At 72.4% G+C, this 57,671-nt stretch carries 48 protein-coding genes, 3 tRNA genes and 1 pseudogene (1 of these 52 running past the window's edge); 21 read left to right on the forward strand and 31 right to left on the reverse strand.

The genetic code is table 11. The features are described 5' to 3' along the window. Positions 1-136: 136 nt before the first annotated feature. Together LEL83_RS11235 and LEL83_RS11240 are read left to right on the forward strand one after the other, a co-directional pair. On the forward strand, positions 137-367 hold the full coding sequence (locus LEL83_RS11235) for a hypothetical protein (RefSeq protein WP_225558876.1): 231 nt from the start codon (positions 137-139) through the stop codon (positions 365-367). Between the two features lie 103 nt (positions 368-470). Then, a complete protein-coding gene (locus LEL83_RS11240) occupies positions 471-767 on the forward strand; it encodes a hypothetical protein (protein ID WP_225558877.1) in 297 nt (98 codons plus the stop codon). Between the two features lie 5 nt (positions 768-772). Here the strand turns inward: LEL83_RS11240 and LEL83_RS16260 are convergent, their stop codons facing one another. The 7 genes from LEL83_RS16260 to LEL83_RS11275 all read right to left on the reverse strand — a co-directional run bounded on the left by LEL83_RS16260 (position 773) and on the right by LEL83_RS11275 (position 14,804). Beyond that, on the reverse strand, positions 773-1,603 hold the full coding sequence (locus LEL83_RS16260; protein ID WP_225558878.1) for a 4'-phosphopantetheinyl transferase family protein: 831 nt from the start codon (positions 1,601-1,603) through the stop codon (positions 773-775). Then, complete coding sequence (locus tag LEL83_RS11250) at positions 1,600-2,397, reverse strand: ABC transporter permease (RefSeq protein WP_225558879.1); 798 nt, start codon at positions 2,395-2,397, stop codon at positions 1,600-1,602. The genes LEL83_RS16260 and LEL83_RS11250 overlap by 4 nt, the downstream gene beginning before the upstream one ends. Beyond that, positions 2,394-3,404, reverse strand: coding sequence for an ATP-binding cassette domain-containing protein (locus LEL83_RS11255; protein ID WP_225558880.1), 1,011 nt, complete (start codon positions 3,402-3,404; stop codon positions 2,394-2,396). The genes LEL83_RS11250 and LEL83_RS11255 overlap by 4 nt, the downstream gene beginning before the upstream one ends. Then, on the reverse strand, positions 3,401-3,610 hold the full coding sequence (locus tag LEL83_RS11260) for an MbtH family protein (RefSeq protein ID WP_198658381.1): 210 nt from the start codon (positions 3,608-3,610) through the stop codon (positions 3,401-3,403). Before LEL83_RS11260 ends, LEL83_RS11255 begins: the two co-directional genes overlap by 4 nt. Further along, positions 3,607-14,163, reverse strand: a complete 10,557-nt coding sequence (locus tag LEL83_RS11265; protein ID WP_225558881.1) for a non-ribosomal peptide synthetase — start codon at positions 14,161-14,163, stop codon at positions 3,607-3,609. Before LEL83_RS11265 ends, LEL83_RS11260 begins: the two co-directional genes overlap by 4 nt. Positions 14,164-14,240: 77 nt before the next feature. Then, positions 14,241-14,453 carry a hypothetical protein gene (locus LEL83_RS11270; RefSeq protein WP_198658379.1) on the reverse strand — a complete coding sequence of 71 codons (213 nt, stop codon included), beginning with the start codon at positions 14,451-14,453 and terminating at the stop codon, positions 14,241-14,243. Positions 14,454-14,731: 278 nt separating this feature from the next. Then, a tRNA-Val gene (locus LEL83_RS11275) sits at positions 14,732-14,804 on the reverse strand. 86 nt (positions 14,805-14,890) lie between these two features. Between LEL83_RS11275 and LEL83_RS11280 the strand changes: the two genes are divergently transcribed. From LEL83_RS11280 to LEL83_RS11300, 5 genes are all read left to right on the forward strand, one after another. After that, on the forward strand, positions 14,891-15,535 hold the full coding sequence (locus LEL83_RS11280; protein WP_225558882.1) for a SatD family protein: 645 nt from the start codon (positions 14,891-14,893) through the stop codon (positions 15,533-15,535). After that, positions 15,535-16,389 carry a hypothetical protein gene (locus LEL83_RS11285; protein WP_225558883.1) on the forward strand — a complete coding sequence of 285 codons (855 nt, stop codon included), beginning with the start codon at positions 15,535-15,537 and terminating at the stop codon, positions 16,387-16,389. Before LEL83_RS11280 ends, LEL83_RS11285 begins: the two co-directional genes overlap by 1 nt. Before the next feature lie 148 nt (positions 16,390-16,537). Next, positions 16,538-17,065 carry a hypothetical protein gene (locus LEL83_RS11290; RefSeq protein ID WP_225558884.1) on the forward strand — a complete coding sequence of 176 codons (528 nt, stop codon included), beginning with the start codon at positions 16,538-16,540 and terminating at the stop codon, positions 17,063-17,065. 35 nt (positions 17,066-17,100) lie between these two features. Further along, a complete protein-coding gene (locus tag LEL83_RS11295) occupies positions 17,101-18,081 on the forward strand; it encodes an aldo/keto reductase (protein WP_225558885.1) in 981 nt (326 codons plus the stop codon). After that, positions 18,078-18,629 (forward strand): hypothetical protein, encoded by a 552-nt coding sequence (locus LEL83_RS11300; protein WP_225558886.1) that lies wholly within the window; start codon positions 18,078-18,080, stop codon positions 18,627-18,629. The genes LEL83_RS11295 and LEL83_RS11300 overlap by 4 nt, the downstream gene beginning before the upstream one ends. Positions 18,630-18,646: 17 nt before the next feature. Here the strand turns inward: LEL83_RS11300 and LEL83_RS11305 are convergent, their stop codons facing one another. Together LEL83_RS11305 and LEL83_RS11310 are read right to left on the reverse strand one after the other, a co-directional pair. Next, on the reverse strand, positions 18,647-20,221 hold the full coding sequence (locus LEL83_RS11305; protein ID WP_225558887.1) for a phenylacetate--CoA ligase family protein: 1,575 nt from the start codon (positions 20,219-20,221) through the stop codon (positions 18,647-18,649). After that, complete coding sequence (locus tag LEL83_RS11310; RefSeq protein ID WP_225558888.1) at positions 20,218-21,255, reverse strand: nitroreductase family protein; 1,038 nt, start codon at positions 21,253-21,255, stop codon at positions 20,218-20,220. The genes LEL83_RS11305 and LEL83_RS11310 overlap by 4 nt, the downstream gene beginning before the upstream one ends. Before the next feature lie 103 nt (positions 21,256-21,358). On the opposite strand from LEL83_RS11310, the gene LEL83_RS11315 reads away from it, so the two are divergent. The 5 genes from LEL83_RS11315 to LEL83_RS11335 all read left to right on the forward strand — a co-directional run bounded on the left by LEL83_RS11315 (position 21,359) and on the right by LEL83_RS11335 (position 25,809). Then, positions 21,359-21,736: a holo-ACP synthase gene (locus LEL83_RS11315; protein ID WP_225558889.1), complete on the forward strand. Its 378-nt coding sequence runs from the start codon at positions 21,359-21,361 to the stop codon at positions 21,734-21,736. Between the two features lie 80 nt (positions 21,737-21,816). Then, the gene (locus LEL83_RS11320; RefSeq protein WP_225558890.1) at positions 21,817-22,104 is read left to right on the forward strand and encodes an acyl carrier protein; all 288 of its coding nucleotides are present in this window, start codon (positions 21,817-21,819) and stop codon (positions 22,102-22,104) included. After that, complete coding sequence (locus LEL83_RS11325) at positions 22,101-23,276, forward strand: acyl-CoA dehydrogenase family protein (RefSeq protein WP_225558891.1); 1,176 nt, start codon at positions 22,101-22,103, stop codon at positions 23,274-23,276. Before LEL83_RS11320 ends, LEL83_RS11325 begins: the two co-directional genes overlap by 4 nt. Continuing rightward, complete coding sequence (locus tag LEL83_RS11330; protein WP_225558892.1) at positions 23,273-24,226, forward strand: amino acid--[acyl-carrier-protein] ligase; 954 nt, start codon at positions 23,273-23,275, stop codon at positions 24,224-24,226. Before LEL83_RS11325 ends, LEL83_RS11330 begins: the two co-directional genes overlap by 4 nt. Next, a complete protein-coding gene (locus LEL83_RS11335; protein ID WP_225558893.1) occupies positions 24,223-25,809 on the forward strand; it encodes an alpha/beta fold hydrolase in 1,587 nt (528 codons plus the stop codon). The genes LEL83_RS11330 and LEL83_RS11335 overlap by 4 nt, the downstream gene beginning before the upstream one ends. Before the next feature lie 71 nt (positions 25,810-25,880). Here the strand turns inward: LEL83_RS11335 and LEL83_RS11340 are convergent, their stop codons facing one another. Together LEL83_RS11340 and LEL83_RS11345 are read right to left on the reverse strand one after the other, a co-directional pair. Then, the gene (locus LEL83_RS11340; RefSeq protein ID WP_225558894.1) at positions 25,881-26,810 is read right to left on the reverse strand and encodes an alpha/beta fold hydrolase; all 930 of its coding nucleotides are present in this window, start codon (positions 26,808-26,810) and stop codon (positions 25,881-25,883) included. Positions 26,811-26,861: 51 nt separating this feature from the next. Beyond that, the gene (locus LEL83_RS11345; protein WP_198658366.1) at positions 26,862-27,350 is read right to left on the reverse strand and encodes a peroxiredoxin; all 489 of its coding nucleotides are present in this window, start codon (positions 27,348-27,350) and stop codon (positions 26,862-26,864) included. A 241-nt stretch (positions 27,351-27,591) separates the two neighbouring features. On the opposite strand from LEL83_RS11345, the gene aceE reads away from it, so the two are divergent. From aceE to LEL83_RS11375, 6 genes are all read left to right on the forward strand, one after another. Next, positions 27,592-30,336, forward strand: a complete 2,745-nt coding sequence (aceE, locus tag LEL83_RS11350) for a pyruvate dehydrogenase (acetyl-transferring), homodimeric type (RefSeq protein ID WP_225558895.1) — start codon at positions 27,592-27,594, stop codon at positions 30,334-30,336. A gap of 7 nt (positions 30,337-30,343) precedes the next feature. Next, positions 30,344-31,585, forward strand: a complete 1,242-nt coding sequence (locus LEL83_RS11355) for a PucR family transcriptional regulator (protein WP_198658364.1) — start codon at positions 30,344-30,346, stop codon at positions 31,583-31,585. Positions 31,586-31,700: 115 nt separating this feature from the next. After that, positions 31,701-32,642 carry an ACP S-malonyltransferase gene (locus LEL83_RS11360; protein ID WP_198658363.1) on the forward strand — a complete coding sequence of 314 codons (942 nt, stop codon included), beginning with the start codon at positions 31,701-31,703 and terminating at the stop codon, positions 32,640-32,642. 62 nt (positions 32,643-32,704) lie between these two features. Further along, positions 32,705-33,694 carry a beta-ketoacyl-ACP synthase III gene (locus tag LEL83_RS11365; protein WP_198658656.1) on the forward strand — a complete coding sequence of 330 codons (990 nt, stop codon included), beginning with the start codon at positions 32,705-32,707 and terminating at the stop codon, positions 33,692-33,694. A gap of 147 nt (positions 33,695-33,841) precedes the next feature. Further along, positions 33,842-34,090 (forward strand): acyl carrier protein, encoded by a 249-nt coding sequence (locus tag LEL83_RS11370; protein WP_017886710.1) that lies wholly within the window; start codon positions 33,842-33,844, stop codon positions 34,088-34,090. A gap of 86 nt (positions 34,091-34,176) precedes the next feature. Further along, a complete protein-coding gene (locus LEL83_RS11375) occupies positions 34,177-35,421 on the forward strand; it encodes a beta-ketoacyl-[acyl-carrier-protein] synthase family protein (protein WP_198658362.1) in 1,245 nt (414 codons plus the stop codon). Positions 35,422-35,569: 148 nt separating this feature from the next. Here LEL83_RS11375 and LEL83_RS11380 read toward each other — a convergent pair whose 3' ends face one another. The 6 genes from LEL83_RS11380 to LEL83_RS11405 all read right to left on the reverse strand — a co-directional run bounded on the left by LEL83_RS11380 (position 35,570) and on the right by LEL83_RS11405 (position 40,596). Then, a complete protein-coding gene (locus LEL83_RS11380; RefSeq protein WP_225558896.1) occupies positions 35,570-36,070 on the reverse strand; it encodes a DUF3145 domain-containing protein in 501 nt (166 codons plus the stop codon). A 200-nt stretch (positions 36,071-36,270) separates the two neighbouring features. After that, entirely contained in the window at positions 36,271-37,095 is an 825-nt protein-coding gene (locus tag LEL83_RS16265) for a DUF1684 domain-containing protein (protein ID WP_225558897.1), read from the reverse strand. Further along, positions 37,092-38,216 carry an AI-2E family transporter gene (locus LEL83_RS11390; protein ID WP_198658654.1) on the reverse strand — a complete coding sequence of 375 codons (1,125 nt, stop codon included), beginning with the start codon at positions 38,214-38,216 and terminating at the stop codon, positions 37,092-37,094. Before LEL83_RS11390 ends, LEL83_RS16265 begins: the two co-directional genes overlap by 4 nt. Before the next feature lie 7 nt (positions 38,217-38,223). Next, positions 38,224-38,298 (reverse strand) — tRNA-Ile (locus LEL83_RS11395). Between the two features lie 13 nt (positions 38,299-38,311). Continuing rightward, entirely contained in the window at positions 38,312-39,523 is a 1,212-nt protein-coding gene (locus LEL83_RS11400) for a glycosyltransferase (protein WP_225558898.1), read from the reverse strand. A gap of 158 nt (positions 39,524-39,681) precedes the next feature. Further along, positions 39,682-40,596 (reverse strand): multidrug DMT transporter permease, encoded by a 915-nt coding sequence (locus LEL83_RS11405; protein ID WP_198658359.1) that lies wholly within the window; start codon positions 40,594-40,596, stop codon positions 39,682-39,684. A 39-nt stretch (positions 40,597-40,635) separates the two neighbouring features. On the opposite strand from LEL83_RS11405, the gene def reads away from it, so the two are divergent. Then, positions 40,636-41,211 (forward strand): peptide deformylase, encoded by a 576-nt coding sequence (def, locus tag LEL83_RS11410; protein ID WP_225558899.1) that lies wholly within the window; start codon positions 40,636-40,638, stop codon positions 41,209-41,211. A 31-nt stretch (positions 41,212-41,242) separates the two neighbouring features. On the opposite strand, the gene LEL83_RS11415 is transcribed toward def, so the two are convergent. Further along, entirely contained in the window at positions 41,243-41,731 is a 489-nt protein-coding gene (locus LEL83_RS11415; protein WP_198658357.1) for a hypothetical protein, read from the reverse strand. Positions 41,732-41,849: 118 nt separating this feature from the next. On the opposite strand from LEL83_RS11415, the gene LEL83_RS11420 reads away from it, so the two are divergent. Then, a complete protein-coding gene (locus LEL83_RS11420) occupies positions 41,850-43,295 on the forward strand; it encodes an ArnT family glycosyltransferase (protein ID WP_225558900.1) in 1,446 nt (481 codons plus the stop codon). Positions 43,296-43,476: 181 nt separating this feature from the next. Here the strand turns inward: LEL83_RS11420 and LEL83_RS11425 are convergent. The 11 genes and pseudogenes from LEL83_RS11425 to dusB form a co-directional block, all read right to left on the reverse strand. Next, positions 43,477-43,549: transfer RNA gene (locus LEL83_RS11425), tRNA-Asn, on the reverse strand. A gap of 113 nt (positions 43,550-43,662) precedes the next feature. Next, complete coding sequence (locus LEL83_RS11430; RefSeq protein WP_225558901.1) at positions 43,663-44,661, reverse strand: D-isomer specific 2-hydroxyacid dehydrogenase family protein; 999 nt, start codon at positions 44,659-44,661, stop codon at positions 43,663-43,665. Continuing rightward, a complete protein-coding gene (locus LEL83_RS11435; protein WP_225558902.1) occupies positions 44,658-45,587 on the reverse strand; it encodes an ATP-binding cassette domain-containing protein in 930 nt (309 codons plus the stop codon). The genes LEL83_RS11430 and LEL83_RS11435 overlap by 4 nt, the downstream gene beginning before the upstream one ends. A gap of 150 nt (positions 45,588-45,737) precedes the next feature. Next, positions 45,738-47,432, reverse strand: coding sequence for an ABC transporter ATP-binding protein (locus LEL83_RS11440; protein ID WP_225558903.1), 1,695 nt, complete (start codon positions 47,430-47,432; stop codon positions 45,738-45,740). Then, positions 47,429-48,424: an ABC transporter permease gene (locus tag LEL83_RS11445; RefSeq protein WP_198658352.1), complete on the reverse strand. Its 996-nt coding sequence runs from the start codon at positions 48,422-48,424 to the stop codon at positions 47,429-47,431. The genes LEL83_RS11440 and LEL83_RS11445 overlap by 4 nt, the downstream gene beginning before the upstream one ends. Before the next feature lie 2 nt (positions 48,425-48,426). Further along, positions 48,427-49,092 carry an ABC transporter permease gene (locus tag LEL83_RS16365; protein ID WP_372454455.1) on the reverse strand — a complete coding sequence of 222 codons (666 nt, stop codon included), beginning with the start codon at positions 49,090-49,092 and terminating at the stop codon, positions 48,427-48,429. 183 nt (positions 49,093-49,275) lie between these two features. Then, positions 49,276-49,512 (reverse strand): annotated as a pseudogene (locus LEL83_RS16370) (ABC transporter permease); the annotation flags it as partial. 81 nt (positions 49,513-49,593) lie between these two features. Beyond that, positions 49,594-51,210 carry an ABC transporter substrate-binding protein gene (locus tag LEL83_RS11455; protein WP_225558904.1) on the reverse strand — a complete coding sequence of 539 codons (1,617 nt, stop codon included), beginning with the start codon at positions 51,208-51,210 and terminating at the stop codon, positions 49,594-49,596. 544 nt (positions 51,211-51,754) lie between these two features. After that, entirely contained in the window at positions 51,755-53,674 is a 1,920-nt protein-coding gene (gene dnaG, locus LEL83_RS11460; RefSeq protein WP_225558905.1) for a DNA primase, read from the reverse strand. 124 nt (positions 53,675-53,798) lie between these two features. Then, the gene (locus LEL83_RS11465) at positions 53,799-55,100 is read right to left on the reverse strand and encodes a deoxyguanosinetriphosphate triphosphohydrolase (protein ID WP_225558906.1); all 1,302 of its coding nucleotides are present in this window, start codon (positions 55,098-55,100) and stop codon (positions 53,799-53,801) included. Next, positions 55,097-56,263 (reverse strand): tRNA dihydrouridine synthase DusB, encoded by a 1,167-nt coding sequence (gene dusB / locus LEL83_RS11470; RefSeq protein WP_225558907.1) that lies wholly within the window; start codon positions 56,261-56,263, stop codon positions 55,097-55,099. The genes LEL83_RS11465 and dusB overlap by 4 nt, the downstream gene beginning before the upstream one ends. Before the next feature lie 47 nt (positions 56,264-56,310). On the opposite strand from dusB, the gene LEL83_RS11475 reads away from it, so the two are divergent. Next, positions 56,311-56,796 (forward strand): aminoacyl-tRNA deacylase, encoded by a 486-nt coding sequence (locus tag LEL83_RS11475; protein WP_225558908.1) that lies wholly within the window; start codon positions 56,311-56,313, stop codon positions 56,794-56,796. 107 nt (positions 56,797-56,903) lie between these two features. Here the strand turns inward: LEL83_RS11475 and LEL83_RS11480 are convergent, their stop codons facing one another. Both LEL83_RS11480 and LEL83_RS11485 read right to left on the reverse strand, forming a co-directional pair. Further along, positions 56,904-57,122, reverse strand: a complete 219-nt coding sequence (locus LEL83_RS11480) for a hypothetical protein (protein WP_182066755.1) — start codon at positions 57,120-57,122, stop codon at positions 56,904-56,906. Beyond that, positions 57,119-57,671, reverse strand: partial view of a DsbA family oxidoreductase gene (locus tag LEL83_RS11485; RefSeq protein ID WP_198658345.1) — the 3' portion only. It continues 182 nt past the right edge of the window; the window shows 553 of its 735 coding nt (coding positions 183-735); the start codon falls outside the window, past its right edge; the stop codon is at positions 57,119-57,121. Before LEL83_RS11485 ends, LEL83_RS11480 begins: the two co-directional genes overlap by 4 nt.

Genomic DNA, 57,671 nt, shown 5'->3' on the forward strand with positions numbered 1-57,671 from the left:
TCGATCGGGTCGATCCGGCGGGCGGCGAGGGCGAATCTGCGGGGCGCGACGACGCTCGGCCTGGTCCCGGGCGTCCGGGTGGGCGGCCGTGACAGGCGAGCGGCGGCGGCCGGCGAGCAGCGTGAAGCCGCTCGCGGTGGGCGCGTTCATCCTCGCGTTCCTCCTGCCGCCGGCAGGTGCAGGTCTCGGGGTCATCGCGCTCGTCCTCGCGGGCACGCAGGACCGGGAGCACGACCACGGATCTCCGTTCGCGATCGCTGCGGTCCTCGTCGGCTCGGTCGTCAGCGTGGGCGTGCTCGCGGCGCTGGTGGTCGGGTTCGGGGTCGTCGCCGCTCCCGCTGCTGCTGCTGCTGCTGGCGCTGGGTAGCCAGGTCGGCGGATGGCGCGCCGAACGGCATCGGAGATCGTGCCCTCCTGACGTCGAGGGCCCTACGATCGTGTCGACGTGACGTCGATCGAGGGGGACCACCATGACCGGACTCGCTGACTGGGAGACCGAGGGCGCTCGAGCGCGCCCGGCGACAGCGAGCGACCAGGTGCCCGTGCCGGCGTCACTCCGCGCCGTCACCTGGACCGGCGTGCTGCTGCTCGTCGCCGCGGTGTTCGTCTTCGTGTCCGCGGCGACGCTCGGGCTGCGTCAGGACGAGTCCGGGACGGACCTGCTGGTCCGCACCGCGGTCCTCGTGGTGATCGGTGTCGGGGCTGCCGTGGTCGGTGCGGTGGCGCTGCTGCTGCGGGTGGTGGCCGGGGTCGTCGTCCGGCGCTGAGGAGCTCAGACCTGAGCGGGTGCGCTGACCGACTGCTCGGCACCGTCGTCCGAGCCCTGCGCGCGCAGGAGCGCACCTGAGACCGTGTCGGCCCCGTGCCCGCTCATCCTCCAGGTCCGGATCGCAGACGGCTCGGCCGCCGCGACGGAAGCCGCCGCTCGCGCACCGGCGTCCACGCCGGTGGTCCAGGCCCACGCCAACCCGGGGTCGTCCGACTGCGCCACCGGGCGCCATCCGTCGCGACCACCTGCCGTGGTGACGCGGGCGGACGCGGTGGTGGCGACCCGGAACCCAGCCGGTTCGCTGCGCAGGCCGACCCCGACCGACTTGAGCAGTGCCTCCTTGGCGGTCCAGGTCTGGACCCTACGGACGAGGCCGGCACGGCCGGAGGGCACCGTCTGCCGTTCCGCCGGGTGCAGGGCGTAGTCGTCGAACCCGGGCCACAGGCGCTCCGGGTACTCCTCGACGTCCACGCCGACCCGGGCCGCGTCGCCGGCGACGGCGGCGAGGACCAGGCCGCCGGAGGACGAGGTGGAGGCGGAGAGCTCCGCGAGGCGCGGGCGGCCGTGCGGCGCTCCGCAGCGGTCGCAGGTGCGATCGACGCGGAGCGACGGCGCGTCGGACACCGGGCGCCCCTGCACGGCGCAGGTCAGGAGCCGGAGCGCGAGTCGGCCGGCGAGCGTCCGACGACGGTCGGCCTCCGCGCGCTTGCTGGCTGCAGCGGCGCGGTCGGCCGCGTCGACGAGCGCCGAGGCGCCGGCGCCGTCGCTCCGTCCGAGCAGGTGGTCGCCCGTGTCGAGCACGTCGTCCACGGAGGCCAGCAGGAGGTGGATCACCGCTTGCTGATCCGCCGGTACTGCACGACGGCGATGGGCGCGAAGACGGCGATGATCGCGACGCAGCACAGCGTGGCGTAGAGCAGCGCGTTGTCGGCGGGCCACCCGTGGCCGACGGCGAAGCCGGACGGCGGTTCGTTCCCGAAGCCGCGACGCACCGCGGTCGCCACCGCGGTGACCGGGTTCCACTCGGCGACCACGCGCAGCGGCCCCGGGAGCATGTCGGCGGAGACGAACGCGCCGGAGACGAAGCAGACGGGGAAGAGCCACAGGAGGCCCAGGCTCTGCGCGACCTCGACGCTCCGGGCGGTCAGCGCGATGAACGCGCCGATCCACGACGTCGCGAAGGCGAAGAGGAGCAGCAGCCCGCAGGTGAGCACCACTGACCCGAGGTCGGCGTGCACCCGCCACCCGATCGCGAGACCGCAGGCGATCACGACGACGATCGAGATGGTGTTCGTCAGCAGGTCGGAGGTCGTGCGACCGAGGATCACGCCGACGCGTGACATCGGGAGTGCCCGGAACCGGTCGATCAGCCCTGTCTGCAGGTCCTTCGCCAGGTACACCGCGGTGAACGACGAGTTGAAGGTCAGGGTCTGTGCGAGGACACCGCCGATGAGGAACTCGCGGTAGTCGTCGCCCCCGAGCGCGTCGGCGAAGACGAACCCGAGGATGAGCACGAAGATGATGGGCTGGGCGACGCCGGTCACCAGGGCGCCGGGCGTCCGGCGGACGCCGAGCATGTTCCGGCGCGCGATGACGCGGCCGTCGCGGAGGACGCTCGCGACACTCATCGGCGCACCTCCCCGGACCCGCCGGCCGTCACCGGTTCCCGCTCGGGCGAGACCGACTGGTCGGTGGTCGTCTCCGTCGCGGGCGCCGTGCCGGTCAGCTGGAGGAAGACCTCGTCGAGCGTCGGCTGCCGGAGGGCCGCCTCCGTCGTCTCCAGCCCGACGGCGTGGAGTGCGCCGACGACCTCGACGAGGTCCCGGCTCCCGCCGCTCGCGCCGACGGTGAGGCGACCGGCGCGCCGGTCGACGGTCGCGCCGTGGCCTGCTCGACGGACGGCGTCGACCGCCAGGTCCACGTCGCTGCCCGGCGCGAGCAGGATGTCCACGCGCGCCCCACCGGTCTGGGTCTTGAGTTCTGCGGCGGTGCCTTCAGCGATGATGCGTCCTCCGTCGATGACCGCGATCGAGTCGGCGAGCTGGTCGGCCTCCTCGAGGTACTGGGTGGTGAGGAGCACGGTCGTCCCGCCCGAGGCGAGTGACTCGATCGCGTCCCAGGTGTCCCGGCGGCCGCGGGGGTCGAGCCCGGTGGTGGGTTCGTCGAGGATGACGACCGGCGGCCGGGCGACGATCGCGCCGGCGAGGTCGAGGCGTCGACGCATGCCGCCCGAGTACGCGCCGGCTCGCTTGTCGTCGGGGACGTCGTCGAGGCGGAAGTCCCGGAGCAGCTCGCGAGCCCGTGCCTTCGCGTCCTTCCGGCGCATGCCGTAGAGCTCACCGACCATCGTCAGGTTCTCGAACCCGGTGAGCTTCTCGTCGACCGCCGCGTACTGGCCGGACACCCCGAGGCGCTGTCGCACGGCGTGTCCCTCGGTGAGCACCGATCGTCCGGCGACGAAGGCATCCCCGGAGTCGGGCTGCAGCAGGGTCGTCAGGACGCGCACGGTCGTGGTCTTCCCCGCACCGTTCGGCCCGAGGAGCCCCTGGACCGTCCCCTCGGGCACCTCGAGCTCGACGCCGTCGAGCGCCTGGTGGCTCCCGAAGCGCTTCGTGATCCCTCGGACGGAGATCACGAGGCCACGCGGTGACTCTCGACGGACGGTGTGATGTCGTGCCAGTGCTCCGACACGTAGTCGGTGCAGTCCGCCTTGACGGCGGGACCGAAGACCGCGACCCAGCCTCGGGGGACGTCGGCGAACTCCGGCCAGAGCGAGTGCTGTCCTGCTTCGTTCACCAGCACCCGGAAGGTGCCGTCCTGATCGTCGAACGGGTTCGTCACGGTCGATCCTCCTCTGTGTCGGCGACGGTTGTCGTCTCACCAGGGTCTTCGGAGCCGGCGCCGGATCGGTTCGATCCGGCCGGGTCTGTTCCCCGCCCCGCCGCCCGATCGGGCGCTGCCAGGAACTCGTCGAGCAGCGGTGCGATGTCGTCCAGCGCCCGGTCGGCGAGCATGTCCTGGTGCCGGACCCCGACGGGGCTCGATGTCACCCGCCCGGTGACGAACCGCGCCCACGCCTCCGGGGCGGGCCGGTCCGCCGGCACGTCCTCGGTCGCGGCGAACACGTGGAGGTCACCGTCGACGACGGGGACCGGCGCCTCGTCCAGGAGCTCGCCGAGCCGCCGGAACCGGCGGACCATGCGGTCGACCACGTGTCCCGGCACGTCGGCGAGCGGATTGCCCGCCTCGGCGAGCAGCGCGAGCACGCGGGCACCGTCGAGGTCGTCCGTCGGGGGCGTCACCCCGTTCGCGTCGAGGAACCCACGCCACATGGCGTCGGTGTCCGCGACACCGGCGAGTGCCGGTGCCTCGGACGGGTAGGCGTCGAGGACCGCGAGGAGCGCCACCTCGTCGCCCTCCTCCTGCAGCCGGGCCGCGATGTGGTGCGCGAGTCGCCCACCGAACGAGTACCCCACGAGCAGGTACGGTCCGTGCGGCTGTTCACCGCGGATGGCGGTGACGTACTCGGTGAGCAGCTCCGCGAACGATCCGGCCGTCGGGGGTTCGGGCTGGTCCGGCGCGATGCCCGGCATCTGGACGCCGAGGATCGGTCGGGTCGTGGCCAGACGCGAGACGAACGACGAGAACTTCCACGCGACGCCGCTCGCGGGGTGCACCGCGAACACCGGGGTGCCGTGCCCGGTCGGGCGCAGGGGCAGGATCGTCCGGAGCGACTCGGCGACGTCCGCCTCGCCGGACTCGACGAGGGCGGCGAGTCCGGCGACGGTCGGCGCCTGGAAGAGCGCCTGCACCGGCAGGTCCGCACCGAGCGCGTCGTTGATCGCCTGGATCGTCGGCTGTGCGACGAACGAGTGCCCTCCGAGTGCGAAGAACGAGTCGTCGGCTCGGACGTCGTCGACGCCGAGCGTCGCGGAGAACGCCGCGGCCACGGCGCGTTCCGCCGGTCCGCTCGGAGCCGCGCCGGTCCCCCCGCCGAGCCGGAGCTCGGGGAGCGCCCGCACGTCGACCTTGCCGTTCGGCGTGAGCGGGACCGCGTCGATCGGCGCGATCCCCGCGGGCACCATGTAGTCGGGGACGCGGGAGCGGACGCGGTCGGACAGGGCACCGAGGAAGGTGTCGGTGGCGGGGACGTCGGTCACGACCCACGCGCCGAGCTCGGTGCCGCGAGGGGTGTCGACCGGGCGGACCACGGCCTGGGCGACACCGTCGGCGTCGCGGAGCAGCGCCTCGACCTCGCCCGGCTCCACCCGGTGACCACGGATCTTCACCTGCCCGTCGCTGCGTCCCAACGAGGTGACGGCGGGGCGGTCGTCCCCGTCGGCGTCCCGTCGCACGACGAGGTCGCCCGTCCGGTACATCCGCGAGCCGTCCGCTGCGAAGGGGTCCGCGACGAAGCGGTCGGCCGTCGCACCCGCGCGGCCGAGGTACCCGTGGGCGAGCTGCGCACCGGCGAGCCACAGCTCGCCGACGCTGCCGACCGGGGTCGGGCGGAGGCGGGCGTCGAGGACGTAGCCGACGGTGGAGACCGTCGTCGCGCCGAGCTGCGGGGTGGTGCTGTCCGCGACCCGGGCGACCATCGAGTCGACACCGACCTCGGTCGGTCCGTAGAGGTTCCAGGCCTCGACCGCAGGACGGTCGCGCAGCCACGTCCACAGCCCCGCGTCGAGCGGTTCCCCGCCGAGCAGCAGGACGAACGGGTCGGCCGTGTCCCGGCTATCGAACAGCGTTCCGAGGTCCGTCTGCCCGGCGAGTGCGGTGACGTAGCTCGGCGTGGTCTCCCAGGCGTCGATCGCCCGGTCGGCGAGGAACGTCACCAGCGCCCGGGGGTCGCGCCGGGTGGCATCGTCGACGACGTGCACCTCGTGACCGGCGGCGAGCCAGACCACGGGGTCCATCGCCGCGTCGAACCCGACACCGGTGGTGTGCGCGAGGCGCACGCGTCGGTCCGCGGGGTCCGGCAGCAGCGTCGCGCGGTGGCTCGACAGGAGCGCGGCCAGCGCGCGGTGCGGCACCTGGACGGCCTTCGGTTCGCCCGTCGTGCCGGACGTGAACACCAGGTAGGCGGGGTCGTCGGCAGCCGGCGCCGCCGGCTCGCGTCGCTCTGCCGCCACGGGAGACGACGCGCGGTCGCCGTCGCCGTCGCGGTCGCCGTCGCCGTCGCGGTCGCCGTCGCCGTCGATCCGGAGCATCCGGTGCGACGGCACACCCGCGTCGGACGCGGCGAGGGTCGCCACGTCGACGGCGGTCGCGTCCGCGTCGGCTGCGCCGTCCTGGAGGCCGTGGTGCAGCACCAGGGCGACGGCGGCGGTCCGGAGCATGGTCGCGATCCGGTCGCGTGGCAGCTCCACGTCGACCGGCGCGGCCACCCCACCGGCTCGCCACACCGCGAGCAGAGCGGCGACGGTGTCGACGCCGCGGTGCAGCGGCAGCGCGACGACCTCGCCTCGTCGGAGGCCTGCGGCCGTCATCCTCGCAACGAGCCCGTCGACGCGGGCATCGAGCTCCGCCGTGGTCAGGGAGTGGCTCCCCGAGACGATCGCGGGGGTGTCCGGGCGGGCCGCGACCGACGCGGCGAACGCCTCGAGCAGGGATTCCTGCCCGTCGGTGGCGGTCGCCGGCCAGGCGGCGAGCCGTCCGGCGGCGGGGTCGACGGGGACGTCGAGCAGGGGCAGTCGCGGGGCGGCGGACGCTCCCGCCAGGAACGCGGTCCACCGGTCGACGAACCCCTGCGCTGCGGCGTCGCTGAACATCGACGCGTCGTACTCCAGGACGCCGTCGACGACACCGGAGGGGCGCGGGCGGAGGGTGAACGACAGGTCGACCTTCGCCGAACCGGTGGTGTCCGGTTCGATCCGCTCGGTCGTGACGCCGGGCAGGGCGATCGCCACCCCGCTGTCCTCCTCGACGGAGAGCATGGTCTGGAACAGCGGGTGGCGTCCGAGTCGACGCTCCGGGGCCATCGCCTCGACGATGCGCTCGAACGGCACCGACTCGTGCTCGATCGCGCGCAGGGTCGCCGCCCGTGCTCGTTCGATGGTCTCGACCAGGTGCGGTGCGTCCGCCATCTCGATGCGCAGCGGCAGGGTGTTCACGAAGAAGCCCACGAGCTCCGCCGTGTCCGGGTCGGAACGCCCGGCCGACGGCGATCCGATCACGACGTCGTCGCCGGCGCCGATGCGGTGCAGGTAGCCCGCGAGTGCGGCGAGCCAGGCGTGGAACCCGCTGGCCTGCGCCTGCCCGGCAGCGGCGTGCAGTGCGGACACGACGTCCTCGGGCACGGTGAACCGCAGCTGGCGGGCAGCACGGGTGACCGACTCCGGACGCCGTCCGTCCGCGGGCAGGTCGAGCTCGTCCGGGATGCCGGCGAGCTGCTCGACCCACGCCGAGAGCGATGCGTCGTGCCGGCCGCCGTCGGCGTCGAGGAGCGCGCGCTGCATCCGCGCGAAGTCGGCGTACTGCACCTCGAGCGGACGCTGCGCGCGAGCGGTGCTCCCGGTCCGGGCGGCGTAGGCGGTGGCGATGTCCCGCGCGAGCGGAGCGAGGGACGCACCGTCGGTGGCGATGTGGTGGATGAGCAGGTCGAGGCGCCACCGCTGCTCCCCCGTCGCGACGAGTCCGGCACGGACCGGCAGGTCGACCGTCAGGTCGAAGCCGACCGACGTGTCGACGGCGTCGCCGGTGACGATCCCGGGTGTCGCGTCGTGGACGCGCTGCGTCGGCCGACCGTCGACCTCCGGGTAGGTCGTGCGGAGGACCTCGTGACGCTCGACGACGTCGTCGACGGCGCCCGCGAACGCGTCGGCGTCCAGGTCGCCCTGGAAGGTCGCCTGCAGCAGCACGGAGTAGTCGGTGGAGGCGGGGTCGAGCCGGTTGAGGAACCACAGCCGCGCCTGGTTCGGCGACAGCGGCAGCTGCTCGCCGTCGCGTCGCGGGTTCGCCGCCGCCCACGCACGGAGCGCCGGCGCATCGTGCCGCTCCTCCTGCGGCGTGGTGCTCCCCGCGGAACCGACCGCCGCCAGGAGGCCGGCCGGGGTGGGGGCGTCGAAGATGCTCCGGAGCGGCAGGGTGGCTCCGAGTTCGTCCCGGATCCGTCCCATGAGTCCGACCGCCAGGAGCGAGTGGCCGCCGAGCGCGAAGAAGTCGTCCTGCATGCCGACGTCGTGCACACCGAGCACGTCGCCGAAGACACGGCTGATCGTCCGCTCGTCCTCGGTCACGGGCCGGTCGCCTCCACCGGTCGACGAGGGCTCGGGCAGTGCGGCGGTGTCGAGCTTGCCGTTCGGCGTCAACGGGATGGAGTCCACGACCGCGATGGCCGTGGGCACCATGTAGTCGGGCAGGTCGGCCGCCACGGACCGTCGGACGGCCTGCTCGTCGACCGTCCCGACGACCCACGCCACGAGGCGTGCGGTGTCCGGACCGGCGGGCGCGACGATGCGCGCCACGGCGGCCTCGACGCCGTCGATCCGCTCCAGCGCCCGGGCGACGTCGGCCAGCTCGATCCGGTACCCCCGGAGCTTGACCTGGTCGTCGTCGCGGCGCAGGAACTCGAGCTCCCCGGTGGCGCGACGGCGGACGACGTCCCCGGTCCGGTACATGCGGGTCCCGTCACCCTGCGGGTCGGCGACGAAGCGTCCGGCCGTCTCTGCGGGTCGTCCGCGGTAGCCGTGCGCGAGGGAACCGCCCGACAGGTAGAGCTCTCCCTCGACCCCGGGCGGGACCGGCTGCAGGAAGTCGTCCAGGACCCGGGCCGTGACGTTGGCGATCGGCCAGCCGATGGTCACCTCCCCCGGTTCGATCCGGGCGACGACGGCGTCGACCGTGCTCTCGCTCGGCCCGTACAGGTTCCAACCGTCGATGTGGTCGGCCTCGGCGATCTGGTCCCACAGGTCGGGCGGCACCGCTTCGCCGCCCACCGCGACGGTCAGGTGGCCCTCGTGCTCCGCCACGGCGTCGAGGAGTCCCACCGCGGCGAGCTGCCGGGCGTACGACGGTGTGGTCTCGATGACGTCGATGCCGTGCCCGACGACGGTGCGGACGACGGCCTCGGCGTTGGTCCGGGTGGCGTCGTCGGCCACCTCGAGCGTCGTCCCCGCGACGAGCCACAGGATCGGGTCCCACGCCGCGTCGAACCCGAGCCCGGACAGGTGCAGCATCCGCGGGGTGCGTCCTCCGACGCGGTCGCGGACCGGCCGGATCATGGCGTCCTCGTGCTGCGCGAGCACGTTGGCGAGCGACCCGTGGGACACCTGCACGCCCTTCGGCGTCCCGGTGGTGCCGGACGTGTAGACGAGGTACGCCACGTCCTCCGGCTCCGGGGCGACGGGCCGCGTGCCGAGGCCGGTCGCGCCGACGAGGTCCGCCGGCGGGACGACCTGCACGGACACGCCCGCCGTGGCGGCGACCGTGCGAGCGCGTTCCGCGTCGTCCGTGACGACGACGGACGGCTCCGCCCCCGCGAAGATCTGACCGACACGCGTGTCCGGGTAGGCGACGTCGACCGGCACCGCGACGGCGCCGGCCCGGAGGACCCCGAGCACGACCGTGATGGCGTCCGCACTGCGCGGGAGGGCGACGGCGACGCGGTCACCCCGGCCGACGCCGAGCGTCGACAGGCCGGTCGCGACGGCCGTGGTCCGCGCTGCGAGCTCGGCGAAGGACGTCGTGCCGGCGGTGTCGACGAGCGCGTCGGCGTCGGGGGTGCGGGCGACCGTGGCGTCGAGGCGGTCGAGGACGGTCCCCGTCACGTCGACGGTCCGCCCCCGCGCCTGCCGGTCGAGGGCGAGGGCGGTCTCGGCGTCCACGTTCGGGATGTCGGACAGGCGACGCAGCGGGTCGGCGACGAACGCCGCGAGCACGCGGTCGAGGGCGTCGCGCAGGCGCTCGACGGTGGGTCCGTCGAACAGCGTCGCGTCGTACCCGAACGTCACGAGGAGTGCGCCGTCCTCGCCGTCCGGGCTCGTCACGTCGAGGAGCAGGTCGGTCTTCACCCCGGCGCTGGTCGACTGGGCGGGCAGCGACACGGCGACGTCGCCGAGGTCGAGGGATGCCGGCTCGGTGTTCTGCAACGTCAGCATCACCTGGAACACCGGGTGCCGACCGACGGAGCGGGGCGGCCGGAGCGCGTCGACGACCGCGTCGAACGGTGCGTCCTGGTGCGCGTACGCCGCGGAGTTGGCGGACCGCACCCGTTCGAGCAGGTCCTCGATGCTCGGGTCGCCGACGAGCGAGGTCCGGAGCGCGACCGTGTTGACGAAGAAGCCGACGAGTTCGTCGAGCTGCGGGTCCGTCCGGCCGGCGACCGGCGTCCCGACGACGATGTCCTCACCCGCGCCGTGCTGCTGGAGGGTGGCGGCCACGGCCGCGTGCAGCACGATGAAGAGGCTGGTCCGGTGGTCGGCGGCGAACCGGCGGAGCTCCTCGTGCCGTGCGGTGTCGAGGGTCAGCGCCACCTCGCCGACGGCCTGCCGGGCACCTCGGTCGTCGATCGAGCGGGCACGGTCGCGGGGCAGTGCGATCTCGTCGGGTGCACCCACGAGGGTGGTGCGCCAGAACGCCAACTGCTCGGCGAGCTCGCTCGAGGGGTCGTCGGCGTCACCGAGCTGTTCCCGCTGCCACAGCGTGAAGTCGGCGTAGTCCACCGGCAGCGGCTGCCATCCCGGCTCGGTCCCGCTGACACGGGCGGCGTAGGCCGTCCCGAGGTCGCGGGCGAACGGTGCCAGGGACCACCCGTCCGAGGCTATGTGGTGCATCGTCGCGACCAGGACGTGACGGTCGTCGTCGATGCGCAGGAGCACCGCGCGGAGGGGTGTCTGGGTCGTCACGTCGAACGGACGGGTCGCCTCGTCGCGGACGACGTCGTCGACCCGGTCCTCGGGCACCGTGACCGTCAGGAACGGGGGTTCCGCGGCCGCGCCCTCGAGGACCTGCTGCAGCGGTTCGTCGCCCGCGAGCGGCACGATGGTCCGCAGGGGCTCGTGCCGCATCGCGACGTCCACGAACGCAGCGCGCAGCGCCTCGACGACGAGCGGGCCGTCGAGACGGAGCACCACGGGGATGTTGTAGGCGGCGGAGTCCGGCTCCAGGCGGTTCAGGAACCACAGCCGGCGCTGCGTGAGCGACAGCGGCACCTCGTCCGGACGCGTGGTCCGTGCCAGCCGGGACTCGCGGCCGGTCGGCGAGCCGCTGCCGCCGGCGAGGGCGGCCACGGACGGCCGTTCGAAGACGTCCCGCACGGTGATCGTCCGGTCGAGCCGTTCGGACAGGCGCGCTGCGAGCCGGGTGGCGAGCAGGGAGTGCCCGCCGGCGGCGAAGAAGTCGTCCTCGACCCCGATCACGGGCACGTCCAGGACCTCGGCGAACACGTCGGCGACGATGCGCTCGGTCTCGTTGCGCGGCGGCAGCACCGTGCCGGTCGTCGACTGCTCGGGGGCCGGCAGCGCACGACGGTCCAGCTTGCCGTTCGGGGTCATCGGCATCTCGCGCAGGGCGACGACGACCGAGGGCACCATGTAGTCGGGCACCTCGGAGCGCATGCCGTCCCGGACGGCCGCGGGGAGGCCCCCGAGGTCGCCGTCGGAGGAGACGTACCCGATGATGCGGCTGGCCGGCCCCTCGCCCGAGACGACGGCCGCGGCGACGGCCACGCCGGGCTGGCGGGCCATCGCGGCCTCGACCTCGGCGAGCTCGACGCGGTAGCCGCGGATCTTGACCTGGTCGTCGATGCGGCCGACGAAGCGCAGGGACCCGTCACGCCGACGACGGACGACGTCCCCGGTGCGGTACATGCGGGAACCGTCGGCGGAGAACGGGTCGGCGACGAAGCGCTCGGCGCTCAGCCCGGGCTGCCCGACGTAGCCCTGTGCGACGTTCGTGCCGGCCAGGTAGAGCTCACCCACGGCCCGGTCGGGTACCGGGGTGAGGCTGGCGTCGAGGATGTAGTGGCGCGTGTTGCGGACCGACGAGCCGATGTGCGGCGCGCGTCCCGGCTCCAGCACCGCGGTGAGGCTGTCGACGGTGGCCTCGGTGGGCCCGTACAGGTTGACGGCGTGCACGTCGTCGCGGTGGGCGAGCGCGTCCCACAGCGCCGGGCCGACCGCTTCGCCGCCGACGGCGATCTCGGTGGGGTGGACGTCAGTGTCGAGCATGCCCGCTGCGAGCAGCGCCTCGGCGAACGAGGGGGTGGTCTCGACCGCGTCGATCCGGTGCCGCACGAAGTACTCGACGAGGCGCTCCGGGTCGCGCCGGACGTCGTCGGCGACGATGTGCAGTTCGTGGCCGGCGAAGAGCCAGAGCAGCGGGTCCCACGCGGCGTCGAACGACAGCCCGGCCGTGTGCGCCACGCGCAACGGCCGACCGAGTCGTGCCTGTGCCGGGTCGAACATCTCGGCGCGGTGGTGCTGGAACAGGTTCCGCAAGGCCGTGCGGTCCACGCCGACGCCCTTCGGCCGTCCGGTGCTGCCGGAGGTGAAGACGATGTACGCGAGGGCGTCCGGGGCCGTCTGCGGCAGTGCGCTCGGGTCGTCCGTCCGGCGGTGCCACACCGCCGTGTCGGCGTCGACGGGGAGCGAGGGCACCTGCCAGGGCGCACCCGCGGCGCGGTCACGGGCGAGCTGGGCGCTGCTCGTCAGGAGCATCGTCGGGGTCGAGTCCTCGATCATCCCGGCGACGCGGTCCGTGGGGTACTCGGGATCGAGGGGGACGTACACGGCGCCCGCCCGCAGCACGGCGAGGACGAGCATCGGCAGCATGACGCTGCGCTCGATGCGGACCGCGACCCGGCTACCGGGGACGACGCCCTCGCGGATCAGGTGGTGTGCGAGGCGTGTGGCGTCGGCGTCGAGCGCCGCGAACGTCCTCGTGCCGTCGTCGGCGACCACGGCGAGGTCGTCCGGGCGTCGACGGGCGACGTCGGCGAAGGCCTCGAGCACCAGTTCCGGATCGAGGGTGACGGTGTCGCCGGCTCCCTGTTCGAGGAGTGCCGCGACCTCGTCCTCGTGCACCACCGCGGCGTCCGTGACGGTGAGCCCCTCGGGGCCGTCGACCACGCGGTCGATGAACGCGAGCAACCGGTCGGCGTGCTCGGTGAGGCTCGCCGTCGTGTGCAGCGCAGCGTCCCCCTCGAGCTGCAGCGTCGCGGCGGCGGCGTCGCTCGACAGGCCGGACAGCACGATGGACAGGTCGTGGACCGGTCCGGTCGACAGGATCTCGACCGCGCCGACGGCGTCACCGAACCGGATCTCGTCGATGACGGGCAGCAGGTTGACCGACGGTCCGGCGTGGCGGGGCGCGCCGTCGAGGGACTCGACGCGGAAGCGCTGGTGCGCGACGGCACCGCGGACGACGTCGCCGGCGTGCGCGACGACGCCCGAGACCTCGGCGTTCGCGGGCACGTCGATCCGGAGCGGGAGGATGTTCGAGAGCATCGAGGGCGTGGTCTTCGCCACCTTGCCGCGGCGTGCGGTGACCGGCAGGCCGAGCGAGACCCGCTCCTCGCCCGTGATCTTCGACATGTACAGGGCGACGATCGCGACGACCGTCTTGGGGAGGTCGCGGCCGAGCGCCGTCAGTCGCGCGGTGCGCGCGTCGTCGAGGGGCACGGCCACCCGGACGACCGAGCTCGCGGCCGTCGCGGCGGTCCCCTCGAGTCCGGCCACGGTCGCGTCGTCGTCCAGCGCGTCGCGCCAGTGGGCCTCGTCGGCGTCGCGCTGGTCGGACGCCTCGTACTCGGCGATGTCACGGTGGAGGTCGTCGAGCCCGGGGAGCGGCGACGACACGCGCGCGGCGAGGTGCGCGAGGGGCTTCGCGGTGACGTCCAGCAGCCGCCCCGAGGGCGCGTGCCGCGACAACCGCGTGTAGACCTCGGCCATGTACCGCAGCGCGATGACCGCGGAGTACCCGTCGAGCAGCACGTGGTGCACGCGCAGGAAGAGCAGCGAACGGGTGTCCGTGACCTGGAACAGGACCGCGCCGAACAGGTCGTCGCCCTGCACGTCCCGCGGCGTCCCCATCTCGCGGTCCATGGACGCCAGCGCCTCGGCACGAGCCGCGGCCGGGTCGAGGTGCCGCAGGTCGACGACCTGCATGACCTCGTCGGTCGGGCTCGGACGTTCGATGATCCCGTACGGGCCCTCGGCGTCCGACCGGATGCGTGTCGAGAGCGCATCGAGGTCGGCCACCGACTTGGTGAGCGCGATCCGCGCGAGCCGCTGGTCGAGCTCGCCGTGGAGGTCCAGGTACTGCCCGATCTGGTAGGTCGGGTTCGACGGGTCGAGCTGCTGGGCGTACCAGATCCCCCGTTGTGCGGAGGTCAGCGGGACGCGGACGGGCGCCCCGTGCTCGTTGCGGTCGTCCTGGTGGTGCTTGCTCGTCACGGAGAGGCTCTTCCTGTCGGGTCGCGGCCCGTGTCGGGGCCGGATCACGGTTCCGCTGGTGTCGGTGGCTCCGGGTGTTACTGGAACTGACCGATGCGCAGCGAGTTGAGGATCCCGCCGAGGTCGATGAGCGGACCCTGAACGAGGGGTCCTTCGATGAGCGTCGGGGTCGTCACGCTCGTGCTGGGGGCCTCGGCTGCGTTCGCCGCGGTCGCGTTCGTCGCGAGACCGCCGAGCGTCAGTGCCACGGCGACGGTCGCGGTGCTCAGGATTCGGGTGTTCTTCTTCACGGGAAGCTCCTCGTCTGCTGACGGCGACCGGAACCGGCCACCGTCCACCTCTTCGGGGCGGGCACCACGACCGGTTTGGTGTCGTCGTACGCCGGGGCAGGATCGCCGCGCGATCAGACGACCGCAGCCGCGCACCGCTGAGGGCTCGTCGACGCGTCGGCAACGCGCCCGTCCGTCACGGACGCGGCGCCGATCCGGCACGGACCCGGCGCGATCCGGCACCGGCCCGGCGGGATCGCGCACGCCGTGGTGCCGGGCACCCTACCGAGATCTCCAGGTGGGCCCTGCCGGGATCGAACCGACGACATCCACGGTGTAAACGTGGCGCTCTACCAGCTGAGCTAAAGGCCCTCACGACGATCCTAGAGCGTCACGAACCCCTCTCGAAGTTCAGCCCCAGACTTACTTTCGCCGATATGAAGCTCTACGCTTAACCCATGCAGCCCGAGCCCGTCATCGCGGTGATCGTCGACCTGGTCGACTCTCGCGCGCTCGCCGACCGCGAGGCGGCCCAGCACGCGGTCGAGCAGGCCTTCGACCGTACCGCGGACGTCAGGGCGCTCGATCCCCTGCGCGCCACCGTCGGCGACGAGTTCCAGGTGATCTACGCCACGCTCCCCGACGCCCTCGTGGCGACCACCGCCGCGACCCTCGCCCTCCCCCCGGCGGTGCAGATCCGTCTCGGCATCGGGCGCGGCCAGGTCCGGACGATCGGCACGGGCGGCACCGGTCCGCTGCAGGACGGCCCGGGGTGGTGGTCCGCGCGGGACGCCATCAACGAGACCCACCGCCGCGAGGACGCCCGGACCGCGTTCCTCCGGTCGTGGTACCACGACGCCGAGGACCGCCACGGCACGACGGAGCGGCTCGTGAACGCCTGGTTCCTCAGCCGCGACCACGTGGTGGCACGGCTGACACCCCGCGCACGTCGGATCGCGCTGGGCCTGGTCGAGGGCCGGACGCAGGCGCAGATCGCCGTGGATGAGGGCATCACCCCGTCGGCCGTGTCGCAGTCGGTGCAGAAGTCGGGCGTGGCCGCCGTGGTCGAGGGCCTGCGTGTCCTCGGAGACGGGGGCCGCTGATGCTCGCCGGGATCCTCCTCGCCCTCGTCGGGCTGGCCGACGTCGCACGTGCACGGACCGGGACGGACGCGGCACCACGACGGGCCCTGTGCACGACGGTGGTCATCCTGCTGTGGGCCGGGGCGACGGTGGTCGCCGTGCTCGGTCTCGGCGTCGACGTCCGGGCCGCGCTGACGATGGTCGCCCTCGCGGCGCTGTGGGTCGCGACGACGGTCCCGGTCCGGTCCGGGGGCGAGGCGAGTCGTCGCGGTCGGGCACTCCCCTGGCTCCGCCGCTCGGGCTCCTGGCCGGCCGCCCTGCTCGCGGTCGCCGTCGCGGTGCTGCTGCTCTGGGCACCGGCTCCGGACGCGTCCGGCTTCGTCGTCGACTGGCACCGCGACGCCGGTCCGGCGTTCGTCCGGGCGGTCCCGCTCGCGGCAGTGGTGGCCGGGATCGGATCGGCGCTGTTCCTCGTCGACTCGGCGAACGTGGTCGTCGCCCAGGCGCTGCCGCCGGGGCTCTCGCCCGACGAACGGCCCGGCGCGGAGACTGCCGAGCCGACCCGACGGAAGCGCTCCGCCCGACGGCGCACCGACACGACGCCAGACGCAGCCGCAGCCGCGGACGGCACGGTCACGCTCAAGGGCGGCCGCCTGATCGGCCCGATCGAACGGCTGCTGTTGGCCGGGTTCGCCCTGGCCGGTGCCTTCCCCGTCGTCGCCGCGCTCATCGCCGCGAAGGGCATCGTCCGGTTCCCGGAGATCCGCCGCGAGACCACCGGCTACCAGGCCGAGTACTTCCTCATCGGCAGCCTGGTGAGCTGGGCGATGGCCTTCGCCGCCGCCGGCACGTGCTGGCTGCTGGCGCAGAGCTGACCGAGCGCCGAGCCGCCGAGCTGACCGCGGGCCGAGCCACCAAGACACGGGCCACGGGCCACGGGCCACGAGCCACGAACCACGAACCACGAACCACGAGCCACCGCACCGCCACTCCCTCCCGGCCGCCGCAGGTACGCTCGTGCCCGTGAACGGTGTCGGAGTCCTCGACGAAGCCGGGCGGCTCCGCCTGCTCGGTGCCGGCGTGACGGGCGCCGCCTTCGCCGTCGTCCTCGTCATGCTCGTCCTGTCGTCGTGGACCGAGGCGACGACCACGGTCCTCGTGTCGGTGGGCATCCCCACGGCAGCGCTGGGCGCGACGATCGCGGTCGTCCTGCAGCGGCGGGCGTGGCGCGCCGAGGGCGGGTACGAGCAGTCGATCGCCGTGCGCGACTGGATCGCCGACGGCCAGGTGCCCGCACACGTGCCGGCCGCCCACTGGATCCCGCTCGTCCAGGCGCAGGCCGACCGCGAGGGCGCCGGCTGGGGCAAGGTCGTGCTCGGCGTGCTGTGGATCGCGATGACCTGGTCCATGCGCGACCAGCACGACGCGCTCATCACGGCGATGCTCATCCTGCTCTGGAGCGGGATGGTGCTGTGGGCCGCGCTCTGGGTGATCCCGCGGGCCCGGGCGGCGCGGGCCTTGCTGCGCCGGGGCGTGTCCACGACCGGCTGAACCCGGTCCGCACCCGCCTGACTACGCTCGGCAGCATGCAGAGTCGCACCCTCGGCCGCACCGGCCGCTCCGTCTCCCCCATCGGTCTCGGCACCTGGCAGTTCGGCGGTGACTGGGGCCCCGTCTCCGAAGCCGACGCGAACGCCGTCATGGACGCCTCCGTCGAGTCCGGCGTCACCCTGTTCGACACCGCCGACGTGTACGGCGACGGCCGGAGCGAGCAGCTCATCGGCGCGTGGCGTGCCGCGAACCCCGACGTGCCGCTCACGATCACGACGAAGATGGGCCGTCGCGCCGACCAGGTCCCCGAGAACTACGTCGCCGCGAACTTCCGCGAGTGGGTCGACCGCTCCCGCACGAACCTGCGGCAGGACACCCTCGACCTCGTGCAGCTGCACTGCCCGCCCACCCCGGTCTACGAGGACGACGCCGTCTACGACGCGCTCGACGCGCTCGTCGCCGACGGCTCGGTCGCCGCCTACGGCGTCAGCGTCGAGACCGCCGACCAGGCGCTCACCGCGATCGCCCGGCCCGGTGTCGCGAGCGTCCAGATCATCCTCAACGCGTTCCGCCTCAAGCCGCTCGACCGCGTGCTGCCGGCCGCCCGGGAGGCCGGGGTCGGCATACTTGCGCGCGTCCCGTTGGCATCGGGGCTGCTCTCCGGCAAGTACACGACCGACACGTCCTTCGCCGAGGGCGACCACCGCAACTACAACCGCCACGGCGAGGCCTTCGACCAGGGCGAGACCTTCAGCGGCGTCGACTACGACGACGGTGTGCGCGCGGCCCAGACCTTCGCGGCGTCCCTGCCCGACGCCGTCTCGGTCCCGCAGGCGGCGCTCGCGTGGATCATCGCGCAGGACGGCGTCACCGCGGCCATCCCGGGTGCCCGCAACCCGGAGCAGGCCCGCTCGAACGCGGCCGCCGCCGACCTGCCGCCGATCGAGGGGCTCGACGCCACCGTGCACGACCTGTACGACACGTGGTTCCGCGCGAGCGTCCACGACCGCTGGTGACCCTGCGGAGCGTCGCGGTCGCCGTCGCCGCGGTCCTGCTGCTGTCGGGGTGCTCGTCGCCCGGAGCGGACACGACCCGCGACGCTCCGCCCTGGCCCCGGCCGACCGACCTGTCCGCGCGCGCGGACGCGGCCAGTCTGGGCAACGTGTGGGGCGAACGGCTCGCCGAGCACGTGCACACGCACCTGACGATCCTGGACGGCGACGACCCGGTGACCGTGCCCGCGAACGTCGGGCACTCCGCCGAGCGCGAGTTCGCCGCCGAGATCCACACGCACGACACCTCGGGCATCGTGCACGTGGAGTCCCCGACGGAGCAGACCTTCACGCTCGGGCAGTTCTTCGACGAGTGGGGCGTGTCGCTCGGTCCGGAGCACGTCGGCGGGCTGCGCGGCGAGCTGACGGTCTGGGTCGACGGTCACCGCCGCATCGGCAACCCGCGTTCGATCGAGCTGACCGACCTGCGGCAGGTCGTGCTCGTCGTGACAGGCGTCGGCGAGGTCCCGCGCCTGCCGGCACCCTTCGACTGGCCGCCCCAGTACGACTAGCGCCGCCGTCGCTCGGCTCAGGCCTCCTTCGCCGCGACCCACGACAGGTCGAGGTCCCACTGCTCGACCGACCCGGCCGGCAGCTGCCACACGTACTCGTTCTTGAGCTTCTTGCCGTCCTCGCGGAACGGCCCCGTCCGGTACGGGTAGAAGGCCACCGTGGGCAGGGTGCCGGGCGGCGCCGTGCGGATGGCGTTCGAGAAGTCCCGGTTCAACCGGCGCAGTTCCGTGATGACGGTGCCGCGAGCGGTGTCGGCGTCGTACCCGCCCGCACCGGCCGCCAGCTGGAACGCGATGTGCAGCTGCCGGTCACCGCGGTCGTCCTCGTAGCTGATGAGCCGGTGGTTCTCGACCGCCTCGAGCAGGTCCGGGTCGCCGTAGACCACGTCACGGACGACGTCCGGCGCGACGACGGCTCCGTTGTAGTCGACGGACAGGTCGGACCGGCCGTAGTGGAACAGCAGCGGCAGGTCGAGCTCCGCCTGGTCGGCGAGCGCCGCGTGTCCCGTCGCCCGCAGCACGGACCGCAGCTCCTTCATGCGCACCACGTGCCCGCGGTCGTGGATGTTGTACCGGATGCGTGGGCTGATGTTCTCGGACCGGGCGATGGTCACGACGAGTTCGCCGAGGTCGTTCGTCTCGATCAGGTAGCCGAACGGGTTGAACTGGAACACCATCGGCAGCACGCCGTACTCGCCTTGCTTGGTGAGCGCGGCGGACAGCTCGGGCGACGCGGCGATCGCCCGGCGGAGCTGCACGCTGAACGGCGTCTCGATGCCGAGGTTGATCTCGAGGTCGCTCGCCCCGTACGACCCGAGCACGGCCTGCGCGTACTGCTCGATGTGGGCGCGCATGTTCTCGCTGATGCCCTCGCCACCGAACGCCGCGACGATCGTGTAGCGGCTCCAGTCGAGCCGGTCGTCCTCGAACAGTGCCTTGAGGAACGGCGGGTAGCTGCAGATGACGTAGGTGAAGTCGGTGCCGAACTCGCGCATCGTCTGCACGATCTTGTCGCGGTCGGGTCCGACGGACTTGATCATCGACGACTCGGTGAGCGATGCGGTCACGTTCATCCCCGTGGCCCACGCGCCGAGCGAGAAGGCGTTGAGCACGAACGGCTGCTTGGTCAGGTCCTTCGCGGTGCGCGAGAACCCGAGCTGCAGCAGCTGCCGGGTGGCCTGTCGTTCGTCCGGGCCGCGCACCCAGCTGGTGGGGGTGCCACTCGACCCGCTGGACTCGTCGACGACGACCCCGCGCCGCGGCAGCCGCCCGTCGACGCAGCGCTCGGGGATGCTCCAGCGCTTGACGTAGGAGTCCTTGTCCATCTCGGGCAGTCCCGAGATCGCTGCGGCGATCCCGCCGCGGGTGTCGAGCCTGGAGGCACGTCCGGACTCCGCCAGGAACGCCCGGTACGCGGGGACCCGCTTCGCGGCCTGTTCCGCGGTCCGCCAGGCGCGCCAGCGGCCGAGGGTCCAGCGGAGCGGTTCGATGCCCGGCGTGAGCAGGAGCTTGTGGGTGCCGACGCGGGGCATGAACAGGGCGACGAACGTCTCCACCACCCACACCACCGAGAACACCGCTGCGCGCTTCACCGGGTCCCCCCGACGGTCATCGCGGCGGCGGGCCGGCGGTGGGCCAGGGGTGGTGGGGCGCTGTGCCCGAACCGGAAGAGCATCCACGCCATCCGCCCGTCGGACTCGTCGACCTCGGCCCGTTCGACGAACGCGGCGTGCGACCGCGGGTTGGTGATGACGGTGCCGAAGGGGTGCATCGCGACCCCTCGGCGCGACAACTCGAGCCAGAGCCGCATGAAGACGCGGCCGGCCTCGACGTACTCGGCCGGGGTGCTGAACGGCCCCTCGAGCCAACCGAGCTGCCGGACGCCCCGCATGGTGGACAGGTACACCTTCCGGATGACCGCACCGACGCCCGGCGCCTGCCACATCCCGCGGTGCTCCATGGCGAACCGGAGCACCGGTCCGGGCATGAGCATCGTCTCGGCGGACAGCCCGTCGCCGGTGGCCGCGGCCTGTCGCTTCGAGAACCGCAGCCAGTGCAGGATCTCGGCGTGCACGGCGTCGTGCTGCAGGTCGTCGAACAGGGTCTCCTGGTTGACGCGCACGATCTCGTCGACGGTCGCTCGGTCGTCCGTCGTGCGGAAGCGGTGCCCCGCAGCCGCGGCGATCGCCTCGGCGGCCTGGATCGCGTCGGTCCCGACCAGGGTGGCGTCGTAGGGCCTGCGGGACGTGCGCCGCGCGAGGAAGCCGGCCAGGGCCTCCCGGTCGTCCGCGGTGGCCGTGCGCGGTCGCAACGTCACCGTGCCCAGCCGGTGCAGGTGGTCGTCGCCGGCGGCGTCGAGCCGGCCGAAGTCCATCTCGGCGTGGTCCAGCTCTTCCTGCACGGCGAAGCCGTGCGCCCGCGCGACGACCTCGAGCCCCGCCAGGAACACCCCCGCGCAGACGTGGCCGAACGGGATCCCGAACGACTCGGCCGGCAACCCCTTCCGCAGGTCGTAGAACACGGTCGCGGTGCGGTCGTCCTCGACGCGCACGACGATCGGTTGCGAGTTGTGCGGCGACGGGTAGTGCCGCGCGTCCTCGATGATGCCCGTCCACGGTGATGCCATCGTTCCCCCTCGGTGGTCCCTGGCGACGATCATACGAACCCTCCCCGGCGACCATGCTCGCCGGGGCATGCGCCGTGCGCGAGTGGTGCGTAGCCTGCTCCTCGTGACGACCATCCGCACCGGGACCGACCTGGCCGCGGTCGACGACGTCGTGGCGGGCATCACCGCCCACGGCGAGCGCTACCTGGACCGGGTGTTCACCGCGCGTGAGCGTGCCGACACGGGCGACGACCCGGAGCGCCTCGCCGCACGGTTCGCCGGCAAGGAGGCCGTGGTGAAGCTGCTCCGGCCCGCGCCCGGGCAGGCGGTCCCCCTGCGGGACGTCGCCATCGTGCTCGACGCCGACGGTGCCCCCGTGGTCGAGCTGTCCGGAGCGGCCGCGGCCCTGGCGGAGTCGGTCGGCTGCGGCCCGATCGCGGTGTCGCTGGCCCACGAACGGGGGCTCGCGGTGGCGACGGCGGTGGCCCTCTCGGAGCGCTGACCGCCGGCTCCCGACACCGTGCGGTTTCCCGCACCCGCACGGCGGTTTCCCGAGGGCGGTCCTTCCTTATGGTTGCCGTCATGGAACAGGTCCCGAACTCCTCCAGCACCACCGCGACGATCGCCGACCCGGCGATCGACCGGGCCGTCCGACGGGCGCTCGTCGACCACGGTCGGCTGTCCGTCGACGCGTGGGACGTGGCGTCGATCGCGGACCTGTACGCGCTCGGGCTGACCTCGCACGCCACGGTCAACGTGATGCTCGCGGTGGAGTCCGAGCTCGACGTCGAGTTCCCCGACTCCGTGCTGAACCGGTCCACCTTCGCCACCGTCGAGTCGATCACCGCGGCCGCGGAGCTCGCGTCGTGACCCTGACCCTGCCCGCGCCGTCGGTCGTCGACCGCTTCGCGGAGCGTGCCGGCGCGGTGGCCGAGGTCGCCGCGCAGTTCGCGGACGAGGTCGACCGTGACGCCCGTCCCCCGCGCGAGGCGATCGCCGCGATGCGCGAGTACGGGCTGCTGGCGGCCGCCGTACCCGTCGAGCACGGTGGCGAAGGAGCCACCGTCGCCGAGCTCTCCGTGATCGCGACCGAGCTCGGCCGTGCGTGCGCGGCGACGGGCATGGTGTTCGCGATGCACCAGGGACAGGTGATGGCGCTCTGGCGGCACGGTGGCGACGGTGCCGGCGTGCTCGAGACGATCGCCGCGGTGCGGGACGGCGCGCTCGTGGCGTCGGCGACGACGGAGCGCGGGGTCGGTGGGGATGCCCGTCGTTCGACGTGCGCCATCGAGGCCACCGAGGACGGCCGGATCCGCCTGCGCAAGGACGCGCCGGTGATCTCGTACGCCACCGAGGCTGACGCGGTGTTCGTCACCGCCCGCCGCGACCCCGAGGCCCCGGCGTCCGACCAGCGGCTCCTCGTCTGCCGGCGGGACACGATGGTCCTGTCGCAGACGTCGACCTGGGACACCATGGGCCTGCGCGGCACGTGCAGCAACGGGTGGGTCCTGGACACCGAGACCACGACCGACCGGGTGTTCCGCGACGACTACGCCACGATCTCGGCCCAGACCGTCCTGCCGGTGTCGCACGTGCTGTGGGCCTCGGTCTGGCTCGGCATCGCGGTGTCCGCCACCGAACGGGCCCGGAGCGCCGTGCGCCGGCAGGCCCGCGCCACGATCGGCACGACCCCGCCGGGAGCCCTGCGCCTGGCCGAGGTGCTCGTCGACCTGCAGACCATGGCCGACTCGGTCCGCCATGCCGCCGAACGCTTCGACGCCGCCGCGGACGACCCCGCGGTGCTGGCCTCGAGCGCGTCCGCCCTCGCCGCGAACGCCCTGAAGATCGGGTCGTCCGAACGGGTGACGGACATCGTCACGAAGGCGCTGCGCATCGTCGGGATCGCGGGCTACGCCGCGTCCGGGCCGATGAGCATCGCCCGACACCTCCGGGACGCCCACGGAGCCGCCGTCATGGTGAGCAACGACCGTCTCCTCGCGAACGACGCCGACCTGGCACTCATGACAGGAGTGATCCTGTGACCATCACGGACACGACCCCCACCACCGACGGCGCCGCCGACCTGGACGCCGCACGTGCCGCGCTCCGCGCCCGGCTCCTCACCGACGGTGTGCTCATCGACCTCGGCACGCCGGGGCTCTACGGCCGCACCGGCGTGTTCGAGCGCGTGACCGCCGCGGTCGACGCCGCCGCCGTCCGCAGCCAGGCCCACCTGCACGCCGACGTGCTCCGGTTCCCGCCCGTCGAGCCGCTCGCGGCCTTCGAGCGCACCGACTACATCGCGTCCTTCCCGGACCTCGCCGCGTCGATCTCCGGGTTCACCGGGGACGACCGCACCCACCGCGCCCTGCTCGCCGCCCGCGAGCGCGGTGAGCGCTGGGAGGGGTTCCTCGAGCCGGCCGACCTCATGCTCACGCCGGCCGTCTGCCACCCGGTCTACGGCCTGATCGGCGACACCGTGCCGCAGCAGGGGCGGTTCTTCGACATCCTGGGCGACTCCTTCCGCCGCGAGCCCTCGCTCGACCCGATGCGCCTGCAGGCCTTCCACATGCACGAGTTCGTGCACGTCGGCACGCCCGCCTCGGCCGCCGCACACCGCGACGGCAGCATCCCGGTCATGCGCGCCCTGCTCGAGTCGTTCGGGCTCGAGATCGACGTCGTCCCCGCCAACGACCCGTTCTTCGGTCGCGTCGGCGCGATGCTCGCCCGCAACCAGGTCGAGCAGGCGCTGAAGTTCGAGTTCGTGACGCCCGTCTACGGTCCCGACCACGACGCCACCGCGATCAGCTCGGCGAACCTGCACGAGGACCACTTCGGCACGTCCTTCGGCCTGCGCGCCGAGGACGGACAGGTCGCCCACAGCGCCTGCATCGCGTTCGGTCTCGAGCGCATCACCATCGCCCTGTTCGCCGCCCACGGCACGGACGTCGACACCTGGCCGGCGTCCGTCCGCGCGGCCCTGGCCCTGTGACCACCCTGCACGGCTGGTCCGGCAGGCCCGCCCTGCGGGCCGCCGTCCAGCTGCCGGCGCACGCCCGCGCGGGGGTCGTCATCTGCCCGCCGCTCGGCCAGGAGGGCGTCATCGCGTACCGCACGCTCCGCCTGCTCGCCGACCGCCTGGAGGCCCGTGGCATCGCCTCGGTGCGCTACGACCCGTCCGGCCGTGGGGACGGAGCACCCGACGCCGATCCCGACGCGCAGGTCCGGTCGGCACGCCACGCCGCCGCGCTGCTGCGCAGCACGGGGGTCCGCCAGGTCGCGTTCGTCGGACTCGCGTCCGCGGCGCTGGTCGCCGACCAGGCCGCGACCGACGCCGACGGCCTGGTCGTGTGGGACGCGCCGGCGTCGGGCAAGGGGTGGCTCCGACGACAGCGCGCCCTCGCGTCGATCACGATCGGTGCCGAGCGGGTCGTCGACGGCGTCGAGAGCCTGATCGGCTTCGACGTCGACCCCGACGAGGCCGCCACGCTCGCCGCCCTCGCCTTCACCCCGCGCACCGGTCCCACCGTCGCCCTCGTCCGTCCGGGCAGCACCGCACCGAGGGGACTCGGTACCGTGCCGACCACCGAGGTCACGGGCAGCGCCGAACTCCTCGACGGCACGAGCATCCATGCCCGCATCCCCGGCGCCGCCGTCGACACCGTCGTGGCCTGGCTCGACGCCTGGGCGCCCGAGCACACCGTGGTGACGACCGCACCCGCCCTCGACGAGGTCCTCGACGTGGACGGTCGGGTGTCCGAGCGCATCGTCGTGCTCGGCGAACAGGGACTCTTCGGCATCGAGACCGTGTCGTCCGCGCAGCACCACGACGCACCCGTGGTCGTGCTGCACAGCGGCGGCGCGGAGCACCGGGTCGGCGCCACCGACTACCAGGTGGAGCTCGCACGCGCCCTCGCCCGCGACGGCGCCCGCGTGGTCCGCGTCGACCGCCGCGCCACCGGCGAGAGCACCGGCGTGCACGAGGACGAACGGAGCTTCCTGTTCGCGCAGGAGTGGGTCGAGGACCAGTCCGCCGTCGTCGCCGCACTCCGGACCCCGTCCGACCGGCTCGTGCTGGTCGGGATGTGCGCCGGGGCCTGGGTCGCCGGCCGCGCGATCGACGAGTCCCCGCGGCTCGTGGTCGAGATCAGCCCGAACGACTACCGCCGCGTCCCCGCCGAGCCGGGGTCGTACGCCGACACCGTCCGGGCGATCGACACCCCCTCCGCCGCGCGGCTGTGGCTGCGCGAGCGGTACAACCGGTTCGTGCCGACGGCCCTGCGCGAACGGATCGCCCGCCGTGACCGGATGGGCGGCGTCGTCGGCCACGTCCGCCCGCTCGTCGAGCACGGCACCGACGTCGTCGTGATCGTCGCCCCCGAGGACGCCGCACTGTTCGACCGCCTCGGCGGCCAGCGGGCGGTGCGCCGCTTCGGCGGGGACGACCGTCGTGGGTCGGTGTCGGTCGTCCGGGTCGAGGACGGGGACCACGCCCTGTTCTCCCCCGCGATGCGCGAGGCCGTCGTCGCCGAGGTGCGCGCCCGCGTCGCGGCGACGTTCCCCGTGCACACCTGACCCGGGCGTCCCGTCCTGGTGCGTGTGCATCGAGCGACGTTCCACGAGCGGATCGACGACGCCGAGCACGCTCAGACGAGGCCGAGCACCCGCGCGACGGCGTCGGGGCGCTCGACGTGGGCGAAGTGCCCGCAGTCGTCGAGCAGCACCGTGCGGGTCCGCGGGACGAGCGACCGCAGCGCGTCGAGGTCCGACACCCGGGCGAACACGTCGTCACGCCCCGCGATCGCCGTCACCGGGCAGGTGATGCCGCACCACCGGTCGACGTCGCACGCCGCTGCGGCCCGGGCCGCGTCGGTGAACCGCTCCGGCCGGAGCTCGTCGACGAAGGCGTCGAGCACGCTCCGGTCGAGCCGTCGCACGTGCGTGAACACCGGAGCGGCGAGCAGTGGCAGCAGGCCGATGCGGTCGAGCCCGCGCAGCACCGGGAGCGCCGCGGCGCCCGTGACCGTCAGGCCCGCGCGCAGCAGGGTGAACGCCGGCAGGCTCCGGAGCGCGCGCAGCGGGTGCCGTGCGGCGCGGGCGGTCGCGACCGTGGTGCCGGACACCAGGGCGAGGGACCGGACGCGCTCGGGTGCCACCACGGCCAGGTGCATGCCGACGAACGCGCCCATCGAGTGCCCGACGACGTCGACGGTGCCGACCCCGAGCGCGTCGCACACCGCGGTCAGCACCCCGGCGACCCGGTCGATCCCGAACGGGCCGTCGGGAGCGGGTGAGGATCCCCAGCCGGGCAGGTCGACGAGCACCAGTCCTCGGTCACCGACCCCGCCGGCGGCGGTCAGCAGCGGCGTCCAGGTCGACCACGAACCGGCCACGCCGTGCAGCAGCAGGAGCGGGTCCGGACCGGCGCGGTGGTGCACCACGACCGCGCCCGTCGGGGTCGACACGACGGTGCGGGTGAGGCCCCAGGTGCCGGGGGTCGCCCGGACCGGGAAGGGCGCGTAGCCGTCGTCGGCGGTGACCACGCGCGCACGCGGGCCGGTGTCGGTGGCGTGCACCGGGCCTCCCGTCCGCCGACGCGGACGCGTCGGCACGAGGGGTTCGGAACGCTAGCCGACGGCGACGGGTGCCGAGCAGGCCGCGAGCCGGTCGAGCGCCGCCCGGTACTCCGCGACGTCGCGCTGCAGGCCCGGCTCGGTGATGATCGACGCCTTGATGCGGCCCTGCACGTCGATGACGAAGGTCGCGCGGGTCGCGAAGCCCTTGTGCTCGAGGAACACGCCGTACTCCTTCGACACCGCACCGTGCGGCCAGAAGTCGGCCAGGAGCTCGAAGTCGTAGCCGTTCGTCTCGGCGAAGGAACGCAGGGTGGCCTTCGAGTCGACGGAGATGCCGATCAGCTCGATGCGCTGGTCTTGGAACATCGCGATGTTGTCCTGCAGCTCGCACAGCTCGTTCGTGCAGTTCGACGAGAACGCGAGCGGGAAGAAGACGAGGGCGACGGGGCGGTGGCCGCGGTGGTCGCTGAGTCGGACGTGCTCACCGAACTGGTTCGGGAGCTCGAAGTCCGGCGCGAGTGAGCCGATCTCCAGTGCCATCGGTACGTGTGCTTCTTCCTCGGGCGTGGGGTGTGCCCGTCGGGTCGTGCGCACGCGGGTCGCGTGTGCACGATCGGCCATGCTACGCCGACGTCACGCGAATGCAAGCACCCGTCCACCTGCACGACACCATCAGCATCAGCGTCGGCGCTGGGGCCTAGAGTGGACGGGGCCCCAGCCGGTCGTGACCCGACCACCGGAGCCGCCATGTCCACCACCACGAGAACGAACGAGGTCAAGGGTGACGGTGAACGACCAGGACCCGTACAGCACCGGGGCGAACGACCAGGATCCGCAGGAGACCGCCGAGTGGCGTGAGTCCCTGGACGGGCTGGTCCGGACCCACGGCCACCAGCGCGGTCGCGAGATCATGCTGAGCCTGCTCAAGCGGTCCAAGGAACTGCACCTCGGTGTGCCGATGGTCCCGACGACGGACTACGTGAACACCATCGCGCCGGAGAACGAGCCGGAGTTCCCCGGCGACGAGGAGCTGGAGCGCCGGTACCGCCGGTGGATCCGCTGGAACGCGGCCATCACGGTGCACCGCGCGCAGCGTCCCGGCATCGCGGTGGGCGGGCACATCTCGACCTACGCGTCGAGCGCCGCGATGTACGAGGTCGGCTACAACCACTTCTTCCGCGCGCAGGACCACCCGTCCGGCGGCGACCAGGTCTTCTTCCAGGGCCACGCCTCCCCCGGCATGTACGCGCGCGCCTACATGGAAGGGCGCCTCTCCGAGGACCAGCTCGACGGCTTCCGCCAGGAGAAGTCGCACGCCGGTGGCGGTCTGTCGTCGTACCCGCACCCGCGCCTCATGCCGCACTTCTGGCAGTTCCCGACCGTGTCGATGGGCATCGGCCCGATCAACGCGATCTACCAGGCGCAGCAGGCCAAGTACCTGTCGAACCGCGGCATCAAGGACGCCTCCGACCAGCAGGTCTGGGCGTTCCTGGGCGACGGCGAGATGGACGAGGTCGAGTCCCGCGGGCAGCTCCAGGTCGCCGCGAACGACGGCCTCGACAACCTGAACTTCGTCATCAACTGCAACCTGCAGCGACTCGACGGCCCGGTCCGCGGCAACGGCAAGATCATCCAGGAGCTCGAGGCGTTCTTCCGCGGCGCGGGCTGGAACGTCATCAAGGTCGTCTGGGGCCGCGAGTGGGACGACCTGCTCGCCCGCGACACCGAGGGCGCGCTCCTCAACCTGATGAACCAGACGCCGGACGGCGACTACCAGACGTACAAGGCCGAGAACGGCGCGTACGTCCGCGAGAACTTCTTCGGGCGCGACCCGAAGGCGCTCGAGCTGGTGCAGGACTACACCGACGACCAGATCTGGAACCTCAAGCGCGGTGGCCACGACTACCGCAAGGTCTACGCCGCGTTCAAGGCCGCGACCGAGCACAAGGGCCAGCCGACGGTCATCCTGGCGAAGACGGTCAAGGGCTACGGCCTCGGCCCGAGCTTCGAGGGCCGCAACGCGACCCACCAGATGAAGAAGCTCACGCTCGACAACCTCAAGCAGTTCCGTGACGAGATGCGCATCCCGATCTCCGACGCGCAGCTGGACGAGAACCCCTACACGCCGCCGTACTACCACCCGGGCAACGACGACGAGGCGATCCAGTACATGCACGAGCGCCGTCGCGCACTCGGCGGGTACGTGCCGGAGCGCCGCACGAAGTACACGCAGGTCACCCTGCCGGACGACTCGAAGTACCAGGTCGTCAAGAAGGGCTCCGGCAAGCAGGAGGTCGCCACGACCATGGCGTTCGCCCGCCTGCTGAAGGACCTGCTGCGCTCCCCGGACTTCGGCGACCGCGTGGTCCCGATCATCCCTGACGAGGCCCGCACGTTCGGCATGGACGCCTACTTCCCGTCGGCGAAGATCTACAACCCGAACGGCCAGCACTACACCTCGGTCGACCGCGAGCTCCTGCTGGCCTACAAGGAGAGCCCGCAGGGCCAGATCATCCACGTCGGCATCAACGAGGCGGGCGCCCTGGCGGCGTTCACCGCGGTCGGCACCTCGTACTCGACGCAGGGCGAGCCGCTCATCCCGGTCTACGTCTTCTACTCGATGTTCGGGTTCCAGCGCACCGGCGACGCGATCTGGGCGGCGGGCGACCAGATGGCCCGTGGCTTCATGATCGGCGCCACCGCCGGCCGCACCACGCTGACCGGTGAGGGCCTGCAGCACGCCGACGGCCACTCGCCGCTGCTGGCGTCGTCGAACCCGGCCGTCGTCTCGTACGATCCCGCGTACGGCTACGAGATCGGCCACATCGTCAAGGCCGGCCTCGACCGCATGTACGGCACGAACGAAGACGGCTCGCCGAAGCACGACGACCCGAACGTCATGTACTACCTGACGGTCTACAACGAGCCGCTCGTGCAGCCGGCGGAGCCCGAGGGCGTGGACGTCGACGGCATCCTCAAGGGCATGTACCTGCTCAAGCCGAGCGAGCACGACGGCCCGAAGGCCCAGCTGCTCGCCTCGGGTGTCGCGGTGCCGTGGATCCTCGAGGCGCAGCAGCTCCTCGCCGAGGACTGGGGCGTGTCCGCCGACGTCTGGAGCGTCACGAGCTGGGGCGAGCTGTACCGCGACGGTGTCGCCGCCGAGCAGCAGGCGTTCCTCAACCCGAACGAGCAGCCCCGCACGCCCTTCGTCACCGAGCGTCTCCGTGATGCCCAGGGCCCGGTCGTGGCGGTCAGCGACTTCATGCACGCCGTGCAGGAGCAGATCCGCCCGTTCGTCCCCGGTGACTACGCCACACTCGGCGCCGACGGGTTCGGGTTCTCCGACACCCGCCCCGCCGCACGCCGCTTCTTCCACATCGACGGCCCCTCGGTCGTCGTGCGGACGCTGCAGCAGCTGGCGAAGCAGGGCACGGTCGACCACGCGCTCGTCCAGCAGGCGATCGACAAGTACCGCCTGCACGACGTGACCGCCGGCACCACCGGCAGCGCGGGCGGCGAGAGCTGATCAGCGAGTGACGACGGTCCGACCGGACTCGCCGGACAAGCCGGCGCAGAGCCAGGAGAGCGCGCGGGAGCGTGCGCTCTCCTGGCTCCGTCAGGTGTCCGGTGAGCTCTCCACGGCCACCATCAAGCGGCTCGAGGACACCCTCCCCTGGTACAGCGAGATGCCCCCGGGCCGTCGTTCCGCGGTGGGGCTGGTCGCCCAGGCCGGCATCACCTCGTTCATCAGCTGGCTCGAGGGCACCGCGTCCACGCCGTGGATCGCCGCGGCCGACGTGTTCGGCTCGGCACCGCGGGAACTGCTGCGCTCGGTGAGCCTGCAGCAGACCCTGCAGCTCATCCGCGTCGTCGTCACGGTCGTCGAGGAACGCGCCGCCGACGACGAGATGCTGCAGGAGGCGATCCTCAAGTACTCGCGGGACATCGCGTTCGCCGCCGCCGACGTCTACGCCCGCGCGGCCGAGGCCCGCGGCCTGTGGGACGCCCGCCTCGAGGCGCTCGTGGTCGACTCGATCCTGTCGGGTGAGTACGACGACGAACTGCCGTCCCGCATCGCCGCCCTCGGGTGGCACGGGCACGGCGAGGTCGCGGTGCTCGTCGGCACCGCCCCGAAGCAGCTCGAGGTCGACCAGGTCCGTCGCACCGCCCGGCACCTGGACGCCGACGTGCTCGTCGGTGTGCAGGGCGCTCGGCTCGTCGTCGTGATCGGCCGGTCCACCCCGCGGGACGACGTGCCCGAGGGCGAGGAACCCGTCTCGTTCACGACCATCGCGCAGGCCCTCGAACCGCTGTTCGGCGAGGGGCACCTGGTGCTCGGCAACGAGGTCCCGGGGGTCGTCGACGCCTCGACCAGTGCGAAGGCCGCCCTCGCCGGGTTCGCCGTCGCGCGGGCCTGGCGCGGGGTCCCGCGTCCGGCACTGGCCGACGACCTGCTGCCCGAACGCGCCCTGGCCGGCGACCCGCTCGCCCGGTCGGCCCTGGTGCAGCGGATCTACGTGCCCCTCAAGGACCAGTCCACCGAGCTCCTGCAGACCCTGTGGTGCTACCTGGACACCGGCCGGTCGCTCGAGGCCACCGCACGCGAGCTCTTCGTGCACCCGAACACCGTGCGGTACCGCCTGCGGCGCGTGGCCGACATCATCGGGTGGGACGCCACGCACGCCCGCGACGCCCTCATCGTGCAGTCGGCGCTCATCCTCGGCGCGATGTCCGAGTCGGCCACGGGACGCCGGCGCGTCGCTCCTCGGCGGTGAACCCCCAGGGAACCGGCGGTGAACCGCGGGTGATGACGATCCCGACAACGTCGGCGGCGGTTTCGTGTGGGAAGCCCACACGGACCCCGCGGTGTCGGACCGACAGGATTGTCCGGTGATCGTCGTCGTCGCGCCCGGACAGGGCTCCCAGACCCCCGGCTTCCTCGCCCCCTGGCTCGAGGACGCCGCCGTCCGTGAACGCGTCGGGCAGTGGTCCGAGTCGATCGGCGTGGACCTCGCCGAGCACGGGACGAACTCCGACGCGGACACCATCAAGGACACCGCCCTCGCGCAGCCGCTCATCGTCGCCGCCGGCCTGGTGACCGCCGACGCGCTGCTCGCCGACGGCCGTCGCGCCCTGGTCGGCGGGGTCGCCGGACACTCGGTCGGCGAGTTCACCGCCGCCGCGGTCGCCGGGGTCCTCGAGCCGACCGACGCCGTCGCCCTCGTCGCCGAGCGCGGCCGGGCCATGGCCGACGCCGCCGCGCTCGAGCCGACGTCGATGGCCGCCGTCCTCGGTGGCGACGCCGACGCGGTCGCCGCGGCGCTCGAAGCACACGGGCTCGTCCCCGCGAACCACAACGGCGGCGGCCAGACCGTCGTCGCCGGCGCAGCGGACGCGATCGCGGCCCTCGCCGCCGACCCGCCGGCCAAGGCCCGTGTGATCCCGCTCGCCGTCGCCGGCGCGTTCCACACGCGGTACATGGCCCCCGCCGTCGAGCGTGTCGCACCGGTCGCCGCCGCTGCCGCCGTGCAGGACCCGACGCTGCCGATCTGGACGAACGCCGACGGCTCCCGGGTGGACGACGGCCGCCGCTTCGTCGACCTGATGGTCCAGCAGATCGCGAGCCCCGTGCACTGGGACGCGGTCATGGAGTCCTTCTCCGCCGCCGGCGTGACCGGCATCATCGAGCTCGCACCGGCCGGTGCCCTCGTCGGCCTGGCGAAGCGCGGACTCCGCGGGACGCCGACCGTCGCGATCAAGACCCCCGACGACCTGCCCGCAGCGATCGACCTGCTGCAGCGCGCGGGCCAGGAAGCAGACGCAACCGCATGACCGACGCCCCCCAGTCGACGGACGCCGCCACGGGCCTCCAGGCCGACCCCACCGCACGCCCGATGCTCCAGCAGCGCCGCGGCCACGAGTACACCCGCATCCTGGCGTTCGGCGCCGCGCGCGGGGAGCACGTCGTGCCGAACGACGACCTGGTCGGCCCGATCGACTCGTCCGACGAGTGGATCCGGCAGCGCACCGGCATCGTGACCCGCAAGCGTGCCGGCAAGGACGTCGAGGCCGTCGACCTCGCCGAGGCCGCCGCGCGTGAGGCGATCGAGAAGGCGGGCATCGACCCGTCGCAGATCGGCGTCGTGCTCGTCAGCACCGTGACCCACACCGTCGCGACCCCGTCGATGGCGTCGCTGCTGGCCGAGCGCATCGGCGCGACGCCCGCCGCCGCGTACGACATCAGCGCGGCCTGCGCCGGGTACGCCTACGGCATCGCCCAGGCCGACTCGTTCATCAAGTCCGGACTCGCCGACCACGTGCTGGTCGTCGGGGCCGAGAAGCTCAGCGACGTCGTCGACCCGACCGACCGCTCGATCTCGTTCCTGCTCGGTGACGGGGCCGGTGCCGCCGTCATCGGCCCGAGCGACTTCCCCGGCATCGCCCCCACGATCTGGGGATCCGACGGCTCGAAGTGGGACGCCATCGGCATGACCGCGACCTACAACGAGTGGGAGGCCGGGGCACCCCGTCCGACCATGCGGCAGGCCGGCCAGACCGTGTTCCGCTGGGCCGTCTGGGAGATGGTCAAGGTCGCGCGTCAGGCGCTCGAGACCGCGGGCGTCCGTCCGGAGGACCTCGCCGCCTTCGTGCCGCACCAGGCGAACATCCGGATCATCGACGAGTTCGCGAAGCAGCTCGGCCTGCCCGAGACGGTCACGATCGCCCGCGACATCACCACCACCGGCAACACCTCCGCCGCGAGCATCCCGCTCGCCACACACCGCCTGCTCGAGGAGCACCCGGACCTGTCGGGCGGCCTCGCCCTGCAGATCGGGTTCGGCGCCGGACTCGTGTTCGGCGCGCAGGTGGTCGTGCTCCCCTAGCCACCCCGGACGCACCGCGACCACCCGGCCGCACCGCGTTCGTCGTCGGTCGCACCCGCGACCACCCCGACCAGCTTCCGAGCACCCGGACCCCGCGTGCCCTAGGCTGGTCCACGGTCAAACGACACCCCCCTCAAGGAGAAACTCATGGCCCTGTCCAACGAAGAAGTCCTCGCCGGCCTGGCCGAGCTGATCAACGACGAGACCGGCATCGCGACCGACACCGTCGCCGCCGACAAGTCGTTCACCGACGACCTCGACATCGACTCCATCTCGATGATGACCATCGTGGTCAACGCCGAGGAGAAGTTCGACGTGAAGATCCCGGACGAAGAGGTCAAGAACCTCAAGACCGTGGGCAACGCGGTCGACTACATCGTCAAGGCCCAGGCCTGACACGAGCTTCCTGAGCGCCGCGGCCAGCGGACCCCGTCGGCCGCGGCGCTCATCTTGTTCACCCCAACGAAAGAGCACGTCGTTCCATGACCAAGAAGACCGTCGTCGTCACCGGGATCGGTGCGATCTCACCCCTCGCCGCGACCGCCCGGGGGACGTGGGACGCGCTGCTCGCCGGCACGTCCGGCATCACCCGCATCGAGGACCCGCGCTACGCCGAGCTCGAACTCCCCGTCGAGTTCGCCGGCCAGGCGCGTCGGTTCCTCACCGACCAGCTCACCCGCCCGGAGTCGAAGCGTCTCGACCCGTCGTCGCAGCTGTCGCTCGTCGCCGCGCGCGAGGCCTGGGCCGACGCCGGCATCGACCCCGAGTCCGTCGTGCCCGAGCGCCTCATCGTCGACTGGGCGACCGGCATCGGCGGCGTCAACACGCTGCTCGACGCCTGGGACACCCTGCGTGAGAAGGGCCCGCGTCGCGTCCTGCCGATGACCGTCCCGATGCTCATGGCGAACGGCCCGGCCGCAGCCATCGAGATGGAGTTCGGCGCCCGCGGCGGTGCCCGCACCTACCTGTCGGCCTGCGCGTCCTCGACCGAGTCGCTGGCCGAGGCGTACCGCCACGTCGCCGACGGCGACGCCGACATCGTCATCACCGGTGGCGCCGAGGCCGCGCTGCACCCGCTGCCCCTGGCCGCGTTCGCCGCCATGCAGGCCCTCTCGCGTCGCAACGACTCCCCCGAGACCGCGTCGCGCCCGTACGACGTCACGCGCGACGGCTTCGTCCTGGGCGACGGCGCCGCCGCGCTCATCCTGGAGTCGAAGGAGCACGCCGAGGCCCGCGGCGCGACGATCTACGCCGAGGTCGCCGGTGCCGGCATCACGTCCGACGCCTTCCACATCACCGCGCCGGACCCCGAGGGCAGCGCGGCCGCCCGTGCCGTCATCACGGCCCTCGAGCACGCCGACGCCAGCCGCGAGGACGTCGTGCACGTCAACGCCCACGCCACCTCGACCCCGGTCGGCGACGTCGCCGAGTACCACGCGATGCGCCGCGTCTTCGGCGACCACCTCGACGACGTCGTGGTGTCCGCGACCAAGGCGTCCACCGGGCACCTGCTCGGTGGTGCCGGTGCGATCGAGGCGGTCTTCACCGTCCTCGCCCTGCACGAGCGGGTGGCCCCGCCGACGATCAACCTGAACGACCAGGACCCGGAGATCGTCATGGACGTCGCGCGCGAGCCGCGCGCACTGCCCGACGGCGACCTGCTCGCCGTGAGCAACTCGTTCGGCTTCGGCGGCCACAACGCCGTGGTCGCGTTCCGCAGCGCCTGATCCGCAGCACCCGGTCTGGAGGCCCGTCCCGCGTCGTCGGGGCGGGCTTTCGTCGTCCCGCCCTCAGCGACAGTCCACGCGCCGCTCGCCGCGTGAAGTGTCGCTGAGCGCGAAGGTCCGCACCACGCGCGGGCGCGCGGAGCGCGGGTCAGCCGACGCGGTGCAGCCAGACGACCGGGTTGCCCTCGGCCGCGTGACGGAAGGGCTCGAGCTCGTCGTCCCACGCCTGGCCGAGGGCGAGCCGCAGCTCACGGTGGAGTTCGAGGGCGTTGCTCCCGGCGACCTCCATCGCGTAGCGGACGCGGTCCTCCGGGATCACCATGTTGCCCGTGACGTCGGTCTGCGCGTAGAAGACGCCGAGGTCGGGCGTGTGCATCCACCGGCCGCCGTCCGACTCGGCCGTCGGCTCCTCGGTCACCTCGTAGCGCAGGTGCTCCCACCCGCGCAGGGCCGAGGCGATCGCGGCACCGGCGCCCACCGCACCCGTCCACGTGAACTCGGTCCGTCGTGCACCGTCCTGTGCCGGCTGGTCGAGCCACGAGAAGTTCACGGCGCGGTTCATCGCGCGGCCTGCTGCCCATTCGACGTGCGGGCAGAGCGCGCGGGGTGAGGAGTGCACGTAGAGCACTCCTGTCGTCGTTCCGTTCACGGTTCCTCCGATACGTCAGGTGCGACTTCCCCATCGACCTGGTGCGGAGGCTCCCGACCCCGGAGGGCACGGAACCATCGGTGTGCGATTGTGGTGTCCCGACAGGACACGCCCATTATGCAGCGCCCGTGCTGGGAACGGCAAGGACGGAACGACCGCGTTCCCGTCGCACGGTGTCGAACGGTGCAGTAACAGACGATTCAGTGCAGGACGGCGCCGTCCGTGTCGACCGGGTGCCGCTCCCCCGCCGTGACGGCGACCGTCAGGCGGTTGTCCTCCGGCGGGATCGGGCACGCGTACTGGTACGAGAACGCGCACGGCGGCAGGACCAGCAGGTTCCAGTCGAGTTCCACCGACGCCTCGGCCCCGGGGTCGTCGAGGTACAGGAACCGCCCCATCGAGTACGAGCTGCCGGGGTCGTCCTCGGGCAGGGCGCTCGTGGCGTCCTGCACGATGAGCTGCAGGCGCGGTGCTCCGCGGAACGCGGCGGACCGGACGGCGAGCAGACGCACGGTCGCGTCGCCGACGGTCGTCTCGACGTGCCCGGCGATCGGCAGCGCGTCGCCGGCTGCGTCGAGGACGCTGCCACGGGCCTCCAGGTCGTCGCCCACCAGCGGGACGTACCGGCCGGTCCGGACCCACCCGTCGGCGTGGTCGAACCGGGCGATGCGCGCGAAGCGGGCGATCGCGTCCGATGCCGGGTCCCAGACGCGCAGGGTGTCCCCGTTCACCGTCCCCGCAAACCCGTCCGGGAAGGCGACGGTGGAGGGCACGACGGCCGTGTCGCCGGCCACGAGCACCGTCCCGTCGACCGTGACCCCGTCGACGAGCACGCCGTCGCCCGCCTCGGCGGTGACCGTGAGGCCACCGACCGCGGGCGCCCACGTCCCCGGAACCGGCCAGACCGGCTGCGGGGTGTCGACGTGCTGCGCGTTCACCAGGGCGAGCGGCCCCCGGGGACTGCGTGCCCACGCGTCCCGCTGCTCGGCGTGCTCGGCGGACCGGGCCGTTGACGTGTCGGTCACGCCTGCTCCTGACGGGGGTAGATGACCTTCTGCACGATGATGATGACCGATGCCGCGACGGGCAGGGCGACGAGCGCGCCGAGCACACCGCCGATCGTGCCGCCGGCGACCGCGGCGATGACCACGAGTGCTCCGGGCACCTGGACCGCACGGGACATGATGCGCGGGGAGATCAGGTAGGCCTCGACCTGCATGTAGACGAGGTAGTAGATCGCGGCGGCGAGGGCCGTGGCCGGCGACGCGAAGAAGCACAGCAGCGAGATCACGATCGCGGCCGCCAGGGTGCCGACGAGCGGGATGAGCGAGCCGAGGAACGCGAACGACGCCAGCAGCACGGGCAGCGGGGCGCCGATGATGAGCAGGAACACCAGGCTGAGGATGCCGTTGATGAGCGCCTGCGACACCTGGCCGACGACGTACCGACCGACCGCCTGGGTGATCTGCTCGCTCACGTCGATGAAGTTCTGACGGCGAGACGCCGGCACGAACCGGTAGGCCGCGCGCTTCATGCCCCGCATCGACGCCAGGAAGTACAGCATGAGGATGATGACGATGAGCGCGCCGGTCACCCCGGACAGGATCCCGCTGCCGACCGCCAGGATGCCTCCGCCGACGCTGAGCAGGTTGCCCGGCTTCTCGACGAAGGCCTGCAGCGACTGCAGCGCGTGGTCGATGTCGAACGAGCCCGCGAACTGCTTCGACAGGTCCTGCACCCACGGCTGCTGGGAGATGTCCCGCACGATCTCGGGGAAGTTCTGGATGAGGTTCGACGCCTGCTCCACCAGGACCGGCACGACGGCGAACACGATGCCGGCGAACCCGCCGAGCACGCCCACCACGACGATGGTGATCGCCGCCCACCGCGGGATGAAGCGCTCGAGGAACGACACGAGCGGGTCGATGCCGAGCGCCAGGAACAGCGCGACACCGATGTACACCAGGACCGTGCTGAGCTGACCGACGATCGAGCCGGCGAGCAGGGCGACGAGCACGCCGATGGCACCCATGAACCCGATGCGGAAGGCGTTGACGCGCACGCCGGTACCGCCCCGGGTCACCTCGAACGTGACGTTCGGGGTCGGTGCGTGGTCGTCCTGCGAGGTGTCGCGCTTCCTTGGCAAATGCACGTGGGGCGGGCGGGACTCGAACCCGCGGATCGTTCGGTTATGAGCCGACTGCCTTGACCAGCTTGGCTACCGCCCCTCGCCGGGGACCGTCAGGCCACCGGCTCCCCACGATACAGCGCCTCGAACGTCGCGAGCGTGCGGTTGATGTCGTGTGCCTCGATCATCGTCAGGCTGCGGTCGCGCATCGCCACGTAGTCGTCGTCCGGTGCGGTCAGCACGCCCGTCAGCTTCGCGGCGAGGTCCTCGACGTCGCCCGGGCGGAACAGTGCCCCGTTGCCGTCGATGAGGTGCGGGAGCGCCATCGAGTCGGCCGCGACGACCGGCAGGCCCGACGCCATCGCCTCGAGCGACGAGATGCTCTGCAGCTCGGCGGTCGACGGCATCGCGAACACCGTCGCGTTCGTCAGGGCCTGCTGCTTGCGCTCGTCCGAGACGAAGCCCAGGAAGCGCACGCGGTCCTCGACGCCGAGCTCCTTCGCCAGGACGGTGAGCTTCGGGATCATCTCGCCGTCGCCGACGATGGTCAGGGTCGCGGCCAGTTCGGCGGGCAGCACCGCGAGGGCCCGGACGAGCACGTCGAGGTTCTTCTCCGGCGCCACGCGACCCACGAACACGATGTCGTTGCCGACCGGGCGTCCTTCGCGGGCGACGTAGCGGGACGCGTCGATGCCGCACGAGATCGCGAGCACCTGCTGCCCGGCGATGGCCTTGCGCAGGTAGTCGGCGGCCAGGTTCGTCGGTGTGGTGATGGTGTCCGCCAGGCGGTAGGTCTTGGCGGCGTCGCTCCACGCGATCTTCAGCGCGAGGGGCAGCGTCCACTTGCCGAACGGCGTGTACTCGAGCAGGTTCTCTGGCATGAAGTGGTTCGTCGCGATGACCCGGATGCCGCGGTCGTTCGCCTCGTGCACGATGCCGCGGCCGATGACCACGTGCGACTGGATGTGCAGGACGTCGGGCTGCACGGCGTCGAGGATCGGGCCGGTCCACTTCCGGACGCTCCACGGCCACACGAACCGGAGCCACGGGTGCAGCGGCCACTTGTAGGACTTCAGCCGGTGCACGACGAGCGTGACGCCGTGGTGCACCTCGTCGAAGGTGCCGTGGTGACGGCTCGAGGCCGGGGCGACGACGTGGACCTCGTGCCCGCGCTCGGCGAGCCCGACGGCCAGCTGCTCGGCGAAGGTGGCCGCACCGTTGACGTCCGGCGCGAAGGTGTCCGCGGCGATCAGCACGCGCAGCGGTCGGTGGCCGCCCGTCGCACCCGTCGGTCCGGCGGTGGCGGTGGTGGCGTCTCCTGACACGGCGGAGTTCGTCCTCTCGTGGGCGATTGCTGGTCGGCAGCGACGCTATCGCACCAGGATCGGCGGTCGCGTCAGCCGCGCGGATGAGGGCGGCGGTCGCCGGGCGCTGCGCACCGCACAGCGGCCGCCCCGCCGCGCCGGTTCCGCTCCGGGCGGCGTCAGCTGCGCGTCTGGGGGTGGTGCTTCGCGAGCAGGAACACACCCGTGATCGCGATCGCGGCCGCGACCACGAACCCGGCGACGGCGAACGCCGGCGCTCCCGCCGCCTCACCGAGGACGACGACGCCGATGCCGACCGCCACGATCGGGTCGATCACCGTCAGCCCCGCGATCACGAGGTCGGCCGAGCCGCTCGAGTACGCGTTCTGCACGAAGTACCCACCGAGCGACGCCGCGACGACCACGCCGACGATGGCGAGCACGGTGAGCCAGTCGAAGGTGTGGTTCACGAACCGGTTCAGCACGACCTTCGCCAGCGTCGCCACGAACCCGTAGAGCACCCCGGCCCCCACGATGTAGTACAGCGCGCTGCGGTGCTTCGCCACCACCCGGAACGACACCAGCACGAGCACCAGCACGACGGCCAGGATCACCAGGACGGTGACGAGCTGCTGCCGGGTGATCGCGCTCTCGTGCCCGACGAACGCCGCGATCCCCACGAAGATCCCGACACCGACGATGCACGTCCACACGGCGCGCTTCGCTCGACGACCCAGGGGCACCCCGGACGACCGCGACGAGAACCACGTCGTGATGACGAGGGCGACGGCGCCCAGGGGCTGCACGACGATCAGGGGGGCGAACGTGATGCTGACGAGCTGGAGCACCACCGCGATGCCGAGCATGAGCGTGCCGAGCACCCAGTAGCCGCTCGAGACGAGCCCGACGACGTGCCGGACGCTCAGCCCCTTCGACTGCCGACCGAGACGTGCCTCGACCCGCTGCACCCCGCGGCTCTGGAACTGCGCCCCGAGCGACAGGAACACCGCACCGATGAGCGCCACCGGGATCATCAGCGCCTGGAACGGCGTGAGGTTGCTCACGGCGTCGGGCAGCTGGAGGTCCGTCGTCACGCGTCGAGGCTACCGTCCCCCGCCGGATAACCTGGGTGAATGGCCGTTCTCCCGATCCGCATCACCGGCGAACCCGTCCTGCACGAGCGTGCAGCCGAGGTCACCGCGTTCGATGACGACCTCCGCACCCTCGTCGCCGACATGTTCGAGACCATGAACCTGGCGCCCGGCGTCGGCCTGGCCGGACCGCAGGTGGGCGTCGGCAAGCGCCTGTTCGTGTACTCGTACACCGACGACGACGACGTCCTGCACCGGGGCGCCGCCGTGAACCCCGTGCTGTGGACCACGCCCCCGGTCCCCGAGTCGGTCGAGGAGCTCGACGAGGACGACGAGTCCGAGGGCTGCCTGTCGATCCCCGGTGAGCGGTTCCCGCTCCGCCGCTCCGAGGGCGCCCTGCTGCGAGCCGTCGACGAGCACGGCACGCCGTTCGAGGTCGAGGCGCACGGCTGGCTGGCCCGGATCTTCCAGCACGAGTACGACCACCTGGACGGCTGGCTCTACGCCGACCGCCTGGTGCACCCGTACGGCAAGCAGGTCGCCAAGGCGATCCGCAAGAGCAGCTGGGGCGGCCCCGGGCAGTCCTGGCTGCCGGGGCGCGACCACCCCGAGGGCTGACGCCCGCGAGCGGACGGCCTGGAGGCGCGGGTCATCCCCGGTACGCCGCCGACGCGTCGCGCAGACGGTCGACCTCCGGGTGGCCCGGGCAGTACTGCAGCAGGCCGGCCGCGACGTGCGCGGCGACGGCGTCGGTCACCGACGCCGTCCACGGTGCGACCCCGCGCTCGGCGCAGACCCCGGCGAGCTCGACCATGGTCGCGTCGCCACGCGCAGCGTCGACCGCCGCCTGCTGCTGTGAGGACGGCACCGACCCGGTGAGCCGCTTGGCCGTGCACGACGACCGTCGGGCCTCCCACACCGCCGAGTAGGTCGTGTACGTCGCCCCGTCCTGCCCGTCGCCGTCGCACACGAAGGCGAACACCACCGGCGACGCCCCCGGACCGACGCCCGTGCCGGAACTCGTCGGGTCCTCGGTGCCGTCGGTGTCGGGACCCGCACCGCTGCACCCGGTGAGCCCCGCCGTCACCGCCACCACGACGCCGAGCATCGCGAGGCGGGCGGAGCGGGAACGGAGCACCTGAGAACGCTAACAGCATCAGCCGCACACGACCCGCACGGCGGCTCCTGCGAAGATGGACGCGCAGCACCGAAGCCTGGAGGCCCCCATCCCCCGCCCGCACCCCCGCACCGTCCGTGTGACGGCCCTCGTGGTCGTCGCCCTGGCCGCCGTGTTCGTCACCACGTGGCACCTCGGCCGACCGACCATCGTGAACGACGAGTTCGTGTACCTCCGCGCGAGCTGGGCCTACGTGCACGGGGACTTCTCGTTGAACCTCGAGCACCCACCGCTCGCCAAGTACGTCTACGGTGTGGCGCAGCTCCTCGCGGGACAGGGTCCACTGGGCCCCCGCCTGGTCGCCGCAGCAGCGGTGCTCGGGACCGGCGTCGTCCTGTTCCTCTGGCTGCGTCGCGAGCTCGGGTTCTGGACGGGGCTCGTCGCCGCCGGTCTCTGGTGGCTGACCCCCCGTGGGTCGGGCGCGACGTGGGCGGAGGCCGGCTCGGTCATCGGCGTCCGCATCGACCGCTTCGCGATGCTCGAACCGCTCATGGTCTTCTTCGCCGTGGCGTCGCTCGCCGCTGCGTGGACGTGGATGCGGACCGGCAACCGGTGGTGGGTCGCCGCCGCGGGAGCCCTCCTCGCCCTGTCCGTCACGTCCAAGGTGTCGACCGCGGTGCTCGTGCTCGCCATCGGCGCTCTGCCGCTGTTGTTCCGTCGCTGGCGGGACCTGGGGGTCGGCGCGCTGTACGGCGGCGTGGCCTTCGTGGTCGTCTTCGTGGTCGTGTACCTGCCGGTCGGGCTGTTCCGCGCGATCGGGCAGATGCTCCGCTTCCAGGCGCAGCAGAACGCGCACGGGCACCCGACGACCATCCTCGGGACCGTCTGGCCGACGGCGCCGTGGTGGGCGAACTTCGCCTTCCTCGCCGACGGAACGGGCTGGCTGCTGCTCTCCGTCCTGGCCGTCGGGGTCGTCGCGGCCCTCGCCGTCCGACCGGACCGGCTCGTCGCGTACCTCGGCACCGCCCTCGGCGTCTTCCTCGTCTTCTACGTCATCGTCGCCAACGTCTCACTCCCCTACTACTACGACGCGTGGATGCCGCTGATCATCGCCCTGGCGGCGATCGGGTACGGGCGCCTGGCCACCGTCCGTCCGCCGGTCGGACGCATCGCGGCGGTCGTGCTCGTCGCCGCGCTGCTGGTCCCGGTCGTGCGGCTCGGCGTCGCCGTCGTGCAGACCCGGCCGAGCGGTGTCGCGATGCTGAGCGAAGCACTACAGGTGCGGGGCAAGGACGACGAGAACGTCCTCTTCGCCCGCTTCAGCGCGAACACCTGGCGGATCTACTTCGGCGACCGCGGGACGCAGAAGCCCCAGTTCGGCCCGTTCGACGCCGTCGTCGTCGGGCACGACGACCGCCGTGCCATGCCGCCGCAGGTCCGGACGTTCCTGTCGGAGTACGACGACCAGCTCGAGCACTTCCGGCTCGACTACCTGGACGTGTACGTCACGAAGACCGGCGTGATCAACGACAACGACCGCGACGGCACCCTCAGCATCGAGCCCGAAGAACTCGACAACCGCTGACGCGCACACGCCGGCGTCCCACGCACACGCCGGCGTCGTCCCTCGACGCCCCGAACGGTCGAGACACCGCCGAATCCGGAGGCGTCTCGAGTACGGGGCGGCGTGCAGCGAACCCGCCGCTGTCCTCCCCAGCTGACCGGGAACGCAGAAGGCCCCCACTCCGAGGAGTGGGGGCCTGACGCTCCCCGAGTTGGACTCGAACCAACAACCTGCCGGTTAACAGCCGGCTGCTCTGCCAATTGAGCTATCGAGGATCACTGTCCGCTGGCGAATGACGTGCGAACAACGGGTAACAGCATAGCAGCACCCGGACGCCCACCACCGCATCGGACACGCCGCCCGGGCGCGCCGTCGCCGGACCGGCGGATCAGTAGCCCGCCTCCGGATCGACCACGCCGACGAACCCGTCGCCGCTGCCGTCCAGGAACGCCGCGGTGTTCAGGCGCACCCGCTCGGCCAGCAGGGGCGCGACCATCTCCGGGGTGTCCGCCTGGTGCGGCGTGACGATCGCACCGGGCTCCGACCACAGCGGGTGCCCGTCGGGCAGCGGCTCCGGGTCGGTCACGTCCAGGCCGGCGGCGGCGATCTCGCCCGTGCGCAGGGCGTCGACGAGTGCGTCGGTGTCGATGAGTCCGCCGCGGGCGATGTTCACCAGCCGGGCGGACGGCTTCATGATGCGGAACTGCCGCGCGCCGAACAGCTTCGCCGTGCCGGAGGTCATGGCCGCAGCGATCATGACGACGTCGGCGTCGGGCAGCACGTCGTCGAGCGCGTCGGTCGTGACGGTGCGCGAGGCACCGGGCACCGGGTCAGCCGAGCGGCGCACCACGGTGACGTCGACGTCGAACGGGGCCAGCAGCCGCAGGTACTCCACGGCGATCCCGCCCGCGCCGATGACGACGACGTTCCGGCCGTACAGCGAGACCCCCTCGGGCTCGGTGGCCCACGACGACGCGCGGGCACGCTTCTGCAGGACCCGCAGCGTGCCGAGGGTCAGGGCGAGGGCGTGCTCGGCGACGGGCTCCGCGTAGGCACCCTTCGCCGACGTGAAGAGCACGCGGTCGCCGTGCGACGCGATCAGGTGCGCGAAGGCGTCCACGCCGGCGAACGGCAGCTGCACCCACCCAACCGCGGGCGCGGCGTCGAGGGCCTCTGCGAGCCCGTCGGCGTCCTGGGCGTCGAGCCAGACGATACCGCGGGTGTCCGTGTCGAGCGGAGCGACGGTGCCGCCGGCCTCGGTCACGGCCGTGACGTGCAGGTCCGTCGGCTCCGGCAGGACCGCGACGGGTCCGGCCTGCGGCGGGTCGACCGGCAGCGCTGCGTTCGACGCCGGGACGACGGCGCGGTGGCCGCGGGCGGCGCTCACCGGGTCTCCTGCCGGTCGGTCCGGGGGGCGGCGCCGGCGGCGACGGGCCGTCGGGGTGCGGTCGAACGGCGTGCCGTGCTGGTCGTCGGGCGCCGCTTCACACCGCGGGCCGCGGTGGACGCGAGCGTCTTCACGTAGGGGTCGACGGGGTTGTCGAGGACCTCGTCGAAGGTGCCGAGGCCGACCATCCGCCCGTCGGCCATCACGGCGACGCGGTCGGCGAGGGCGCGGGCCTCGCGCAGGTCGCTCGACACGACGACGGCGGAGAACTGTCGACCGCGCTGCAGGGTCGCGAGGGCCTCGAGCACCGACTGACGCACGAGTACGTCGACGCCACGAGCGGGTTCGTCGGCGACGAGCAGCTGCGGCTCGAGCACCAGGGCCTTCGCCAGCGCGACACGCTGCCGCTGCCCGCTCGACAGCTCCCACGTGTTCAGGCGCATCACGCCGAGCGGCAGGTGCACCGCGTCGAGCAGCCGGGCGACGATGAGCCCGGCCTCCTTGCGGTCGAACCGGCGGTCGCGGGCGTATATCGGTTCGGCGACGGCCTCACCGACGGTCAGGTCCGGGCTGAGCCGGTCGGCGCCGTCCTGCGGCAGGTAGCCGATCCGGCCGCTCAGCCGCTCCGCCTTGCGCGACGACGGTCGGAGCCCGCGGGTCTTCTGCCCGAGCACCGTCAGCTCACCGCCGACGATGTGCCGGCGCAGGGCCCCCTCGCCCTCGCCGTGCGAGCCGAGCTGGCCCGCGAGCGCGGCGGCGAACGTCGACTTGCCGGAGCCGGACTCGCCGAGCAGCGCCAGGATCTCGCCCTGTCGGACCGTCAGGCTCACCCCGTCGACCGCCCGGATCGGCTCCGACCCCCGTCCGCCCCGGTACTCGATCGACACGTCGTCCGCGACGACCGCCGGTCCGTTGACCGCGATCATGGGTCCCCTTCCACGCCGCCCCCTGGCGGCGGTTCGCGACGGGCCGCGGTGTGGCAGGACCGTCGTGCGTACAGCAGTGGAGACGACCGCCCTGGAGGCCCGACCAGCGTCGACGACGCTGGTCGGGCCTCCAGGGCGGGTGCCGTCGGGTCAGGACCCGGCGCGCTCCAGTTCCTCCAGCGTACGCCGTCGCTCCGCCTGCTCCGCCGGGTCCGGCACCGGCAGCGACGCCAGCAGGCGCTGCGTGTACGGGTGCTGCGGGCTGCCGAGCACCTGCGCGGTCGTGCCGGTCTCGACCAGGTCGCCCCGGTACAGCACGGCGATGCGGTCCGACAGTGCGCCCACGACTGCCAGGTCGTGGCTGATGAACAGCGACGCGAAGCCCAGGTCCTGCTGGAGCTCGAGGAAGAGCTCGAGCACGCGGGCCTGCACGGACACGTCGAGCGCGCTGGTCGGCTCGTCGGCGATGAGCAGCTTCGGCCGGAGCGCCAGCGACCGTGCGAGCGATGCCCGCTGCCGCTGGCCGCCGGAGAGCTCGTGCGGGTAGCGGTCGCCGTACGCCGCTGGCAGCTGCACGGCCTCGAGCAGCTCGTCGACGCGCTTGCGGGCCGCACGGGGACCCGAGGCGACGCCGTGCACGACGAGCGGCTCGGCGACGCACTCGGCGATCGTGAGCAGCGGGTTGAACGAGGTCGCCGGGTCCTGGAACACGAACCCGATGTCCTTGCGGTGCCGCTTGAAGTCCCGCTCCTTGTAGCCGAGCATCTCGGTGCCGAGCACGTCGAGCGAGCCGCCGGTGATCCTCGTCAGCCCGGCGATCGCCCGTCCGATGGTGGTCTTGCCGGAGCCCGACTCCCCCACCAGGCCGAGGACCTCGCCGGGGCGGATGTCCAGGTCGACGCCCTTGACCGCGCGGAACGCCGGCGCCCCGAGACGACCCGGGTACTCGATCTCCAGGCCCTTCGCGCTGACGAGGGGCTCCACGTCGGCCGTGATCGCCGCACGGCGGGCGGTGCCCGTCGACGCCTCGAGCCGGGGCACGGCGGCGAGCAGACGCTTCGTGTAGTCGGCCTGCGGCGCCGCGAACAGCTGCGCGACCGGGGCCTCCTCGACGACCTCGCCCTGGTACATCACGGCGACGCGGTCGGCCAGGTCGGCCACGACGCCCATGTTGTGGGTGATGACGACGATCGCCGCGCCGAACTCGTCGCGGCAGCGCCGGAGCAGGTCGAGGATCTCGGCCTGCACCGTCACGTCGAGCGCCGTGGTCGGCTCGTCGGCGATGATCACGCTCGGCTCGAGGGCGAGCGCGCTCGCGATGACGACGCGCTGCTTCTGGCCGCCGGAGAACTGGTGCGGGTAGTGGTCGACGCGGGTCTCCGGGTCGGGGATGCCCACGCGGCGCAGGTAGTCGATGGCCTTGACCCGCGCCTCCTTCTTCGACACGCCGCCGTGCGCGCGCAGGCCCTCGGCGATCTGCCACCCCACCGTGAAGACGGGGTTGAGCGCGGTCGACGGCTCCTGGAACACCATCGCGCCGGCCGTGCCCCGGAGTTCGCGGAGCTTCGCCGACCCGACGCTGACCACGTCGGTGCCGTCGAGGTAGACCGCGCCGCCGATCGTCGCCGTCTCCGGCATGAGCCGGAGCATGCTGCGCGCCGTGACCGACTTGCCCGAGCCGGACTCGCCGACCAGGGCCAGGACCTCGCCCGGCCGGACGTCCAGGCTGACGCCCTTGACGGCCTCGACGGCGCCGCCGTCGGTGGCGAACGTGACGGTCAGGTCGTCGACGACCGCCACGGGCGTCCCGCCGTCGGCCTGGAGGCGCTTCGTTGCGTCCGTCATGCGGCCGCCCCTTCCGTGCTGGCCGCCTGCTTCCGCGACACCAGCTGCTTGAGCCGGCGTCGCGCGCGCAGACGGGGGTCCGAGATGTCGTTGAGGCTCTCGCCGATGAAGGTCACGCCGAGCACGAGCACGACGATCGCGACACCGGGGAACACGCCGGTCCACCAGACACCCGACGCCACGTCGGACAGCGCCCGGCTGAGGTCGTAGCCCCACTCCGCGCCGGCGGTCGGGCCGATGCCGAACCCGAGGAATCCGAGCCCCGCGAGGGTGAGGATCGCGTCGCTGGCGTTGAGCGTCAGGATGAGCGGCAGCGAGCGGGTGGAGTTCCGCAGCACGTGGCGCGTCATGATGCGCCACGGGTGGGTGCCGAGCACCCGGGCGGACTCGACGAACGCCTCGTTCTTCAGGCGCACCGCCTCGGCCCGCACGACCCGGAAGTACTGCGGGATGTACACGACGGTGATCGAGATCGCCGCCGCGACGATGCCGCCGGCGTAGCTGGAGTTGCCGCCGGAGATGACGATCGACACGACGATCGCGAGCAGCAGCGACGGGAACGCGTACACCGCGTCCGCCACCACGACCAGCGTCCGGTCGAGCCAGCCGCCCAGGTACCCGGACACCATGCCGAGCAGGACACCGATGGTGATCGAGACGATGACGGCGACGATCACCACGAGGACGGCCGTGCGGGCGCCGTAGACGACGCGGCTGAACACGTCGAAGCCGCCGACGGTCGTTCCCCAGATGTGCTCGGCACTCGGGGCGCCGGTGCGCGGGAAGCTCTGGCCGTCGGCGCCCTGCAGCTGGCCGAAGCCGTACGGGGCGATGAGCGGTGCGGCCAGGGCGACGATCAGGTAGAGGGCGCAGATCACCACACCGGTGATGAGCATGCCGCGCTGCCAGCCGGTGCTCTTGCGGAGCTGGACCACCACGGGCAGCCGCTTCCAGAACGGCTCGTGGCGGTCGACGAGCGAGGTGTCGGCCATCGCTAGAACCTCACTCTCGGGTCGATGAGCGCCGCGACGACGTCGACGACGAAGTTCGTCACGGCGACGATCACGGCGAGCATCGCGACGATGCCCTGCACGGCGACGAAGTCGCGGGCGGACAGGTACTGGTTGAGCTCGAACCCGAGCCCGCGCCAGCCGAAGGTGGTCTCGGTGAGCACCGACCCACCCAGCAGCATGGCGATCTGCAGACCCATCACGGTGATGATGGGGACCAGCGCCGGACGGAACGCGTGCGTGCGGACGAGCCGTGCCTCCCGGACGCCGCGCGAGCGGGCCGCGTCGACGTACTCGGAGCCGAGCGAACCGATCATGTTGGCGCGCACGAGCCGCAGGAAGATGCCGGCCGTCAGCAGGCCGAGCGTCAGCGCGGGCAGGACCGCGTGCGACAGCACGTCACCGATCACCTGCGCGTTCCCGGTCCGCAGGGCATCGATCAGGTAGATGCCGGTCGCGCCGGGGATGTTGTCGAGGATCAGCGACACCCGGGTCGACGCGCGGTCGCCGAGCGGCAGCCAGCCGAGCCACACCGAGAAGACGAGCTTGAGGAGCAGGCCACCGAAGAACACCGGCGTCGCGTAGGTCAGGATCGCCAGCGCGCGGAACAGCACGTCCGGCCACTTGTCGCGCAGGTACGCGGCGAGCATGCCGAGCGGGATGCCGAGCAGCAGCGCGACGATGAGCGCGTAGAACACGAGCTCCGCGGTCGCGCCACCGTACGTCACGATGACCTCGGTGATCGGCCGGTTGTCGGTCGACGTCGTGCCGAAGTCCCCGCGCAGGATGTTGCCGAGGTACTCGAAGTACTGCACGATCACCGGGCGGTCGTACCCGGCGGCGGCGAGGCGCTCCTGGAGCTGGGACGGCGTGAGCCGACCGCCGACCGACGCGGTGATCGGGTTCCCGATGACGCGCATCAGGAAGAACACGAGCGTCACCAGGATGAAGACGGTCGGGAAGATGAGGAGGAACCTGACGAGGATGTACCGGCCGAGCCCGCCGCCGTTCTTGGCACTGCGCTGTGCCTGCGGCTTCGTGGGCTCCGACTCGATCGCCTCGGGTGGCATGAGGGTCACGGTGGGGATGCCTTTCGTGGACGTGACCAGGGGGCGTTCCTCGTGGGAACGCCCCCTGGTGTCCGTTGGGTGTTACTTGCTGAGCGTGGCGTAGCGGAACTTGTACGAGGAGTCGAGGGTCAGGCCCTTGACGTCCTTCGAGGCGACCGCGACCGACTTGCCCTGCAGCAGCGGCAGCGTCGAGATCTGGGTGGCCTCACGCTCCTGCGCCTGCTCGATCAGGTCGGCGCGCTCGTCCGCGTCGGACTCCTGCTGCTCGGCGGCGATGAGGTCCTGGATCTCGGCGTCGTCGTAGTGGTTCTGCACGAAGTTGTCCTTCGAGAAGAACGGCGACAGGTAGTTGTCGGCGTCCGAGAAGTCCGGGAACCAACCGAGCTGGTACACCGGGTAGGCGTCCTTCACGCGCTCCTGCGAGTACGTCGTCCAGACCGTGGACTGCAGGTTCACGGTGAACAGGCCCGAGTTCTCGAGCTGCGTCTTGATCGCCGCGTACTCGTCGTCCGAGGTGGAACCGTAGTGGTCGGGCGAGTACTGCAGGTCGATCGTGACCTTGCCCGTGACCCCGGCGTCGGCCAGCGTCTTCTTCGCCTTGTCGACGTCCGCGCCGCCGTCACCGTCGCCGTAGAGCTCCTCGAACGGCTTCGCGGCACCCGTCAGGCCGTCCGGCACCATCGAGTAGAGCGGCGAGTAGGTGTCGTTGTAGACCTCCTTGGCGATCGACGCGCGGTCGACCACGTCGGCGACGGCCTGGCGCACGGCGAGGGCCTTCGCCTCGTCGGCGTCGTCCGTCTTCGCACCGAAGGGCTGCGTGTCGAGGTTGAAGACCATGTAGCGGATCTCGCCACCGGGGCCGTCGGTGACCTCGAGCGAGTCGTCCTTGCGCAGGTCCGCGATGTCGGTCGGCGTGAGCGAGCGGTAGGCGACGTCGACGTCACCCTCCTGCACCGCGAGCTTGAGGTCGGTCTCCTTGGTGTAGTAGCTGGCGGTGACCTCATCGGTCTTCGCCTTGCCGAGGAGGCCGTCGTACTCCTTGTTGGCCTTGTACTGGATCGTGTCGTTCTCCTTGTAGGAGGTGATCCCGTACTGCCCGGCGAACGCCTTGCCCTTGACGATGTCGTCGGCGCTGGTGAGCTCGGTGGCCGAGAAGACGTCCTCGTCGACGATCGGGCCGGCGGGGCTCGAGAGCACCTGCGGCCAGGTCTGGTCGGCGTGGTCGAGGTTGAACACCACGGTCGTGTCGTCCGGGGTGTCGATGCTCTTGAGGTTGGCCAGCAGCGACTGCGGGCCGTTCTCGTTGTTGATCTTGAGCTCGCGGTCGAACGAGAACTTCACGTCGCTCGACGTCAGCTCGTTGCCGTTCGCGAACTTCAGACCGTCCTTGAGGGTGACCTCGTAGGTGGTCGGGTCGGTGAACTCCGCCTTCGAGGCGATGTCCGGCTCGACGTCCGGGCTGCCCACGGGCGTGTTCATCAGGAACGGGAAGACCTGGTTCTGCACGGCGAAGGAGCCGTTGTCGTAGGAACCGGCCGGGTCGAGGGACGTCACCTTGTCCGTCGTCCCGATGCTCAGGCCGTTCAGTTCGGTGTCACTCACGCTGCTGCTCGCGCAGCCGGTGAGCACCAGCGCCGTCGCCGCTGCTCCGGCGCCGAGCGCGATGCCGCGCTTGCCCCACTTGGTCACGGATGCCATGTCCGCTGCCTCTCTGGTCGTGATTGCAAGGGTCCTGGGCCGGCGGTGGATCGACTGTGTGACCGGCCAGGAACGCTCATTGGTATCACCCTGTCACGGAAGTTCTCGACCCGGGAGGCGTTTTGTTTACACCGCTGTAATGCACGAGGGCGTCGCATGCTGCATGATTCCGCCACTGCTGAGCGGCGCGTCGCGCACGAAAGTTGCGCCGTGCAACGTGCCGGGTTGCCGGGTTGCCGGGGCACGTTCGCCGCCGAGGTCGCACTTCGGCCCCCTACGGCTGCCGGTTGGCGTGACGGAGTGCGACCTCGGTGGTGCGCCGACGGTGCGTCGTGCGACCTCGTGCACCCGGCCGGGAGGCTCGACCCGCGTCCGCCCCGCCACTCGCCGACGCCGACTGGTCACGACACACCGCCCGCCCCACGCCGCGCGGTCACGTGCAGTCGGCCGGATCCCGTCCAGCCGACGCGCTGCGACCACTCGACGCCCGGCAGGCGGCACGTCGTGCGACCTCGCGCACCTGGCTCGAACCGCTCGAGGCGGGCTAGGAGGCCTCGGCGTCGGCGCGCAACCGCATCCGCTGCCCGTCGATGTCGACGAGCTGCCGCTGGATCTCGGCGCGTCGCTCGGCCTGCTCGTGCGGGTCCGCGCGCTGCAGCTGCCCGAGCAACGACGCCTTGCGGGCCAGCAGGTCACGCTCGACCAGCGCCACGACGATGCTGCGGGACCAGGCCGCCAGGTCGTCGGCGTTGCGCGCGGGGATCGGCGCGAGGGCGAGCTCGTGCGTCAGGGTGCGCAGGGGCGCCGGCACGTCGGCGAGGAGCCGGTCGAGCCAGTCCCCCGCGCCGATGACGTCGACGTTCGCGACCACGGCGTCCCGCACCACGGCGAGCATCGGCGTCGAGAACGTGGCCGACGCGGCGAGTCCGAGCAGCGGCGCCCCGACGGACGTCGGCTGCTGCACCATCGCCATCACGGCGTCGCGCTCCATGCGGCTGATGGGGTCGTTCGGCAACGAGCGGATCCCGGCGACGGGCTCGTCGGTGACACCCGACCCGTCGTCGGCGGAACCGGCGCGACCGTCGCGCCCCGGGCCTCCAGACCGGTCGTCCTGGCCCGGCGAGCCGGCACGACGCCGGGCGGTCTCGACGGACCGGCGCACCTCGGGGATCTCCATGCCGAGCCAGCCGGCGAGCTCGCGGACGTAGCCCTGGGTGAGCGAGCGGTCGCGGATGCCGGCGAGCACCGGGGCGGCGGCGCGGAGGGCACCGACGCGCCCCTCGACGGTCTCGAGGTCGTGGCCGTCGAGCGTGCGGCGGATCATGAACTCGAACATCGGCCGCTTGTTCGTGACCAGACGGCGGATGGCGTCGTCGCCGCGGGCAAGGCGGAGGTCGCACGGGTCGAGCCCGCCGGGGGCCACGGCGACGTAGGTCTGCGCGGCGAAGCGCTGCTCCTCAGCGAAGGCGCGGGACGCCGCACGCTGCCCTGCCTCGTCCGGGTCGAACGTGAACACGACCTCGCCGTTGGCGTTCGGGTCCGCGCCGGCCAGGTCCCCGAGCATCGGTCGCAGCACCTTGATGTGGTCGACGCCGAACGACGTGCCGCAGGTGGCGACCGCGGTGGTGACCCCGGCGACGTGGCAGGCCATGACGTCGGTGTAGCCCTCGACGATGACGACCTGCTTCTGCTTCGAGATCTCGCGGCGGGCGAGGTCGAGCCCGTAGAGCACCTGGCTCTTGTGGTAGATCGGCGTCTCGGGCGTGTTGAGGTACTTCGGGCCCTTGTCGTCCTCGAGCAACCGCCGGGCACCGAACCCGATCGTGGCGCCGGTGACGTCGCGGATGGGCCACATCAGCCGCCCGCGGAACCGGTCGTACGGCGACCGGTCGCCCTGGCTGACCAGGCCGGCGGAGATGAGTTCCTCCATGGTGAAGCCGCGCCCGCGCAGGTGGTCCTTGAGCATGTCGTACGACTTCGGCGCGAAGCCGACACCGAAGTGCTGGGCGGCCGAGGGGTCGAAGCCGCGCTCCCCCAGGAACCGGCGGGCGGGATCGGCGGCGGCGGTCGTGAGCTGCGAGGTGAAGTACTCGAGCGCGGCCTCGTTCGCGGCGATCAGCCGGGCCCGGGTGTTGTAGTCGGTGCGGGGGCCGTCGCCCTCTTCGTAGTGGAGGGTGTAGCCGATCTTCGCGGCCATGCGCTCGACGGCCTCGGCGAAGGTGGTGTGGTCCTGCGCCATGATGAAGCTGAAGACGTCGCCGTCCTCGCCGCAGCCGAAGCAGTGGTACCGGCCGACCTGCGGGCGGACGTGGAACGACGGGGAGCGTTCGTCGTGGAAGGGGCACAACCCCTTCATCGACCCGACGCCCGCGTGCTTCAGCGTGACGTAGTCGCCGACGACGTCGGCGATGTTGACACGCGAGCGGACCTCGTCGATGTCGTTCCGCGCGATCCTGCCAGCCACCCCTCGATCCTAGTTCGTGGGGCCGACGCTGGCGGACCGGTCCGACCGCGATGTGGACGAGACCACGGCCCGCGCGGTCAGGTCAGACCGCGATGTGGACCGGACCACGGCCTGCGCGGTCACGTCAGACCGCGATGTGGACGGGATCACGGTCACCGACCACCAGGCGCTTGTGCCAGGCGAAGGCACCCTGGTCCGTCAGGTTCGCCACCTGGTCCACCACGGCGCGCAGTCGGCCGGCGTCGTCACCGGCCTCGTGCCAGTCGGCGGCGAAGCCCGGCTCGAGGTCGGCCGGTCCCGTCGCGGCGAGGGCGTCGAGGAGCTCGGTGAGCACCCGCCGCTGGTCCTCGTACACCGGCTGCCGGTCGCCGTGGGTCATCACGAACGCGGCGACGATGCCCTTGAGCACCGCGATCTCACCGATGATCTCGGGCGGGGTCACGACCGAGGCGGCGAACCGGACGAGCGACCCCGAGGCGTAGGACTCGCGGGTGGCCGCCGTCGCCGTGCGCGCGAAACGCCCGATCAGCTGCGACGTCAGGTTCTTGAGACGGGCGGCGTCACGCCGGGAGCCGTCGTACGAGGTCATCCACAGCGGCAGCGCCCGCAGCCGGTCGAAGGCCTCGAGCAGTTCGTCGCGGCTCAGGTCGTCGCCGACCCAGGCGTGCATCGCGGTGACGATGTCGTTCTCGCCGACGCGGTCGCCCAGGGCTGCCACGTCGATGAACCCGGCGACGACGGCGTCCTCGAAGTCGTGCACCGAGTACGCGATGTCGTCGGCCAGGTCCATCACCTGCGCCTCGATGCACCGCTGACGCCGGGGCGCGCCGGCACGGAGCCACTCGAAGGCGTCGTGATCGTCGTCGTAGAAGCCGAACTTGGTCCGGCCGGACGACGACTCGGACACGCCCTGGGCGGCCGGCCACGGGTACTTGCAGCTGGCGTCGAGTGACGCACGCGTCAGGTTGAGGCCGTACGGGCGGTCGGCGCCGCCGGGGACGCCGGCGCGGGGGCCGTAGACCTTCGGTTCGAGTCGGGTCAGCAGCCGGAGCGTCTGCGCGTTGCCCTCGAAGCCCCCGATGCCGGCGGCCCAGGCGTTGACGGCGGTCTCGCCGTTGTGCCCGAAGGGCGGGTGGCCGATGTCGTGCGCCAGGCACGCGGTGTCCACCACGTCGGGGTCGAGTCCGAGCGAGTCGGCGAGCTCGCGACCGACCTGCGCGACCTCGAGCGAGTGCGTCAGGCGGTTGCGGGCGAAGTCGAGCCCGGCGGTCGGGCTGAGCACCTGGGTCTTCGCGGCCAGGCGGCGCAGGGCGCTGGAGTGCAGCAGCCGGGCGCGGTCGCGGGCGAAGTCCGATCGGCGGTTGCCGTGCTCCTCGGGGAGCCAGCGCTCGGCGTCGGCCGGGCCGTACGAGGCGGTGGCGCTCATCCGCCGCTGTGGTGCAGCTCGGCGGCGGCCAGGACCTTGCGGAACTCGCTGTCGACGTCGCGGGACTCGAGCCAGCGGTCGGGCAGGGCGGTGCGCTTGGGGTGACCGGCACGACCGCGCGGCCCCTCGGCGTCGGCACCCGGGTAGGGCGCGTCGTGGTCGAGCTGGCCGAGCAGGTCGTCGATCTCCTGCAGGCTCGACGCCATGGCCAGGCCGGACCGGACGTCGCTGCCGATCGGGTACCCCTTGAAGTACCAGGCCACGTGCTTGCGGATGTCGCGGCAGCCGTGCTCCTCGGACCCGAAGAACTCGACGAGCAGCTCGGCGTGCCGGCGGAACCCGTCGGCGACCTCGCCCAGGGACGGCATGTACCGGAGCCCCTCACCGCGGAACGCCGCGGCCAGGTCGCCGAAGAGCCAGGGACGACCGAGGCAGCCGCGCCCGACGACCACGCCGTCGGCGCCGGTCTCGTCGACCATCCGCAGGGCGTCGGCAGCCGACCAGATGTCACCGTTGCCCAGGATCGGGATGTCGGTCACCGTCTCCTTGAGCGTGGCGATCGCCGACCAGTCGGCGTGCCCGGAGTAGTGCTCGTTCGCGGTGCGGGCGTGCAGCGAGACCGCGGCGACACCGGCGTCCCGCGCGATGCGGGCGGCGTCCAGGTAGGTCAGGTGGTCCTCGTCGATGCCCTTGCGCATCTTCACGGTGACGGGGACGTCACCGGCGGCGCGGACGGTCTTGGTGACGAGCTCGCGGAACAGCTCGAGCTTCCACGGCAGCGCCGCTCCGCCGCCCTTGCGGGTGACCTTGGGCACCGGGCAGCCGAAGTTCAGGTCGATGTGGTCGGCTCGGTCCTCGCCCACCAGGATCGACGCCGCCTCGGCCACGGTGTTCGGCTCGACGCCGTACAGCTGGATCGAGCGCGGGGTCTCCGACTCGTGGTGCTGGATGAGCTGCATCGACACCGGGGTGCGTTCGACCAACGCGCGCGAGGTGATCATCTCGCACACGTACAGTCCGGCGCCGTACTCGCGGCACAGCCGCCGGTACGCCATGTTCGTGATGCCCGCCATGGGCGCGAGCACGACCGGCACGTCGACCTCGATGGGGCCGATGCGCAGGGGGCCGCCGACTCGCGACGCGGGCGCTTCTGTGATCGTCATACCGGTCCCATCCTCCCACGTCGGTGCCCGACGGTAGCGTTCTCCACATGACGACCGACGCCATCACCAGGTTCGACGCCGACGCAGCCGCCAGGGGCCTGCCGGTCGAGGTCGTCGAACGCCCGGCCGCGGACTCCCTGGAGCAGGCTGCCGGCCTGCTCGGCATCGAACCGGGCGACATCGTCAAGACCCTGGTGGTCAAGCGGCACGACGGCGGGTTCCTGCTGGCCCTGGTGCCCGGCGGCCGGAGCATCGCCTGGAAGAAGCTCCGCACCGTCGTCGGCGTCAACAAGCTCTCGATGCCCGACGCCGCCACGGCGCTCGAGGCCTCCGGCTACGAACGCGGCACCATCACGCCGATCGGCGCGACCGGCGAGCTGCCCGTCTACGCCGACGAGCGCATCCTCGGCCGTCGCGTCGCACTCGGCGCCGGCCGGCACGGTGCGAGCGCCTTCGTCGACGCCGACGCGCTCGTCGCCGCGTACGGCGCGACCGTCGCCGACATCACCGACGCGGAACCGCAGCGCGGCTGACCGGTCCCGGCGACCGACGGATCGCGCCCCCGCGCAGCCGTTGCGCCCCGCAGAGTCGGGGCGCGACGACCGCACGGGGGCGCAGGGCCGCACCCGGACGACGGACGTCAGTCCGGCACCTCGGTCCAGTCCCCCTCGGAGCCGGCGAACGCGCCGGCGTCGATCAGGCACGCGTCACCCTCGCAGACCGGCGCACCGCCGGGCGTGACGAGCGTCAGCAACGCGGGGCGGGCCTCCAGGCCGGTGAGCGCGTCCGGCACGGACGGTACCGACGTCACGGCCTGGAGGCGCACCGCGCCCTGGTCGCTGATCGTCGCGCCGGTCATCGAGTCGCCGCCACGTCCGCGCTCGCGTCGTCCGCAGCACGCTCGGTCGCAGCCGCGACCTCGTCGGGCGTCGTCTCGCGGAGCGCGACGACCTGCGACAGGACCTGCTCGAACGCCGACGGGTCCTGCGCGCCGGAGACGCCGTACTTGCCGTCGATGACGAAGAACGGCACGCCGTTGATCCCGTAGGCCTGCGCCTGGGCCTGGTCGGCGCGGACGGCCGCGAGCTGCGAGTCGTCGCGCAGGGTGGCGAGGACCTCGTCGCGGTCGAGCCCGACCTCGGCGGCGAGGTCCGCCAGCGCGGCGTCCTGCCCGACGTGCTCACCGCGTTCGAAGTAGGCGGTGAACAGGCGCTCGACCATGTCCAGCTGCTTGCCGTGCTGCTTGGCGAGGTGGATGACCTGGTGCGCCTTGACGGTGTTGGTGTGGTGCATGGCGTCGAAGTCGTACTGCAGTCCGACCGAGGCGGCGATCGCCGAGACCTGGTCGAGCATCTGCTGCGCCTGGTCGACGGGCATGCCCTTGTGGCCGGAGAGGAACTCGGCCTCG

This window comes from Curtobacterium oceanosedimentum (assembly GCF_020297365.1).
Taxonomy (GTDB): domain Bacteria; phylum Actinomycetota; class Actinomycetes; order Actinomycetales; family Microbacteriaceae; genus Curtobacterium.

Coding starts and splice junctions, on each gene's coding strand:
- LEL83_RS11240 (WP_225558877.1), top strand. CDS start 471: ATGACCGGACTCGCTGACTGGGAGACCGAGGGCGCTCGAGCGCGCCCG.
- LEL83_RS11250 (WP_225558879.1), bottom strand. CDS start 2,397: ATGAGTGTCGCGAGCGTCCTCCGCGACGGCCGCGTCATCGCGCGCCGG.
- LEL83_RS11280 (WP_225558882.1), top strand. CDS start 14,891: ATGCAGCCCGAGCCCGTCATCGCGGTGATCGTCGACCTGGTCGACTCT.
- LEL83_RS11285 (WP_225558883.1), top strand. CDS start 15,535: ATGCTCGCCGGGATCCTCCTCGCCCTCGTCGGGCTGGCCGACGTCGCA.
- LEL83_RS11295 (WP_225558885.1), top strand. CDS start 17,101: ATGCAGAGTCGCACCCTCGGCCGCACCGGCCGCTCCGTCTCCCCCATC.
- LEL83_RS11310 (WP_225558888.1), bottom strand. CDS start 21,255: ATGGCATCACCGTGGACGGGCATCATCGAGGACGCGCGGCACTACCCG.
- LEL83_RS11320 (WP_225558890.1), top strand. CDS start 21,817: ATGGAACAGGTCCCGAACTCCTCCAGCACCACCGCGACGATCGCCGAC.
- LEL83_RS11345 (WP_198658366.1), bottom strand. CDS start 27,350: ATGGCACTGGAGATCGGCTCACTCGCGCCGGACTTCGAGCTCCCGAAC.
- LEL83_RS11365 (WP_198658656.1), top strand. CDS start 32,705: ATGCTCCAGCAGCGCCGCGGCCACGAGTACACCCGCATCCTGGCGTTC.
- LEL83_RS11370 (WP_017886710.1), top strand. CDS start 33,842: ATGGCCCTGTCCAACGAAGAAGTCCTCGCCGGCCTGGCCGAGCTGATC.
- LEL83_RS11375 (WP_198658362.1), top strand. CDS start 34,177: ATGACCAAGAAGACCGTCGTCGTCACCGGGATCGGTGCGATCTCACCC.
- def (WP_225558899.1), top strand. CDS start 40,636: ATGGCCGTTCTCCCGATCCGCATCACCGGCGAACCCGTCCTGCACGAG.
- LEL83_RS11435 (WP_225558902.1), bottom strand. CDS start 45,587: ATGATCGCGGTCAACGGACCGGCGGTCGTCGCGGACGACGTGTCGATC.
- LEL83_RS11440 (WP_225558903.1), bottom strand. CDS start 47,432: ATGACGGACGCAACGAAGCGCCTCCAGGCCGACGGCGGGACGCCCGTG.
- LEL83_RS11445 (WP_198658352.1), bottom strand. CDS start 48,424: ATGGCCGACACCTCGCTCGTCGACCGCCACGAGCCGTTCTGGAAGCGG.
- LEL83_RS16365 (WP_372454455.1), bottom strand. CDS start 49,092: ATGCTCGCCGCGTACCTGCGCGACAAGTGGCCGGACGTGCTGTTCCGC.
- LEL83_RS11455 (WP_225558904.1), bottom strand. CDS start 51,210: ATGGCATCCGTGACCAAGTGGGGCAAGCGCGGCATCGCGCTCGGCGCC.
- LEL83_RS11465 (WP_225558906.1), bottom strand. CDS start 55,100: ATGAGCGCCACCGCCTCGTACGGCCCGGCCGACGCCGAGCGCTGGCTC.
- dusB (WP_225558907.1), bottom strand. CDS start 56,263: ATGACGATCACAGAAGCGCCCGCGTCGCGAGTCGGCGGCCCCCTGCGC.
- LEL83_RS11475 (WP_225558908.1), top strand. CDS start 56,311: ATGACGACCGACGCCATCACCAGGTTCGACGCCGACGCAGCCGCCAGG.
- LEL83_RS11480 (WP_182066755.1), bottom strand. CDS start 57,122: ATGACCGGCGCGACGATCAGCGACCAGGGCGCGGTGCGCCTCCAGGCC.